Below are 57,671 nucleotides of genomic sequence, written 5' to 3'. Positions count from 1 at the left end.
CAGGCCCTGCAGCAAGCACAGGGGCGCATCACCATGGTGGATCTCTATGCGGACTGGTGCGTGGCCTGTAAAGAGTTTGAGAAATACACCTTTAGCGACAGCGCGGTTCGTGACAGTCTGAACAATGTGCAGTTGTTGCAGGCTAACGTCACGGCGAACACAACCACCGATAATGCGCTGTTGCAGCACCTGAACGTGCTAGGGTTACCCACGATTCTGTTCTTTGATGCGCAAGGAAAAGAGATTCCGGGATCGCGTATCACTGGCTTCCTGAAGGCAGATGATTTTCGTGCGCATTTGCAGAAATTGCGTGAGTAAACAAAACTGGAACCAGGACCCAGTCTGTTGATCAAAACAGGCCTGAATACCAGAGGAAAACGATTTGCAACGTGAACAGATACTCGACCATGCATTAAACGTACTTGAGCAAAATGGTCTGGCGGCCACGTCATCGCTGAAAATCCTGGCCGATGATATGCAGCTCAGCCTGACGCAGCTTGAGCAATTCTGGCCCGATCGTGACGCGCTGCTCTACGATGCATTGCAGTTTCACGCCCAGCAGATTGCACAGTGGCGTCATGACATTTTGCAGAATGACGCCCTGCGCCCGGACCAGAAGCTGATGGCTCGCTATGAAGGATTAAACGAGCAGGTCAGCAAGGGCCGCTTTCCAGGCTGCCTGTTTATCGCCGCCTGCAGTTTTTATCCTCAGCCCGACCAGCCCATCCATCAACTGGCAGAAAAGCAGAAGCGCGCCTCATGGCAATTTACGCATAGCATCTTGACCTCGCTTGGCCTGGATAACCCCAGTATGGTTGCCGATCAGATGGAGCTGATCCTCGAAGGCTGCCTGAGCAAACTGCTGGTTAAACGTAACGTGCAGGACGTTGACGTGGCTAAACGCCTGGCGGAAGACGTATTGAGCATCGCTCTCTGCCGTAAAAACGGCGCGCTGGCCTGAGTTTTTGCCTCTTTGACTGAAATTCAGGCAATCAGTCACGTTTTACGTGGTTTTTTTATCAAAGCCGTTGACGGCCTGCGGCCTTTACGGTTTAATGCGCCCCGTTGCCCGAATAGCTCAGTCGGTAGAGCAGGGGATTGAAAATCCCCGTGTCCCTGGTTCGATTCCGGGTTCGGGCACCACAAATTTGAAACCCTCGCTTCGGCGGGGGTTTTTGCGTTTTGGGGCTTTTAAAGCTGCGCCTCAGTGGGTGAGTAAACTCGATTTAGGTGATGGTAAGGTTTTTGATTTCCAGGTTTGGGGTGATTGTCGAGATTTCTACGAAAGGATGCACGGAGCAGATGGGCGGTGATAGCACTGATGAGCAATGCCCCGATCGCCAGGAGCAACAAGCAGGTTCGGGGTAGGTAAACTCGTACTAAATTCCAGAAATGCATTAATGGGGATCGCTGTAAGAGAGAACGACATAATGAGACATGCATTGTTAGGCATCGTAATGAAAGGAGGCCAACGGCACATGTACGGCTCTCACAGGTAACAGATCAGGGTGAGAATGACGCAACCGCGCACGCCTGGCAGCAGTAAAATCTTGATGAATTTCTGAAAATAAAAGCAGATTTTTTCTGGCGAAAAGCGCGTCGGCTGGGCGATGATTAACTACACAATGCACTTACAGGTGGAGCTGATGTCGCATGGACACGACCGAACAGCTGGGCGGGAAGTATTACTTTGATGGTATGAGTGTGGATAAAGAAGAGTTGCTGATGTGGCTTATTCTTGACGAGTTCACTAAAACCTTCAGCAACATCACGGATCTTCTCGCCGTGGCCTCAATGCTTGCCAGCCTGCCATTTATTCCTGTCTCAGGAAAACTGGGTGCGAAGACGTCCACGACTGGCACCAGCCCTCTCTCAATATCAATGCGCAAACTAATCAGAAAACGATTTGCGAAAAAGCGCAGGACGCTGACTATCGGTAGCATGATACGGGGGAGATGGGCCTACACGACGAGCGTTGGCGCTTACGTTGGTCGCTGGGTACCCTGGGTAGGTGCCGTTATTACTGCCCGTGACATCTACATCATTACGAATAACGTCATACATCGCTACCGACTGATAACGGGTGAAAAGGATTAAGCTCATGGAAACTTCAGTTCAGGTCAGAAACCTGCTTAAAAAATACTTCTGGGAAATGGCAGATGATGTCTCACTGAGTACAGGGAATCAGATGGTGCTGCCTGAAGAGGCCGCTGATTTTATTGAAGAGTACGCAGAGAAGTTTGGCGTCGACATGACCCATTTTGAGTTCAGGAAATACTTTCCTAACGAGGGCATACGCTTCCTGCCTAATGCCATACTGCCTAAATTCATGCGTACCGACCATCATGAACCTGCCGCTCTTACCGTCAGAATGCTGATTGAGTCGGCTGAAGCCGGACGCTGGCTTTTCCCCTAAACGATACGATGACCTATAAAGTTAAGTCTGGGATAAATGAATGACATTAATTCTGCGCGAAGCAAGACATTCTGATGCTTCGATCCTGAACGAGCTGGGTGTCAGAACATACACCCAACATTTTGAGCAGTACTGGACCCACAGAGATGAACTGGATGAATTCCTTAAGCAGGAATATTCGTTACAGGTGATCGAAAGCAGCCTTAACGATCCTTCTGCTGGCTGGTATGTAGTCGAGACTTCGGCTCCGATTGGATTTGTTAAAGTTATATGGCGATGCAATATTCCGGACACACCTATACACGGTACTCTTCTGAAAAAACTCTATCTTTTAGAAGGCACGACCGGGAAAAACTACGGCCAACTTATATTGAATAACGTTGCTGAGATGGCAAAAGAAAGAGGGAGTAATTTTCTGTGGCTCGAAGTACTTAAAGAAAACACCAGAGCGCGTGGTTTTTATGAAAAACAGGGGATGACCTTTATCAGAAATAATTTCTATAACACTGCTACGCAACATGTCACTGTGCATGTTCTCGGCAAAAACCTTTAAATCCCCCTGAACGCCTAAAAAAGGCCTGCAGCAGCGCAGACTCTCCGGGCACATTTCCGTAAGTACACATCTACGTTTAGAGGGACTTCTTAAAGGGCGCCGTCACTACAGCCAGCACGCCACCAACAAGCAGTGACCTGCTCCCCGTAGATTAACACACCGTGATGTTAGTAATGTCTTCATAAGCCACATGAGGACATCCCCATGAAGAAGCGTTTTTCCGACGAACAGATCATCAGTATTCTCCGTGAGGCCGAAGCAGGAGTTTCTGCCTGTGAGCTCTGCCGTAAACACGCCATTTCAGATGCCACGTTTTACACATGGCGTAAGAAGTATGGAGGTGCCTGAGGTTAAGCGCTTTAAGTCACCTGAGGAAGAGAATGCCAGACTCAGGAAGCTGCTTGCCGAAGCCATGCTGGATAATGAGGTACTTCAGGTGGCTCTGGGGCGAAAGTACTGACGACAGACCAGAAGTGAGAAGCCGTGGAAGTCATGTGAGAGGCAACAGGTCAGTCGCAACGTAGATGTACTTGCCAGCGGCCGCCGGATTAAGTGCCTGACCTGCGTGGATGATTTCACGAAGGAGTGTCTGACGATCACCAACGCTTTCGGTATTTCAGGCGTTCAGGTCACGCGTATTCTGGAAAGTATCGCGTTCTTTCGTGGCTATCCGGCAACGATAAGAACCGATCAGGGTCCGGAATTTATATGCCGCGCGCTTGATCAATGGGCTTTTGAGCATGGCTTGCCCGACTTATCCAGCCGGGCAAGCCAACACATAACGGATTTATTGAGAGTTTTAACAGACGCTATCGCGATAAGTGTCTGAATAAAAACTGGTTCAGCGACATTTATCATACCCGGAAAACAATTAATGACTGGCGGCAGGATTATAACGAGTGCCGTCCTCATTCATCGCTGGATTACCAGACTCCAGCTGAATTTGCAGCGGACTGGCGAAACGGGAAATATAAAGTAAAACCAACCGAAATTACTAACTAAAGGTTTTATCTAATCTCGGGGGCAGGTCATCATATAGCGTCATCACACTTCCTCATTTTCAGAACTTTTAGACCTGCCATTCTTACCAGGCTCTTTGAGACCTTATTTTTTCACCTTTCAGGATAATGCGACATCAAAGGTCCGTTTAATACCAGCTTCACATAAGTAAAACGCTTCTGGCAAAAGCAGTCTAATTTTTTATCTAAATGCTTAGCTGAGTATAAAATAAATTTATTATATATATCAATGTAATAAGATAACCCCTTTTTGCCTTCCATACTTCTCCTCCTATTAAAATTAAAACTTTAGCAAAGGATGTTTAGTCATGCATCACTAAACGCGCACGGTTTTACGTCATTAATTTATAAGCGTTTAATACCCTATGTCAGACGACGCTTACGTTATGACAATACTTAATTTTGCAGACTAATTTCCTGCATATTAATTAAGCATTACTGAATTAACTTAACATATGAGGTCAACAAATATGTCTGGATTTAACTATGGTGGTCAAGGGGATGGTACTGGATGGAGTTCAGAAAGCGGCAGCGGCCCTGCACCCGGAGGTGGTAGCAATGGCAACGCTGGAGATCACGACAGCAGCAGTAGCGGCGGCGGCAATTCTTCTGGAGGAGGTATAGTTGCATCAGTTGAAACCTCAAGAGGTGATTCTTTAGCCCGCCAGGCAGGTCTCGACCCCGCTCAATTTGTTATGTATGTGCAAAATGTTGATGGCAATGTTATTGGTTTGACAGCACAACCTGCAGATAACACTCAGGGCGTAAACCTGGGCCCATTACCTGGCAGTACTGGAAGTGGCGGTGGAGATGGTGGCACAAGTGGCAATACTTCTGTGGGAGGTGCTTACCTGGGAGACACGTCGGACTCGCGCATTTCAGAATTGAAAAAAATCATTGCGGATAACGCGGTGTATGCAAACAGTACTCAATACGGCACAAGGATTTATCAGGCACGGCAAAAAACCCGTGAAGCGCAAAAGGAACTAGGAATTATCAACTATACGCGTGAAGACATAGCTAACGCTGTTAAATTCACAACTGACTTTTACCAAGAGTTAACGCAAAAGTTTAGTCAAAATGCCTCTCAACTTGCGCAGGATTTTGCGGAACAGGCTAAGGGAAAAACGTTACGAAATGTGGATGAAGCTTTGGCTGCTTATGAGAGATATAAAGGTTCTCTCGGGGGGCGATACAGTGCCCAAGACAGAGCAGCAATTGCTAATGCCCTTAAGTCGACCCAGTATTCTGCAATGGCGGAGCAGCTTGCTAAATACTCTAAAGGTCTCGGATACTATGGGAAATTTGCAGATTCCTATGACCTTTTACAGGAAGTGATTAAGGCTTTCGAAACTGACCAGTGGCGCCCAGTTTTTGTCAAAATTGAGGCTCTGACAGCGGGCAAAGTCGCTACTGGCCTTGTCGCATTCAGTTTTACATTGATAACTGGAGTGCCGTTGGGCATCGTAAGCTTCGCTTTGCTAATGGCCTTAACCGGCGCAATGGTTAATGATGACCTTATGAACAGTATCAATGCGAAGCTGGGACTCTAGTTAAAAAGTGAAACAGCCTGAGCCAGGTCAGGCTGTTTTTCGTATTATGAAAGGCGACATGAGACTGAGAGGTATTGCAAAGAAGAAACAAAATACCCAATAAATAGCGTAAAGTCCGTTTTTACCTATATCGTCTTTCAACAAACCCTTATGCCAGAAGCTCCTGTTAGTGAATTTCAATGCGATGCACTCCATCGTTTTTTTCGCCACGGGGTAAAGAATGCAACTGATTAGAGCCAGAGCAAACAGAATTTGTAACTTTTCACTTTCTGGGTGTAAAAACCAGTTGCTGCCCACAATAAAAAGACAAAATATTCCAAAAATCATATTTTTACAATAATAAGCAGCCGTCATATACTTCCCCTATGCGTTAGTGCTATTTTTTTATCATAAATTTGAAAAAAGGTTAAATAAGATTAATGTTAAATCTTCGAGGTTGGTAACTATACTGAAGACATGAAAATTACAATTACGGCACCAAATCAGCTTAAGAATCTTCGCTCTGCTTCGTTTTTATCGAACAACTCACAAAAAAGTGCCAGCTAAAGCTTGCACCTGAGTTCATTTAGTTTCAATCAACGTAAATGGGAGCATGTTTAACATCTCTACGACCCGACAGTAAACCATCCACCAAAATGTCTTCATCGAGTGCATCCCAGTGAATACCACGCTTACTCAGCTCGAAGTCGTTTCTCTCGTGTTCTGATGCGTTGAGAAATTTTGGAAAGCAAACCAGTGGCACACCCATATGTCTTCCATCGCTCAGCTCAACCCACATGGTGCTGTCGTCGAACTTTACCGTTTTAACTGAAATAGTCATTCCAGGTTTTCACAAAAAGCGTCTGGGTATCTTTCACCAGCGTTGTTATTTCTCTGAGCGTTCGTAATTTCAGCCATTTAAAGAAAAGAGTCTAATATGTATTTGAACGTGGTCCGGACGCATTACTAAAGATGGACGGGAGAGCATTGTATTTTATTCCCTGCCAGATACATTTAATGCGGCCAGATAGAAACCGATAACTCTTGGATATAAAAGATAAACTGGGGATCAGGATCAGACATTAAAGATATATTGAGAAGATTAAATCTGACAGAAGTGGCGCAGTGCCATAGTGCTAACGATTTAATCCATTCTGACTCAATCACTCACAGAAAAAGAAAGCTATTAACAACGCATCGGCAATAAAAACTTAAAAAAGAGGGGGAGATTAAATCCCCCCACTCCTTAACTGCAAATTTTACAAATACCAATCCGTTACAACGTTGTTTTTATCAAACCATATCGATAAGTAATCACCATGCTGTTCTGTATTACCAGTCAGTTTGCCGGATGCTTTTGTCATTGACTCAGAGGCACCTTGCGCACTCGAAGCCATTCCAACGGCGCTTGAGAGGGCACTCACGCCCGGAATATATCCTAAGACGCTTGACGCAGTACTTAAGTTTCCACCTTTTCTATAACGCCAGCTGACCGAACCATCTGAGGATGAACTTTGATCGTCAGGTACGCCATAAAGCGCCTTGACTTCAGCCTGTGTAGTTTTTTTGGCTATGATATGGGATGAAACATAAGTGCGGCTAAATTTATCCTCTCCACCCGATGTGCTACATCCTGTCAATACGAACATTATTGTGAAAAGAACCATGATGCTTTTCATTTTTTTCTCCATGAGTTGTGAATGACTGACCGCTTTAATGAATCGATAAAAAGGTGAGTTAGCTTTTGTTAAGGTCAAATGTCTTGAGTTTGAATAAACATCCGCTTGCACCGTTTAAAGGCTTCGCGTCTATAGGTATAGAAGTGAGAAAATCACCGGCAGTGCTTACAGAACACCCCTCTGTATTCATTGGAGAATCATCAAAACCCCATTTTAATCCACCTGACCACATACAGACGTCCTGTTTACCATTACTCCAGGCAGTACAGGGAACACCTTTGTATTGCTTTTCTCCCGCTATTTTCCAGCCGACAGACTGGGCATTCTGATGATTTTGAATACGACTGTCGCTGTCGATAGCCTGATACATTCCTTCATCTGCAGCGTCTTTAACTTCGTTTTGGTCTGTGTGTTCTGCGAGTGTAATCATACAGGCATGTTGAGCATCCTCACCTTCAGCGCTCATCGTCCAGTTTACTTCCTTAGCAACCTGACGATGTCCATCAATGAATATCTCTACCTCTCCCTTACCCAGTCGGGCCTCATCTTGTGACGAGAGCGCTTTGAAAGGCATGCCGGAACCCTTGCAGGCATCGAGTTTCACTTGATAATTCTTACGTGCAAGATTTTCACCATTTGGCAACCACTCCCATTCAAGTACCACATGCATTGTAGGGAGCGCCAGGGCACTACTATCTGAATTAGAAGCTTTGTCACTGTTTTCTTCATAATCTTCTTGATTATCTGTGGCAGAAGATATTGCAGCAGACTGGGCATAAGCACTACCGCCAGAAAAAAAACAAAAATTAAAAGCGATTAGCGCTGAAAGGAAGACCGTTATGCTTTTGTTGGAAACAGTTTTCGGTGACTTTTTTATAAAGCATAATTGAATGTTTTTTATGTTTTTTTTCATTTTAACCTTCAAGTATTTTTACCATAAAACTTCAATGAAAGTTAATATCAACTAAATCTGGCATGACAAATTTATTTGATATCAATTTTATTATCAGGTAGCTTTAAAGCGTTGATCTTGTCACCGATGTGTTTGGAATCAACTCCGCACCTTCAGGTTTTTTCGGACAATAGCCAGAAGAACACCATCTGGTTATTAGGCCATTTTCAAAAAGAAAACGCTGAACGCAGGTTGCATATTCAGGAATATAATTCCATGTGGTTGAGTCGCTGCCATTTAATAGCCACCTGTACAGGTAAGCCAGTATGCTGCTACCGTTACTCAGGGTTCCGCTGTTTTGTGGTGGCCCCCATGACATAACAAGGTCATCTGCCGATGCCCCTACCCATGATGCAGCGATATCCGAACTTATCTGGTATCGTTGATTCATAATTAAATTACCAAGGGGTGATCCTGCACATCCACTTAGAGATTTTATGGTTAACAACACAGAAAGTCTTTTCATTTCCCTCTCCAGACAGAAGTGAAAGCGATCACGTGTGTAAATTTAAAACCTTATCGAATGTTGCTAAATTGTAACCTTTTTATGCTTTTTTTAGGGTTAATGCAAGCGGAAAACTTACAAAAAATTACATAGCCTGCTATTAATTTTCATCTGAATGATTGCCAGTGCAGGCACTTCTTTGTTTTTTTTGATATTTTTTCATTGAATAATAATTAAAGGGATTGTTTTATACTTCCGAAATTCATTCCAACCTGTCAAACACTCTCTTCATGCATTAAATTTAGAATTATTAATTTAAATTCTGACTGCTCATTATTAGCGGAAGAATCCTGACCTTACCTCTTTATCCAGGCGTAAAGACTGTGGGTCATGATATCGAGACGTGATGCCACACGGAAACAGAATGGCCGCGATCAACAGCCTGTTTCACGGCTTCAATTTTAAACGCTTCTGGATAACAATTACCGCTCATGGGCACCTCTCTTTAAGTCATTTAAAATGATCCAGAGGTGTCTGTTAAAACCGTAGCGATTCATTTCAACCGGACGTTACGAACTGCAAGACAGTTTTTTATATCGGTCAAGAACACTGTCTGGCCCCGTGAAAATCACAGAGCGCTGGCTGACAGCATTCAACAGCTAGCGGTCTTATGCATGTCCTGACAAAACTGACGCCGGAAAACAGCGCCCGATGTCTGGAGAGCCGGAGAGCTCAAAAGTGACGAAAAAATTAAAGGACAATGTGCTCCGTCCTCCACCAGGAGGCCGGACATGTAATAATAAAAAGGCTACAGTCTAAATCTTAAAAAAAACGCAATCTGAAAAGCATATACAGCACCAGATAGGCCGCTCTGGCATTCACGTTCATCACATGATATTTCACTTTCTCGCTCCTGTTTAACAGCCCCAGGACATTCTCAGGATAACGCTTCTCTTTGATACGCTTGATGCTATTACGAACCTCATTAATATTCAGCGTGGTGTAGTACATTGCGGTTACGATTTGCATATCCAGCGTCAGCTTGCGTTTGGTTACTCCTGTAGAAAAACGGGTCATATCGCCGTTTTTATACTTCACCAGCAGCCTTTCATAGAGGTCGGTAAGGTAGCGTTTACGATCCAGCAGCTCCTCATAAAGTACGCGTTTCTTTGAAAGCGAGTTCTCTACATCATCATAGTGATAGGAGGCACTGTCAAAAACAAACAGGTTATCGATATAGTAGAAATAGTTAAGATTAAACAGGAGATCTTCACTCATCGAAATGCCTTTCGTGAAGCGAATACCACAATCATCGATAATTTTTCTTCTGTAACACTTGTTATGAAGATAACCAATATTATCACTCAACTCGATTTCACCCAGAACGTCGGGAATACCCTGCTGATCAAAATAGCCGTAGGTCGACAGATCGCCCACGCGATCGCACTTGAGGTTCCCTACCATCAAATCAAGAGGTTGTGGAATGCCGGAGGAAAGATGCTGATGAAATATGGCAAGAAAATCATCGTCAACCCAGTCATCGGCATCAATAAAAATGACATAGTCGCCCGATGCCGCTTCCAGTCCGCTATTACGCGCGACGCTGACGCCTGCATTATTCTGCGTGATTACTTTAAAATTATTGTACTGTTTGAACTCATCAAGGATCGCAGCGCAGTTATCTTTACTGCCATCATTAACTGCAATAATTTCATAATTTTTAAATGTCTGAAGGAAAAGGCTCTGCAGGGTACGCATAATCGTCTTCTCGGCATTATAAACCGGTATTATTATACTGAATAAATATTTATCATTCATTTCAAAACCTCGTAACCAGCATACATCATCGCATTATCAGGCAGAGGAAAATCGGCGTTATAAAGTCGCCTTCATTCCTTTTCACCCCGGAGAAAATGAGCTTTTTAATTATTTATAAATCCACGATCACAGTATAAAAGCGCTAAATTAAACTGACTGTAAACAGGTATAATTCCGGCAACGAAGATCAGTCATTATCCTTAATTAAATACTGTAGATAAAATAATGAATGAAATAATAAAGGCATGCGTCCGCCTCCCGCAGGTTTGCAGGATTATAAAAAATAATATTTATCTGAAGCCTACAGATAATCGACGGGGAAAGTAAATCTCAATGAATATATTTCAATATGATGAAAGGTATTATTTCTCAAAAATAATAATACCTTTCATAAAAACTTAACTTACCGGCCAGAAAACAGGGTGCGGTTAATCAGAAACCATAATTTCCCCGGCTGGATGAAGATTTTATGAATCTTCATCATTGGCTGACCGCGGAAAAAGTAATTAAGGACGGTAAAAGCCATAAACTCCGTGACCACCACGCTTATTGCCCCGCCAGTGATGCCGAACATGGGCACCAACGTCACCGTCGTCACCAGGCAAACCGCCAATACGCAGAACGTTTTTTTGATCAGATAACGGTAGCCGTTGTATTTGATGATAAAGCGATCCATCACGCTGCTTAACACACCAAACATGGCACCGATACTCAACAACACCATCGGGGCTATCGCTTCGGTGTAAGCGGCACCGTAGAAATGCTCAATAAACCAGGGCCCCACCAGTGCGATGCCAAGGATAACTCCTACGGATACGGCAATGACCAGTAACTGCAGTTTCTGGGCGCGTATCACAGCCACCTCAGGATCGCGCTCGGCAAACAGGGCCGGATAGAAAGACGCCAACAGCGCATTGGGTAAAAATACCCAGGCAACCGACAGCGTCATCGCCACCGAAAAAATGCCCGCCTCTTTGAGGCCTAAAAACCATGACACGCTGAGCTGGTTGAGTCGGGTATAGATGGTAATCGCAATCACCGACAGCACCAGTGACCGTCCGGCCTGAAGAATATAGCGGCTGTAACGCCGGATATGGCTCAGCTTAGGAAGCGGCGGCCGCACCTGAGATCGTCGGTGATACCAGCCAAACACGCAGATCTTAATCAGGAAAGGAATAAAGGTGGCCAGCACAATGGGAATCGCCAGCAACTCTGGGGCTAGCTGGTAATAAGAAATCCCATAGCGAATGCCTAAACTGATGAGCAGCCCGGTCAGGTTAGCGATCACGTTCAGCTTCGCATTTAAAACCGCCTCGTTATAGATGTTAATCAGGTCGATAGCTGAAAACAGGCAGGCTAAGGCAGCAGCACAGATAAAGATAAAGGCCTGCGCATTCATCTCCTCGCGCATCACGATGATGCCTATCGCCGACAGCACACAGTAAATGGCAAAGACTAATATGACTGCAGGCACCATAAGCCGGATGCCCGAGCGGTGATTCTGGGCGATACGCTTCAGCAGAATCACATCGCAGCCCATCATGGCAACCGACTGGATAAACTGAAAGATCAGCATTGAAATCGCGATGACGCCAAAGGTGACAGGCCCCACGTATTTCGCCACGAAGGACGTGACGAACATCAGCCCAAAGACGGCAACCAGTTTCTCAATGATCATCCACAACGAGTTTTGCAGCTTCTGTTTCACGACCGGCCCCTCAACACATTCTGTGCGACGTGGCGCAACCCGGATACCAGCCGCGGCGACAGAAAGAAGAAGGTGAAATACAGGCTCCATGCATTTGGAATGATGCCGGCAGCGCAATAAGCACGATAGTTCTGACGATAGAGATCGATGTACTGCTTGACAAACGCAGCGCTGAACTCCTCACTGTGCAACGCCTTGTAGATATGCGAAGCGGTCACTTTGAGGAATAAAAAGTAGTAAAGGCGTTCCTGTGGGGGCAGCAGCAACATTTTTATCCCGGCAAAAGCACGTACATAGGTAAAGTGTTTTTCTTTAAGCTCGGAACGTGTGGCGGAATTTCTGGACTCGACATAGTGGTAAACCACACGGCGACTAAACACCACCTGCCCGGGGTTCGCGGCGGACAGATAGCCGATCACAAACAGCAGGTCTTCAAAGTTAAAGATATCTTCACGAAAGTGCAATTGCTGCTGTTGCACGATTTCCCGGCGGAAAAATTTGTCACAGATGCCGTGCTTCGGCGTGTGATACAACAGTTCACTTATCGCCTTATCGGCAGACATACTGCGCTGAGAATCGGCTTCTGTTACCTCAGAAAGCGGCTTTCCGTCATGAGAAAAGGTACGTGATTCGCCTACGGCCAGAACCACATCATCCTTCATAAGCGTAAGCCAGGTATCAAGAACCGCAGGAGGCAGGAAGTCGTCAGCGTCAACAAAAGAAATGAATGTACCGCGTGCGGCGTCCAGTCCGCAGTTACGCGCCGAAGAAACACCGCCATTGGGCTTATTGATAATCAAAACCCCAGGATAATTCTGGTATTTATTCATCAGCTCAAGTGAATTATCGCTGGACCCATCATTCACCAGAATCACCTGGCAGCGCTCAGCCTGAGGCTGCTTAAGAATACTCTCAACACAACGTTCAATAAATGCCGCACCGTTATAAACAGGCACAATAAATGACACTAAAGGGACTTGTTTATCGTTATTCATATAACCTCTGGTGTGACATATTTATTAAAGTGAAATACAAAAGAGAGTGCCAGTTAGTCCCAAAAATTTTTATTTGTACAAATTTTTCGCTACTCTAAATCAGTCGTATGTATGCACATCGTCAATTTTTGTATCAAAATGTTTACCCTGTTTTATCGCGAGTAAAAATTAAATAAAAACAATGAATTAATCGATAAACTAAGAGTATTCTGTAATTTGCATTGCCGCTAAAATGGCCTTTAAAAATAAACAGAAAACAGGGGGAATACTCTACTCAGATGCGGATCGCTTTAGCAATAAGCAGGCTCTGCAAACAGCGTGGAAACGCGAACGCCAGGCAGTATTTATCATCATCACAAGGCGGGAATGCCGCAGTGCAGGCCCATTAATAAGAATATCCTTATAATAAGGATTTCATGGCTGCAAAATACCTTTACCTAAAAACACGCAAAGTCTACTAAAAAGAAATATATAAACCAGAAGAAGCCATTGTGTTTAATTTACGTTTAAGTTTATTGCGTCGAAGTTTATGGATATCTTTCCGTGTTAACGATTCCTGATATTGATATAAGGAATACGCTTTCCTGCATAAGCCGCGCAATGATGAAAGCATTTTTCTTGCCACGCGCATCTGGCTCAGTGCCCTGTGTGCCCAAAACCACGCCAGGGAACAATGCGGATTTTACCTCTATGGTGAATACGGGCAGATTGCCGACCCAACCTGGCTTTGCTGGCCGGTAAGCGCGCTCGGCGTGTTTTTAGTTCACAGCGATATTCACCCGGCGTTTGCCCGCGCGCATCGCCTCGCGTCATCCTGTCACAGCGATGCGGGTTCAGGGCATCCGGCGGTATCAAATATAAAGAATCTAGCGGCGATGCCGTTGCCCGGTGCATGTGTGGCAGCCGCCACATCCCCGCGCCGTTGTCGTGCCAGTAAAAGGCACCGTCTTTACGCGCCCACTAAACCGTCGCAGCAGAACAAACACCACGCTGTTCACCATCACCACGCTGATAAGACAGAGCGAACTCAACCCCGGATGATGGTGGAAACTGACGCTCTGATAAAACAACGTGGCAACGGAATACGCCACGTTTAAGCCCCAGAAAAACGAAAAGAGCATCCAGTTTCTTCCTGCCTCGCGAGCAATCGCACCCATAACCGACACGCAAGGGACATAGAGCAGCACAAAGATGAGGTAGCTGTAAGCGGCAAAGCCATTGCCAAACTTCGCACTCATCACGCCCATCTGGCTGGCGCTGATCTCGCTGTCTCCTTTGCTGGCTTCAATGGGGTTTGCCAGCGCGGTGAGGCTAAATGCCGCTTTCAGGCTGTCGCCGGTTGCGGTCAGCGCATCACCCAGTTCGCCCAGCAGATCAAAGTGCTGCGGGTCGAAGTCACCGCTTTGCACATCTTCACCGACATAGAGACTGTTCAGGGTTCCGACCACCACTTCCTTTGCCATAATGCCGGTGACCAGCCCCACGGTAGCCTGCCAGTTGTCTGGGGTGACACCGATTGGCCGCAGCGCAGGCGTCACGATCTTGCTGGCAGAAGCCAACGCAGACGCGTTGATATTGTCCACCGTCGAGCCGTTAAACGAAAAGCTGCTCAGCAGTCCGATAACCATGCTGACCAGAATAATGACCCGCCCGGCCCGTATGATAAACATTTTCAGCCGCTGCCAGGTCTGGATCAGCAGGCTTTTCAGATGGGGCCGGTGGTAGACGGGCAGCTCCATAATAAACGGAGAAGCCTCGCCGCGTAGCAGCGTGTTTTTCAGGATGAGCCCGGTGACAATGGCGACAACAATGCCCAGTACATACAGGGAAAAGACCAGGCTGGCGCTGTAAGCCCCAAAGAACGTCGCCGCGAACACGGCGAAAATCGCCAGGCGAGCGCCGCAGGACATAAAGGGCGCAATCAGCACGGTGAGTAAGCGCTCACGGGGTGTATCCAGGGTACGGGCGCCCATCACAGAGGGGACATTGCAGCCAAAGCCGACGATTAAGGGAACAAAGGATTTACCGGGTAAGCCCAGCGACTGCATCAGGCGATCGATAACAAACGCCGCACGCGCCATATAACCGGAGTCCTCCAGAAAAGACAGGAACAGATACATCAGCCCTATCTGAGGCAGAATCGGCAGCACCGTATTGATGCCAGCACCGATTCCCTGCGCCAGAAACACGGTCAGCCAGTCGGGAAAATGAAAGGTATAGCCGAGCCATTGCGTTCCATGGATAAACAGCGCCACCGAGCCGCCGTCAAATATCGGTTGTAGTGCGGCACCGATATTAATCGACAGTACGAACATCAGGTACATCACGCCCAGGAAAACCGGCACACCTGACCATCGGTTGAGCACGATGTTGTCCAGCCTTTCGGTCAGCGCGCCTGGCATTGACTGCTGAATATTACTGACGGTGGCACAGAGGGCGCTGATAGCCTGATAACGGCAGTCGGCGATGACCATTGCCGGATCACCACCGGCTTCCTGGGCAATCTCGGCCAAATGTGGCACGACTGCGGGACAAACCTGGCGGCTGTTGATATCACCTTCCAGCAGCTGTAACGCCAGCCAGCGCTGTTTTTGCACATGGATATCATCAGGCATCATGGCGCGCAGGCGTAAAATCGCTGCCTCAATAGCGGGCGGATAAACCACCGGCAGTGGCGCTATCGCTTTGTGCCAGTCATCAATGGCGGCCTTGAGATGAGCGAGTCCTTCGGCACGCGTGGACGTCAGCGTAACGACCGGGCAGCCCAGCCGGGCTGAGAGCGCGGCGACATCGATGTGGATGTGCCGGCTGGCCGCAATATCCTGCATATTCAGCGCCACAATGCAGGGAACACCCAGCTCCAGCAGTTGAAACGTCAGGAAAAGATGGCTCTCCAGGTTCGAGCTGTCGACCACATTCACAATCAGGTCGGCACGATCGTCGAACAGGTAGCGACAGGCAATGCTCTCATCAATAGAGCCATCCGCCGACAGCGTGGTGAGCGAACGGGTGCCGGGCAGATCAACCAGCCGCACATCCGCCGTTGCCGTAAAAAACTGCCCTTCTTTACGTTCGACAGTGACGCCAGCCCAGTTCCCTACTCGCTGACGCGCGCCGGTAAGCTGGTTAAACAAGGTGGTTTTGCCCGTATTGGGATTACCAATCAGGCCAAGGGTCAAGGTTTTCATCAGTCTATTTCTTCAAGCATCACGGCAGCCAGATCCCGCTGCCTTACCGCAAGGTTGACGCGGCGCGTACGGATTTGCACCGGATCGCCCAACGGCGCTACGCGAACCACCTCAATCAACGTGCCGGGCAGCATTCCCATGGTTAGCAGCTTTTGCCGCCAGGCGGGATGAATGGAATGTTGGTATCCCCCAATACGATAGGTCGTGCGTGGTTTTATTTGCATAGCCTTATTCGATCCAGTAACAACAGAACGCAAATTATACAAATGATAACTATTCTTGTTTCTTGATCTGGATGGGGAGAAACGCAAGGAAACGGAGAAAGGGTTGTGACGACTTACCGCAAGGCAAAAACCCCTGACCGGCCGCCGCCGGGATAAACAGCTGTCCGGGGTTTCGAACCGGCTGTCTGGCCTTTATGACTTAAATAAAATTAAACCTTGCTTAATAAGTTCAACCTCTATAGTGTAGCGACATCGGTTTGGAACACAGACCTTATGAAAGCAGTTTTAGTAAAGCAGTCCTCAGTTCAAGCGTCATTCCCAGATGCCCTTCTTCATGAGCCTCCTCCTAAGTGCCCAATAAGTAAAATCTGCAAAACAGGCCATCTTCGTCACCTTGTGTGGCTCAAAAATGAAAAGGACACCTCTTATGTCGACTAAAATGACTGGTTTAGTAAAATGGTTTAACGCTGATAAAGGCTTCGGCTTTATTTCTCCTCAGGACGGAAGCAAAGATGTATTCGTACATTTCTCTGCTATCCAGAGCAGCGATTTTAAAACTTTAGATGAAGGCCAGAAAGTGGAGTTCTCAATCGAGAACGGCCCTAAAGGTCCTTCAGCTGGCAATGTTGTTGCACTGTAACAACTGACGCCCTCACGACTGCTTACGATAGCGATGATGGCAACAGCCTGAGCAGTTAAGTCGTTGTGAAAAAAACCCGCCTTGTGCGGGTTTTTTAATGCCTGTCATAAACTGCATTCGCCCGCGCGGCAGCCTTGCAGAATATTTTTCGCCCTCCACTGCGCCATAAAGTCTGACATCCGCTAACCTCTGCATCGCTTGCACGGATAACGCCAGTGAGAGAAAAGCGCTGGCCATCACGTTTTCATTCTTATTATTTCAAAGCGTTATTATATTCGCATTAAAATAAATGCCTCTGTTGTGCGAAATAACGACGCATGGGCACAATCTGCAGACCTTTTTATTATTTTCAGATCACAATAATGTATCTGATGGTACATTTTAGCCGCGCTGCCTTTTATCATTGAGGCGATGTCCCCCAGGGGCTCGCGAACAGCTTCTCTCTTCAGAAAAGCCGCTTTTATTTCTTAGTTACTGTCATAGATCACATTATTTACCGCGTCACTATTAAGCTAATCATTTTAATACCGATATACCTGTATCACCTTTTACCGGGATTACTGCAATGCTTAAAAACCTTAAAATCACGACGGGTATTGTTGCCGTGTTATTTCTTTTTAGTGCGCTATTGACCATTACGGGCTTTCTTTTCTATTCCTCTGTCAGCCAGGCCGGTCGCAATTTTTCGCACACGGAACAACTTACGCTGCAACAACAACAACTCAGCGACAGCGTTCAGACGCTGATCAAGACGCGCGTGACGATCAGTCGCGTGGCGATCCGCTTTCTTAAAAACCAGAAAGATCCCGCATCACTGGCGTCTATTGCCAAGTTGCTGGAGGTGGCGAAGCAGTCCGCCGATAAAGCTGATGAGTATTTCCAGGCTTATAAGACCGCACCCGCATTACCGGGTCAGCATGCTGAGGTGACAAAAAATGTCGAGGCGGCTTACAACAAGATGCACGAGACAATGCTCGCCTCAGTAGACTTTCTGAAAAATAATAATTATCAGGGTTACGGGAATCTTGATGCGCAGGAAGCTCAGGATAATCTGGATAAGGCTTATCAGACATGGCGCAGTGCCAACTACCAGTTAATGAAGCAGATCGCCGCTGAAAACGATAGCAACTACAGCAATATGCTGTGGACGTTGCTGATTATCGCGATCATTGCCCTTGTCACCGTTGCCACTGTTTGGGGCGGTCTGAGAACCCTGCTGCTGAAACCGCTGAGCATGGCCACTGATTACATGCGTGCTATCTCTGCCGGTGATCTGACCCAGGAGATCGCCAGTGAGAGTCAAAACGAAACCGGCAGACTGCTTCGCCAGCTCGAAGAGATGCGCAGTGCGCTGGTTGTCACCATCCGCTCTGTGGATGATGCCACGCAGTCCATTTTTACCGGCGCGGCAGAAGTTTCTGCCGGCAGTACCGATCTCTCCTCGCGCACCGAACAACAGGCGGCAGCCCTTGAGGAAACCGCAGCCAGCATGGAGCAGCTCACCTCAACGGTAAAACTGAACGCGGAAAATGCTCAGCAGGCAACCACCATGGCGAAAGATGCCTCCGTAATGGCCTCGCAGGGTGGGCAAATCGTCGCGAAGGTGATTGCCAACATTGAACAGATAAGTGAAAGCTCAAAACAGATCGCCAGCATTATTGGCATTATTGACAGCATCGCCTTCCAGACCAATATCCTGGCGCTTAACGCCGCAGTGGAAGCCGCGCGAGCCGGCGAACAGGGACGTGGTTTTGCTGTGGTGGCCGGTGAAGTGCGGTCCCTGGCCGGGCGCAGCGCCAGTGCGGCCCAGGAAATACGCACGCTGATTGACCAGTCCACGCAGCGCGTAAACAGTGGTTCGACGCACGCCTCAGAAGCAGGCGATGTGATGGGCAGTATTGTGAATTCCGTTAACAGCGTTACGCAGCTCATGGCAGAGATTGCCTCCGCCTCGGCCGAGCAAACGCGCGGCATTGAGCAGGTGAGTAAAGCGGTGTCTGAAATGGATGGCGTCACGCAGCAAAACGCCGCGCTGGTTGAAGAGTCGGCCAGTGCCGCTGCCTCGCTAGAGGATCAGGCAACGCAGTTACGCCAGTCGGTAGCGGTGTTTAACACAGGCAGAACCCCGGCCGCAGGTCAGAATGTGCTGCGTAAGCCATCGCTGAAGAAGCCTTTAGCGGAGAGCACTAGCGCTGGCCTGTCAGCAGAAAACTGGCAGTCCTTCTGATTGCTTAACCGCAGAGCAAGGTTCCGCTCTGCGGTTAAGCCTCTCATAAGATGATGGAGATGACGCCGCTGCGTTATCGCCAGTGGATAGCCGCACGCGCGTCACCCGTGTTGAAGTGATTCGCGCAGTACATGAAGCGCCGCCCAACTGGCCTCTTTAATGCTGCCGTCTTTACCAAACAGCAGTGGCCCGGTCGCCAGCGCGTCCCCCGCCTTCGGTGTCGCAGCCGTGCGGTGCGGCGTGTCCCAAACGCCCCACGTTAAAATAGCGGCAACGCCCGCCTCCAGAACCAGCGAAAGATAGCGTTTATACAGACCGGCAACCGCCATCGGTCTGCGCTCCATCGGCACGCTGCTGTCATCCACGTCCAGTTCGGTGATGTAGACCTTCAGGCCAAGCGATTTCACGTCGCGAATAAATGCCGCCAGCCCCGGCCCAAAAGCGGGATGGGGACCGGCTTTGAGATGAGACTGGATGCCGAGCGCGCCAATCGGAATATGTCTGGACTGTAAGTCGCGCAGCATCGCCAGTACCGCCGCCCGTTTTCGCTGCCCATTGGCATCGTCGCTTTCAAGCCCGTAATCGTTGTAGCAGATTACCGCATGGGGATCGGCCTGATGCAGCGCCTCGCAGGCAATATCCATATAACGCGTACCAAGCCGCTGATACCAGAAACTGTTGCGCCATCCGCCGGGTTGTCCGTCGGCGGGATTGATGATTTCGTTAGCCACGTCCCAACTTTGTATCTGCCCACGATAGCGGCCCGCAACGGTGAAAATATGCTGCCTCAGCACCTTTTCCAGTTCGGTCGGATCGGCAATATCCTGAACCCAGCCAGGAAGGGCGCGATGCCAGCAGAACGTGTGCCCACGAAGCAATATCCCCTGCTCGCGGGCAAAGGCGGCGATAGCATCAGGGCCGGTGAAATCGTAGCGATCGCGCGCGGGATGGACGGCAATCCATTTTAGTGCGTTTTCCGGGACGATAATGCTCGCCTGACTCGCGACAAACTGCCGATATCGCGCATCGGATTGCAGACTGTCGGGCCTGACGGCAAAGCCAAACAGCAGATGACGGCCGGCGGCAACGGTTTTTAAGGCGGGAAAGGGCGCAGAAGACGCCAAAGCAGGTAGCGGCAGTGCGGCACCCAGCATGAGCGCGGCGCTGTTTTTTAGAAACCCACGTCGGTTTGACGACATGAAAGCAGTTTTACGCAGCACGACGACGCCTCCAGATGCCCAATGCATCACATTAAGGGCACGGTTGTCCTGCCCTCACTTTTTATAGCCTTAACCCACCTCGCCGTCTGCCGGGATTGTTTGCATTGAGGTTAAGATGCGTTTCAGACTGTAAAAAAACCATGAGCCTGAGATCCCGTCTGATAACAATGCAGCCCACCCAACCGGCCGCTATCGCGTTACCTGTCTTCAGTCCCATCAAGAAAAAAGTGACAGGAATACACGTCATCATCTCTGCCTGAAACAGGCAAAAAAGGCGGTGTCATCAACCGCCTCACGCGCGCATTGCATTAGCCTGCCGCACAGGTTGATAACCAGAATTAAATAACGGGGATTTTCCTTTGCTAAGCTGAAAGGCATACCTGATTCGTTTAACCAAGGAGAATGCTATGACGCAGCTTAAAACCCGCCAGCTCGGCAACAGTGGTATTAACGTGCCGCTTCTGACTTTTGGCGGCAACGTCTTTGGCTGGACGGTTGACGAGAAAACCTCGTTTTCCCTGCTCGACGCGCTGGTAGAAAAAGGTCTGTTCTTTATCGATACCGCAGACGTGTATTCGCGCTGGGCGCCCGGCAACCAAGGCGGTGAGTCAGAAACCATTATCGGCAAGTGGCTGAAAAAAAGCGGTAAGCGCGACAAGATCGTCCTGGCAACCAAAGTCGGTATCGAAATGTCACCGGAGAAAAAGGGGCTGAAACCTGACTATATCCACCAGGCTGTGGAGGATTCACTGCGCCGCCTGCAAACGGATGTGATCGATCTGTACCAGGCACACCGTGACGACGAATCCACCCCACTGGCCGATACGCTTAATGCCTTCGATGCGCTGATTAAAGCCGGCAAAGTGCGGGCCATCGGTGCCTCCAATTACAGCGCAACGCGGTTACAGGAGGCGCTGGACATCAGCAAGCAGCAGGGGCTGGCGCGCTATGAAACCCTGCAACCGGAATACAATCTTTATGACCGTGAAGGCTATGAAAGTGAGCTGGAGCAGGTCGCCCGCGACAATCATCTTGGCGTCATCAACTACTACGCCCTCGCCAGCGGCTTTCTGAGCGGTAAATACAAGAAACCGCAGGATGCCGCCAAGAGTCAGCGCGGTCAGGGAATTGTGGATAAATACCTGAATGAACGCGGCCTGCGCATCGTTGAGGCGTTAGAAGATGTGGCCGCCTCACATGATGCTTCAGCCACGCAGGTCGCTCTGGCCTGGCTGATTGCGCGTCCAGGCATTACGGCACCGATTGTCAGCGCCACCTCACTGCAACAGCTCGATGAACTGGTCAAGGCCACGGAACTGATGTTAAGTAAGCAAGAAATCGAAGAGCTTTCCCGCGCCAGCAAGGCCTGAGTCAAAGGGGATGCTACGGCATCCCTTTTTTTTATGCTTCCTCGCATTAAATGCCTTTTCTGTTAAAAACATATTCGTTCAGAGAGACCTGTCACAATTGCGTTAATCGTTTATTGTTTTGAGGTTATATACGCACGGATTTGCAAAAACTGACATTTCACCAGCACTATCCTCTGCCCGGTCAATTACTGTCATTCACACAAGAATAACGATCATGAATACTCAAAAAGCAGTGCAGTTTATGCCTCGTCTGGCCGCGGGCAGCCTGATGTTTGCGATGCTGAGCGCCTCCGCGCTGGCCGCCGATGCCTTTAGCTATGATTCCCCCTATATGTTCGGTGACTGGAACGGTTCGCGGACACAACTGGAACAAGACGGCATCAAATTCGACGTTAACTACACCATGGAAAGCGCGGCGAATCTTGGCGGCGGAGCCGATACCAATACGTCGATGCGTTACAGCGATCAGTGGGCATTCGGTGCCAATTTCGATCTGCAAAAGCTCCTCGACTGGCAGGATACGCAGTTCCAGGTGACCATCACCGATCGTAATGGCCGTAACATCTCCGATCAGGTTGCCGATCGCCGCACCGGGATGCTCTCCTCCACGCAGGAAGTTTACGGCCGCGGTCAGACCTGGCGACTGACGCAGTTCTGGTTAAGCAAAGGCCTGTTCGATAACACAGTCAATGTTAAAGCCGGCCGGGTTACCGTCGGGGAAGACTTCGATAACTTTGACAGCAAGTTTCAGAACCTGGCATTCGGCAGCGGTCAGGCCGGTAACTGGCGCGGCGATCGCTGGTTTAACTGGCCGGTATCCCAGTGGGGCGGACGGGTAAAAGTTAACTTTACCCCTGAGGTATTTTTCCAGGTCGGTTTCTACAATCAGAACCGCGCTAACTACGATCGCGGCGACGGTTTCCGCCTTGATACCAACAACTCAGAAGGCAATCTGGTGCCGGTCGAACTGGGCTGGAAACCGACTTTCGGGCCAGAGAATCTGCCGGGTAATTATCGCATCGGCTACTACTATTCGTCCGCGAATGGCGACAACTACGGTAGCTGGCAAGATGGCGCTTACCAGCACAAAGATCATGCTTATGGCGGCTATGTGCTGTTACAGCAGCAGCTTACCGCACAGGGTGGCGATGCCAGCCGCGGCCTGGGCGTCAGCGTGCAGGCGGTCATGAACGATCACAAAACCGCTAAAACCGATAACTACCAGTCCATTAGCTTCACCTGGAAAGGGCCGTTTGATGCGCGTCCGCGGGATGAAATAGGTGTCGGTGCGGCGCGCATTCATGTTAACAGCGCCTATTCCCGTGCGCTGCGTCAACAGAATGACGCCAGCGGTCAGACCGACTTCAACAGTCCCACCTACCTGCCGGTTCAGGAGGGTGCGGAATACAACTATGAAATTTACTATAACGCCCAGTTGACCAAATGGTTGCAGCTGCGTCCTAACCTGCAATATGTGGTTGCGCCGGGCGCCGTCAGTGAGGTGAAAGATGCCTTTGTCGGCGGCATCAGCGCTAACGTGAACTTCTGATTTGCGCCTCATGCCTGTCGGCTCATTCACGTCAGCCGACAGGCATGTTTTACTGCATTCGGCGACAGGCGAGCCCTGCTATGAACCTCATGCATGCCGCGTTTGCTGAGATTCGCCCGTGCGGGCGTTTCGGCCTTCCCCACCACATTTGCCCGTAATATCCGCAATTTTTTGCAAGTCACGCCCTGGCTGATGCGCTATAACTCGCCTCACATGCGTTCAGACCAGCAGGGAACAGATGAAAACGTTTATCAGCAAAGCTTTCACCGCCGAAAAGGCCTGGGGTGCCGTCGACATTGCCAATTTTGAGGGCACCACCGTGCGGCTTCACTGGACGGATAAGCCCTATAAATGGCATATCAATGATGGTCAGGAAGTGTTTGCCGTCATGGATGGCTGCGTAGACATGCATTATCGGGAAGCGGGAGAAACAAAGAAAATCCGCTTAGAAACGGGCGATATTTTTTATGCCAGCACTGGAACCGAGCACGTCGCCCATCCGCAGGGTGAAGCAAGAGTGCTGGTGATTGAAAAAGAAGGGTCAGTATAATCTTCCTGAGTTTTGCCCCGCGCGCCTGGCGGTGTGCAATCCGCCACAGCCGCCCGCCGCAGGGCCAGCAGACAGAAGGGCACCGCCATGAGCGCATTAATAACGCTTGAGAATCTGGGGCCGCGCATCTGTATTATGGGGCCGTCTAACAGCGGGAAATCAACGCTTGCGAGCGCGCTCGCACGTAAAACCGCCCTGCCTGCCATTCATCTTGATCAACTTTATCACCTGCCCCATACCGACTGGCAGCCAAGAGATGAGGCTGAGTTTTTGCATTTACATCATCAGGCCATCCATCAGGATTGCTGGGTGATGGACGGCAACTACACCAACTGTCTTAACGCAAGGCTGGCGCGGGCAACCGGCTACATTCTTCTTGATGTATCCACGCTCGTCAGTTTGCTGCGTTATTTCAGACGTTGCTACGCCAGCTCCCCCCGCCAGGGCGGGCTTGAGGGCGGGGTGGATAGCGTGAAAGGGGCAATGATAAAGCACATCGCGTTGATTACCCCCGCAAACCGCAGGCGCTACCAGACACTGTACTCGGGCCTCGATCTGCCAAAATGCTTTTTGCAGGGCCAAAAGGCCATTGATGATGCCTACAGAGGCTGGAATTTGTCAGCCTGACCTGCGTATTCTTCTTGATATTCACTGCCGCACTGAACCATGGGTCCGGGGGAGGTGCGCAGCGTAACGCGCCCACCGCTTGCGTGCTGCAAGCCGGGGAGAGATTCGGTTAATGATCGCGGCGTGCGGCAATGCATATTCTGCTGCCGCTGCGCTTTTGCAACGCAACAGGCAGGGAAACAGGGAAATGAAAATCATCCTGGCAGAAGACAGCCATGTTCCGGCAATACACCAGATTTACGCCTACCACGTCTTACGGGGTACAGGCAGTTTTGAAATCGTTCCGCCCGACGAGGCAGAGATAGCCAGCCGACTGGAAAAACTTCGCGCCGCCGGGCTGCCCTGGTTCGTCGCGGTGAGTGAAGGACAGGTTTGTGGTTACTGCTATCTGGGCTTTTACCGGCCCCGTTATGCCTACCGGTTTACCCTTGAAGACTCTCTGTATATCGATCCGGCATTTCAGGGAAAAGGCATCGGTAAACGCCTGCTGGCCCATGCTATCGACTGGGCTGAAACGCGTGGTTTTCGCCAGATGGTGGGGAATGTGGGTGACAGCGCCAACGCAGCCTCCATTGCCCTGCACCGCGCCGCCGGTTTCAGCGTGATCGGTACGCTGACGTCAGTGGGATTCAAGCACGGCCGCTGGCTGGATACGGTGCTGATGCAGCGCGCGCTCGGTGCCGGGGACGGCTCGCTGCCCGAAAACGAAGCATAACGCCGTGGTGACAACCTGCGGCTGGCGGCAGCATGAAAAGGCCGTTCTCAGGCGGTGCAACCCAGCTCCTCTGAAATGGCCTGCGCCGTGGCAACCACCTTCGCCATCAGGTTTTTCGCACCAATCTGTTGCAGCTTCGCCGTCGGCAGCGAGACCGATACCGCATAAGGGACACGCTGCTGGATATCAAACACCGGCGCGGCAATACAGGTGACGCCCAGTTCATTTTCTTCACGATCCATCGCGGTGCGCTGCTGAAGAATATCGTTAAGTTCCCGCTGCATCTCAGGCAGCGTGGTAATGGTATTTTTCGTCAGTTGCTCAATGCTGTCCTGATGATTTTGCCAGTATTGCAGCAGGTACTCTTCGCTGCCCCAGGCCAGAAAGATTTTTCCCATGGCCGAACAGTAAAGCGGCATATGCTGACCGATATAGGCACGGGTACGCATCATGCCGGTCGTGGGTTCTAACTTGTTGATCAGGACTACGTGGTCATCTTCACGGCTGGAGAAGTTCACGGTTTCGCCCACGTCCAGATTCAGTTTTTCCAGATGTGGCCCGGCGACGTGAATAATATTGAGCGACGACAGCGCCTTCTGCCCGACCGAAATAAACTTGGTGGTTAAGCGATAGCTACCAGGCGAAGGTGCCTGTGTCACGTAACCACTGCTGTGCAATCCCTGCAGCAGGCGGTGTACGGTGCTTTTGTTCATTCCAGACAGTTCAGCAAGATGGGCCAGCGGACAACCGTTGGGATAATTACTCAATAATTCAATTAACTGCAGGCCACGAAACAGGCTCTGTGTCCCTAATGGCTTATCGCCCTTCGTTTCCTTTGCTTTATCCACTTTCACCGCCATCCACCGATCCTCTCCGTTTCTCACTTCCTGAACGCGCTAACGCATGATGTTAACTCATGGCATAGCGGCTGGGAATCTTTCGCTTTTTTAGTGTGGCCGGACAGGTCTGTTCCGTCCTGGCAGAAGTGCGTTGTTCATCACAAATTCAAAACAATATTTTAACTTACTGTTTCTTATGAATAAATATCCGCCCTGCTTCTTTGCTTTTCCACGGCGGCAGGAATACTATTTTTTGGAATAGTATTTCACATATTGAAATTAGCAACGAGCGGTCGCCGCTCTTGCTGCTGATACTCACCAGGCGTCACGGGAGGCAGGAATGCAACCTCATCCGGATAAACCGGTTCTTACACTCAGCCATATCACTAAACGCTTCGGCGGTAACGCTGCGGTTAACGATGTGAGCCTGGACGTTTTCCCCGGCGAAGTCGTGGCGCTATTGGGGGAAAACGGCGCAGGTAAATCCACGCTGATCAAAGTGCTGGCTGGCGTGTACACCAGTGATGAAGGGCAAATTACCTTTCAGGGCAACGTCACGGCATCCGCCGCCGCGTTAAAAACCGCCACCACCCAACCCATTGCGTTTATTCATCAGGATCTCGGACTGATTGAGTGGATGACCGTGGCCGAAAATATGGCGCTGGTCATGGGATTCAGCCGCCGGTTTGGCCTGGTTAACTGGCGGGCGGTGCGTGAACGAGCGCGTTTGGCCCTGGAAGAAGTGGGCATTCAGCTGGACCCCGATGCCCGCGTCTTTGAACTGTCGCGCACCGAGAAATCGCTGCTGGCCATCGCCCGTGCCGTGGCGGTCAACGCCGAAGTGCTGGTGCTGGATGAGCCGACCGCCTCGCTGCCCGCCAATGACGTGCGTCATCTGTTTAGCGTAATCGAGCGCCTGAAAAGCCGCAACGTAGGCATGATTTATGTGACACATCGCCTGGATGAGGTGATTGAGATTGCCGACCGTATTTGCGTGATGCGTGACGGTAAACGCGTGGCAGAGGGCGTAACGGCAGATTACCAGCTTCACGATCTGGTCGAAATGATTGTGGGCGAGGCGCTGGAAAGCAATCAGCGTCTTGCCCTGCCCGAAGCCCGCCCGCCTGTACTGTCGCTGGACAAGCTGTGCATCGATGAAGTCGGCCCGGTCTCTTTCAGCCTGCAACCCGGCGAGATGCTGGCGCTGGCAGGCCTGCGCGGTGCCGGTCAGGAAGAGATTGGTCGGATGCTGTTTGGTCTGAAGCAGTCCACCAGCGGGGAGGTTATCTTCCGCGACCAACCCTGCCACCCGCGCTCCCCGCGTGAGGCGATGGCCGCGGGCATCTCGTTTGTGGCGGGCGATCGCACCGGCGAAAGCCTGGTGATGTCGATGAGCGTGCGCGAGAACCTGTTTATTAATCCTTGCGCCAGCGGTCATCGGCTGATGTCCCATTACGGTCGCCGCGCTGAGGTCGGGGCCAGTTGGTGGAAAGTCCAGCTGTTCGATGTGCGTCCCAAAGACGTGAACCTGGATATCAGCGCCCTGTCCGGCGGCAACCAACAGAAAGTGGTGATGGCACGCTGGATGCACCTGAATGCGCCGCTGCTGATTCTTGAAGATCCCACTGCCGGTGTGGACGTCGGCGCACGTGAAGAGATTTATCACCTGCTCAATAAAGCCCTCGCTGAAGGCGTGGCGGTGCTGGTGATTTCCAATGACCTTGAAGAAATTGCTCATATCTGCAACCGCGCTCTGGTGTTTAACCGGGGCCAGGTGGTCGGTGAACTGAGAAATGAACAGGTTACCTTTGCAGGTTTACTGGAGCTGGCCTCAGCCAGTTCTGCTGCCCCATTAGCTACCGTCTGAACAGGCAGTCAGGAGAAACGATATGTCTAAAACCTCGGTGAAATCTACCGCACTCGAACAACGGGTCAGCCTTGCCCAGCATGGCTTTGCGCCGTGGTCGATGCAGATCCTCACCCGCTACGGGTTACTGCTGTTGTGCGTGCTGTTAGCGTTAATGTTTTCAGTCCTGTCCCCCACTTTTGCCTCGATGTTAACCGTGCAGGCGATTCTGTCCAGTAAGGCAAAAATTGCACTGCTGGCGCTGGCGGCCACGTTGCCGATGATCGTTGGCAAAATCGACCTGAACGTCGGCTTTGGCATCGTGCTGTGGCACATTCTGGCCATTACGCTGCAGGTGGAATACGGTTTTTCCTGGCAGATGGCGGTGCTGACGGTGCTGGTATTGTCAGCGCTGTATGGCCTGCTAAACGGTATTCTGGTGGCGCTGGCAGACATTGACAGCTTTGTCGCCACGCTCGGCTCCGGCACGGTGCTGTATGCCATTGCGCTGTGGCACTCCGGCGGACGACAGATTGTGGGCGACTTGCCGGACGCCTTCAGTGCCCTGCACAGCACGGAAATTGTTGGCATCCCGATTGGCGCATTTTATGTGCTGGGCCTGGCGCTGGTGTTATGGCTGGTCACCGAGCATACGCCGTTGGGCAGATGCATGTATGCCGTGGGCGGTAATCCCGTAGCGGCCCGACTCAACGGGATTGCCGTTAATAAATACGTAATTGGCTCCTTTATTGCCTCCAGCGTCATTACCGGCTTTAGCGGCGTGCTGATCGCCGCCGAACAGGGCGTCGGCCAGGCCAGCGTCGGCATGGATTACCTGCTGCCTGCCTTAGTGGGCGCCTTTCTGGGCAGCACCACCATTCGTCCGGGACGGGTTAACGTCTGGGGCACCGTGGTGGGGATTGCCATTCTGGCTATCGGTATCGCCGGTATCCAGCAATTTGGCGGGGCCTTCTGGGTTGAGCCTTTGTTTAACGGTGCCACGCTGCTGCTGTCGATTACGCTTGCCGGCTACGCCCAGCGTCGCCGTATGTTGAACCAAAAAGCCGTCGTGCGCAGTCAGGGCACGCCAGCGACCACACCTGACCCACAGCAAAAAACCATCACACCAGGGAACTCATTATGAAAAATCCGGTATTTGGTCTTTCTCTCGTTGCCATGTTGGTAGCCTCTCTGCCCGCACATGCAGACAGCTATCTGGAACAAGCCACCGCGGCCGTCGCCAAAGCCACGTCCAGCGCCACCACCTGGGACGGCCCCACCACAGGTCCTAAGCTCCAGGCGAATAAGAAACTGATTTTTATTGCCTCTGATATGAAAAACGGCGGCGTACAGGGCGTGCAACAGGGGCTGAGCGAGGCGGCGAAAGTCGCCGGATGGAAGCTGGATACGCTGGACGGCGCGGGATCGGTGAAAGATCAGCTCGCTGCCCTGAATCAGGCTATCGCCCAACGGCCTGACGGCATCATTATTGGCGGCTGGAACCCCAACGTCGCCAAAATGCCGCTTAAAAAAGCCGTGCAGCAAAAGATTGTGCTGATGGCGTGGCATGCGGAACCCGCCCCGGGGCCGATTAAGCAGTACGGCATTACGGATAACATTACCTCGGACTCAAACGAAGTGGCCCGCCTGGCGGCACAGTACGCCGTGGTGAAATCGGGCGGCAAAGCCCAGGTCATTATCTTTACCGACTCGCTTTATAAAATCGCGCTGGATAAGGCCAATGCGATGAAGCAGGAAATTGAAAAATGCAGCGAGTGTAAGGTCATCGACTTTATTGATACCCCACTGGCCGATACCTCTAACCGTATGCCGTCGCTGACCTTCAGCCTGTTACAGAAGTACGGCGACCGTTGGCAGTATTCGCTGGCGATCAACGATCTCTATTTCGACTTTATGGCACCGGCGCTGAAAACCGCAGGCAAAGGCGGTAAAAACGCGCCTTACAACATCTCCGCAGGTGATGGGTCCATCTCGGCCTTCCAGCGCATTCGCAATGGGGAAAGCCAGGTCGCCACCGTGGCTGAACCGTTAAAACTGCACGGCTGGCAGTTGCTGGATGAGTTTAACCGCGCCTTCGCCGGTCAACCGCCTTCGGGCTATGTGACGCCCGCGCATTTAATTACCCAGGAAAACATTAGCCGCGATGGCGGGCCGCAGAACAATTACGATCCCGAAAACGGTTATCAGGCGCATTACAAAACCATCTGGGGCGTGAAGTAACGGAGGCCAGCAGCATGCAGGTAGAAAAACTGTGTTCCCCTGCCATCTGGGCCGAAGGCCCGGTATGGCTGCCGCAGCTCGATGCGGTGGTGTTCAGCGATGTGAAAGGCAACCGCATGTACTGCTGGCAGCGCAACGGCGAGCTCAGCATCTGGCGTCATCATGCTAACTATGCCAACGGCAATGCCCGGGACAGTCAGGGACGCGTCGTCAGTTGCGAACATGGCCGCCGGGCTATCAGCCGGACCGAATCAGACGGCACGGTCAACGTGTTGATCGACAAAGTCGAGGGCAAACGCTTTAACTCGCCCAACGATCTGGCGATCCGTTCTGACGGCACCATCTGGTTTACCGATCCGCCTTACGGGATCGTTAACGATCACGAAGGCTATCTGGCCCCCAGCCAGGTCATCGGCTGCTATCTCTACTGTTTTGATCCCGTCAGCGGGCAGCTCAGTATTGCGGCCAGCGATCTGCAGCGCCCTAACGGGCTGGCATTCTCACCCGATGAGAGCCTGCTTTATGTGGCCGATATGTCGGTGGTGGACTTCCCGACGCTGGGACGCCATCAGCTCCGGGTTTACCAGGTTGAAGGACGGGAACTGTCGCCGGGGAAATTTTTTGCCGATGTCACGCCGGGCTTCCCGGACGGCTTTTGTGTCGATGCCAACGGGGACATTTACTGTAGCTGCGCGGACGGCGTGATTATTTTTGACGCTCAGGGGGCGCGTAAAGGCAAAATCCCGATCCCTGAGACGGTATCCAACTGCACGCTTGGTGGACCGGATAATCATGAACTCTATATCACAGCCAACACCTCGCTCTACCGGGTAACGTTGCGCTAAACCGGCTGCGCAGGCAGAACGGCAAGAAGGACCTGTCAGGTCAGCGCGTCTGTGGCTGACCGGCCCCTCTGTGGGCAAAATCTGGCAAATAAGCCTGAGATCACAAAAGCCAGCAATAAATATAACTACATGATTTTTAATGATTAATTTTTCAGTCATTTCTTTGACTGCCCTGTCTTTTCCCCATAGCATTTAGTTGAAATGACATTCCACATTATGAAATAAGCGGCAACGCTGGGAGTATCAGTCGTATGAGAATCAGCTATCAGCAGTTGTATGAGGAGTTTCTCCGCGTACTCACGAGTCGTAACGTGCCCCAGGATAAAGCCGAAGCCTGTGCGCATATGTTTACCGAAACCAGCCTCAACGGCGTGTATTCCCACGGCGTAAACCGCTTCCCACGTTTTATTCAGCAACTGGACGCGGGCCATATCGTTCCCGACGCCGAGCCGCAAAAAGTCCTGTCGCTGGGCGCGATCGAGCAATGGGATGCCCAGCGTGCCATCGGCAACATCACCGCGCACAGTATGATGGAACGCGCCATGGCCGTGGCATCCGACCACGGGATTGGGCTGGTGGCGCTGCGTAATGCCAATCACTGGATGCGCGGCGGCAGTTACGGCTGGCAGGCGGCGGAAAAGGGCTTTGTGGGCATTTGCTGGACGAATTCTATTGCCGTGATGCCGCCCTGGGGCGCGAAAAGTGGGGCGATCGGGACTAACCCGCTGATCATCGCCGTGCCGGGCGAGCCGATCACCATGGTGGATATGTCGATGTCGATGTTCTCCTACGGCATGCTGGAAGTGAACCGTCTGGCCGGTAAAAGCCTGCCGGTCGATGGCGGATTTGATGATGAAGGCAATTACACCCGCGATCCGGCCACCCTTGAGCAAAACCGCCGCATCTTACCTATGGGTTACTGGAAAGGCTCCGCGCTGTCGGTCGTGCTGGACATGCTGGCCACCCTGCTCTCCAACGGTGCCTCCGTCACCGAAGTGACACATGACAACGGCGATGAATTCGGCATCTCGCAGGTCTTTATCGCGATTGATGTCGACCGGCTCATTGATGGTGAAACCCGCCAGCACAAGCTCGACCGTATCCGGGCATCGATTATCAACGCTGAACGCGCCGACAGCGAGCAGGCCATTCGCCTGCCCGGCGATAAGTTTCCGCCGTTGCGGGCTGAAAACCAGCGTCTTGGTATTCCAGTGGACGATCGCATCTGGGCGCGTATTCAGGCGCTGTAAGGGGGAAACCATGATCACCGGACATATTGCGAACACCGACCCGCGTCACTATCCCCCGGCGATTGCCAAAGCGATCGCCTGTCTCGCCCGCCACGACCTGACCATTATGGCTGCGGGACGTTACCAGGACAGCGAAACGGGCTGGACCATGCAGGTACTGGATCTGCACACCGCCGCGCCTGAAGAGAACTACCCGGAAGCGCATCGCCAGCATATTGATGTGCAGTATCTGGTGGCAGGGGAAGAAGTCATCGGCGTCGCCACGCAGCCCGTGGATTTACCGGTGCATCAGCCTTACGACAGCGAGCGCGACATTATTTTTTACCAGCACGCGCCGGAAGAAACCCTGGTGCGCATGCTGCCAGGCACCTTCGCCGTGTTTTTCCCGCAGGATATTCACCGTCCAAATTGCGCGGTGGGCAAGCCCGGACCGATTCGCAAAGTGGTGGTCAAGATCCCCACCCGCGATCTGGTTTAGGCAAGGAGGAATGCCATGAGTCTGACATCGACCGCCGTTAATCGTGAGAAGATCCCCGCCCTGCGCTGGCTAAGGATCATTCCACCCATCCTGATCACCTGCATCATTTCTTATATGGATCGGGTCAATATTGCCTTTGCCATGCCGGGCGGCATGGACGCCGAACTGGGCATCAGCGCGTCGATGGCTGGACTGGCGGGCGGCATTTTCTTTATTGGTTATCTTTTTTTACAGGTGCCGGGCGGCAAGCTGGCCGTGTATGGCAATGGCAAACGCTTTATCGGCTGGTCACTGCTGGCCTGGGCGATCATCTCGATGCTGACCGGTATGGCAACCAGTCAGTATCAACTGCTGGCACTGCGCTTCGCGTTAGGGATCGCCGAAGGCGGCATGTTGCCGGTGGTGCTGACGATGATCGGCAACTGGTTCCCGGATGCCGAACGCGGTCGCGCCAATGCCATTGTGATCATGTTTGTGCCGATCGCCGGGATCATTACCGCCCCGCTCTCCGGCTGGATCATTACCGCCTGGGACTGGCGCATGCTGTTTTACGTGGAAGGCGCATTATCGCTGGTGGTCATGGCCCTGTGGCATTTCACCATCAGCAACCGGCCGCAGGAAGCGACGTGGATTTCTCCGGCTGAAAAGCAGTATCTGATCACCACCCTGCACAACGAGCAGCTGATGATCAAAGGGCAGAACGTGCGTAATGCCTCTCTGCTGCGGGTCATGCGCGAGCCCGTGATGTGGCGGCTGATTCTGGTCAATTTTTTCTATCAGACCGGTATTTACGGTTACACCCTGTGGTTGCCCACCATTCTGAAAGAGCTGACCCACGGCAACGTCGAACAGGTCGGTATGCTGGCCATATTGCCCTATGTCGGGGCGATCTTCGGCATGTTTCTGTTCTCTGTTCTGTCGGATGCAACCGGCCGGCGCAAGCTGTTTGTCGCGCTGCCACTGGCCGGCTTTGCGCTGTGCATGGCGCTGTCGGTATTGCTTAAAGCACACATCTGGTGGTCCTACGCGGCGCTGGTGGGCTGTGGCGTCTTTATTCAGTCTGCGGCGGGCGTGTTCTGGAGTATTCCGCCGCGTCTGTTCAATGCCGAGGTCGCGGGCGGAGCGCGCGGCCTGATCAACGCGCTGGGCAACCTTGGCGGCTTCTGCGGGCCTTATATGGTCGGCATGCTGATTGCGTTCTACAGCAAAGATGCCGGGGTTTACAGCCTTGCCATTTCGCTGGCGCTGGCGGCGCTGCTGGCCATGACGCTGCCTGCCCGCTGTGATTCTGCGAAACGGGAGGCGGTATGAAACGCTGGCTGGGACTGGACTGTGGCGGCACCTTTATTAAAGCCGGGCTGTACGATATGCAGGGCCGCGAGCTGGCCGTTGCACGGCAAAACCTGCCGATACTGGTGCCTGAGCCGGGTTATGCTGAACGCGATATGACGCTGCTCTGGCAGCAAGCGGCAGCGGTGATTCGCGAGGTCCTGACCAGTAGCGGTCAGGATGCCGCCGACGTCGCTGGATTAGGCATCTCTGCTCAGGGTAAAGGGCTGTTTCTGCTGGATAAAGATCGCAATCCACTGGGGAATGGCATCTTATCTTCGGATCGTCGCGCCCTGAGCCTGGTCCAACAGTGGCAGCAGGAAGGCCTGCCGCAGCAGCTCTACCCGCTCACCCGACAGACGCTGTGGACCGGCCATCCGGTTTCACTCCTGCGCTGGCTAAAGCAGCATCAGCCGCAGCGCTATGCCGCGATTGGTAGCGTGCTGATGGCCCACGACTATCTGCGTTTCTGTCTGACCGGTGAGCTGGCCTGTGAAGAAACCAATATCTCGGAATCCAATCTGTACGACATGCAGGCCGCCGACTGGTCGCCGGCGTTGGCTGAGATGCTGGATATCAGCGAAATCGTTCCCGCGCTGCCCCCGATTATTGGGTCGACGCAGATTGCCGGCTATGTCACCTCGCAGGCTGCCGCCGCATGCGGTTTGCTGCCCGGTACGCCCGTGGTCGGTGGTCTGTTTGACGTGATGTCCACTGCCCTGTGTGCGGGACTGAATGACGCAACGCGCCTGAACGCGGTGATGGGCACCTGGTCGGTAACCAGCGGCATTACCGACTGCATCCGCGATGAAACAGACTATCCCTACGTTTATGGCCGTTATGCCATCGAGGGCCAGTACCTGATCCATGAAGCCAGCCCGACCTCGGCGGCCAACCTGGAATGGTTCTGTGAGCAGTGGGGCATCAGCGACTACCAGCTGTTAAACCAGTGGGTCACGGATCTCGAACCCGCCAGCAACGCGCTGCTGTTTCTGCCTTTTTTGTACGGCACCAACGCCGGGGCCGATCTGCACGGCAGCTTCTTTGGCCTACAGGCGGGTCACACCCGCGCCCATCTGGTGCAGGCCATCTACGAAGGTGTGGTGTTTTCCCACCTGACGCATCTGAACCGCATTCTGCAACGCTTTCCTCAGGTCACCGCCCTGCGTCTGAGCGGCGGTCCCACGCGATCCGCCCCCTGGATGCAGATGTTTGCCGATGCCAGCGGCCTGACGGTAGAAGTGCCGCAGATCAGCGAAAGCGGCTGTCTGGGTGCGGCCCTGGTCGCGCTAACCGGGACGGGCGCTTACGCCTCGCTGCAACAGGCGCAGCAGGCCTTAGCGCCGGATATCGTGACCTGGCAGCCAGACAGCACAAGACATGCCCGTTATCAGCAGAAGTATCAGCGTTATCAGCATCTGATCCGCGTCCTGAGTGATGCACAAGGAGCCACCTTATGAGCCTGCCCTTACTCCAGCTGGCGCTGGATCATACCGAGCTGGAGGCGGCGCTGAGTACCGCACAACAGCTGCACCCACACGTGGATATCATTGAGGCCGGTACGCTGCTATGCCTGAGCTGTGGGGTGGAAGCCGTGCGCCGTCTGCGCCAGCAGCACCCGGAGAAAACCCTGGTGGCTGACTATAAAGTGGCGGATGCCGGCGGCGCCCTGGCAGACATGGCCTTTACGGCGGGCGCAAGCTGGATGACGGTCATCTGTGCCGCCCCGCTGGCGACCTTTGCCAGCGCGCTGGAGGTGGCACAGCAGCACCAGGGCGATATTCAGATTGAACTGTTTGGCAACTGGACGCTGGATGATGCGCGAAAATGGCGGCAACTGGGGCTAAAACAGGCCATTTATCACCGTGGCCGGGATGCGCAGGCCAGCGGTCAGCAGTGGAATCAGCACGACCTGGATACCATGAAAGCCTTATCCGATTTGGGTTTCGCCCTCTCCATCACCGGCGGGATTACGCCTCAGGATCTTTCACAATTTAAAGACGTTGACGTTAAGGCGTTTATCGCCGGACGCGCCCTCAGCGATCCCGCCAGCGGCATCCAGCGCGCCGCAGAATTCCATCAGGCCATTGCCAGCATTTGGGGAACCGTATGAAACACCAGCATCCGTTAGGTATTTACGAGAAAGCCCTGCCCGCGAACCTCACCTGGCCTGAACGCCTGGCGCTGGCAAAAGCCTGTGGTTTTGATTTTGTGGAAATGTCGGTGGACGAAACCGACGCGCGGCTGGCGCGCCTGAACTGGAGCAAAGAGCAGCGGCTGTCGCTGGTGAATGCCACGATTGAAACCGGCGTCACCATTCCTTCCATGTGCCTGTCGGGACACCGCCGCTTTCCCTTTGGCAGTCACGATCCGGCGATCCGCCAGCGCGCGGACGATCTGATCGATCGGGCTATCCAGCTGGCAAAGGACGTCGGTATCCGCACGATTCAGCTGGCGGGTTACGACGTGTATTACGAACCCCACGATGAAAGCACCGTGGCGCGCTTTGCCGAAGGGCTGTCACGCGCGGTGCAGCGCGCCGCCGCGGCCCAGGTGATGCTGGCGGTTGAGATCATGGACACCGAGTTTATGAACGCCATCAGCAAGTGGAAAGTCTGGGAGCAGCAGCAGGCTTCACCGTGGTTTTCCGTGTATCCGGATGTGGGCAATCTCAGCGCCTGGGGCAACGATGTGACCGCCGAGCTGACCCTGGGCATTGACCGCATCGCCGCCATTCATTTGAAAGATACTCAACCCGTGACCGCAAGCTCACCAGGACAGTTTCGTGACGTGCCCTTTGGTCAAGGCTGCGTCGACTTTGTCGGCGTGTTCCGCACGCTCAAAGCACTGAACTATCGCGGGTCGTTCCTGATTGAAATGTGGACAGAAAAAGCCGAAGAACCGGTTGCCGAAATCGTCCAGGCCCGGCGCTGGATTGAACAGAAAATGCAGGAAGGAGGTTTAGTATGAGCATAGCCGCAATGAAAGAGCAGGTGCTGGCCGCCAACCTGGCGCTGCCGCGCCATCAACTGGTGACCTTTACCTGGGGCAACGTTAGCGCTGTCGATCGCGCCCAGGGCCTGGTGGCGATCAAGCCGTCCGGCGTGGACTATGACGGTATGACAGTGGACGACATTGTCGTGGTGGAACTGGAGAGCGGACGGGTGGTGGACGGCAGCAAAAAGCCCTCATCAGATACCGCGACGCACCTGGCGCTCTACCGGGCCTTTGACGATATTGGTGGCATTGTGCACACCCATTCGCGCCACGCCACCATCTGGGCACAGGCCGGTCAGGATCTGCCCGCCTGGGGCACCACCCATGCTGACTATTTCTACGGCGCGATTCCCTGCACCCGACTGATGACGGAGGCCGAAATCGCCCACGATTACGAACACAATACCGGCGAAGTGATCATCGAAGCCTTCCGCACGCGTGGTATCAGTCCGGTCGCGATCCCCGCCGTGTTGGTTAACGCTCACGGGCCATTCGCCTGGGGGAAAGACGCCGACAACGCGGTGCACAACGCGGTGGTGCTGGAAGAGATCGCCTATATGGGCATTTTCTCCCGCCAGCTGACGCCCGGTATCACGCACATGCAGCAGCCCCTGCTGGACAAGCACTTTCTCCGAAAGCATGGGGCGAATGCCTATTACGGTCAGTAATTCACGTTTTTTTATCACACTCAGCAGGAGCGGTTGACTATGAACAGGTTGTTTCATCTGACATCCCCTGCCGACCGGCATTATGGTCTGGCGCTGTGGGCAGGATTTTGCGGCGGCAATGTCGCCAGTTTTGTAAAATGGGGAACCGAAAATCCCTTTCCACCCAGAACGCCTGACAGGGCGATTCCGCCTGCTGAGATGCTGCATGATATGGGGATCAACGTCAGCAGCCTGGTTTATCACTATTCCGATCACGTGGTGAACTGGGGCATTGCCGGTGTACATCACCTGTTCTCCATTTTCTTTGCTCTGCTCTACTGCGCACTCGCGGAGATCGTCCCGGCAGTCACCCTGGGCCAGGGTGTCGCTTTCGCCATCGTCATCACGCTGGCGTTTCACGGCGTAATACTGCCGATGAACGGCTGGGCACCGGCGTTATGGCACCTGCCGCTCGCGGAAATCGCGTCAGAAACCCTGGGGCATATTCTCTGGATGTGGACGATAGAGATATTCAGACGCGCCTTCTGTGAACAGGCCCGGCGACGCCAGCCTCTCTGAGCGCAAGACCGGGGCGCCAGACATAACCTTTAGTTAAGAACCCTCTGAAATCCCTGCGGCGCACATTTTATCCTGTGCGCCAAACTACTGCGATATCAGCCTCATCTTCCGCAAAATAACCGAAATCCGCGTTAATTATTTTACCCCACCTGTAAATGAGGGTTGATAATCATTAAGTCGTTTTTACAATACGGCCTACGCTTAACCCTAATCGGCTCGCTTAGGCGATCGCCGTTATTGAGTAAACCGACAGGCCTGTAACGCTCATGAAAATCGTCTCAATCCAGTATCTGCGCGGTCTCGCTGCGTTACTCGTGGTGCTGGCACACAACTCATCGCTGTTAGAAGGCCACTGGACCCGGCACATTCCCGGCGCGCTGGGCGTGGACGTGTTCTTTATTATCAGCGGCTTCATCATGACCTTTATTACCCACCAGTTTAACGAAGCCCCGACCTCGTTCATGGTGAAACGCTTTTTCCGCATCTGGCCGGTATTCTTCGTGGTCTGGCTGCTCTCGTTCGTGGTGGTTTACCACGATCGTTCACTTCAGGACATGTCCTGCGCGCTCTATTTCTGTCTGCAGGATTACAGCAGTCCCGGCCCGACCTTTGGGTTTAGCGCATTGGGTCCGCCCTGGACGCTGTCCTACGAAATCCTGTTTTACGCCGTGTTCACCGTCGCGATGTGCATCAACTACCGCTATCGTAGCTATTTGTGTGCGCTGATTTTTCTCGCCTCCAGCGTGGGTTTTCAGCTCTATTACAACGGCAGTTTTGATTTTTCATCCCAGGTATCGCCCCATATGGCGGTGACGCACTGGTGGCAGGCGTGGATCAAACTCATCAGCAATACCATTTGCATGGAGTTTATCTTAGGCATGATGCTGGCGGAGTTAATCGTGAAGCAGAAGCTGCCTGAGCTGACGCCTCAGGGGCGCAGAATACTGCAGGTCGGGCTGGTGCTGGCATTCGCGACGGCGCTGATGATTGGGCCGCAGCCGTTTGGCCTGCACGGGGGTTTCTGGCTGGCCGCGGCCATTATGAGCATCACGGTGATGCTCGGTTACCGTAGCGAAAGGGGTCATAACCGTGCGCTGATTTTCTTTGGTGATATCTCTTATTCGCTCTATCTCATCCATTACCCGCTCATGATATTGCTGATGAACAGCCTGGCCGATAAAGCCTGGACGGATAATTTTATGATCTTTGTGTTGTCCATCAGCATCAGCGTGGCGCTGGCGTCAGTGATGTTTTTCTGGATAGAAAAGCCCGCCATTAAGGCAGGTAAGCGCGTCGCCCGCTGGTTATCGACGCCGCTGACGCTGCACAAAAGTTCATAGCCTGCGGCAAACAGTGGCCTTTTAACGGGCCACTGTTTTTTTCGCTATCAGAAGCTCTGCCAGTTGTCTTCCTGCGCACCGGCACCGGCTGCCGCAAGCTGTGGGCGCTTAAGCACGGGCGCAGCCGTCACGGTGAAAGGTGGACGCTTATCCATGACAACCTGGGCAGGATGGATAGTAAAGGCAGCCACCAGCTGTTGCAGCGAAGTGGATTGTTCGGTTAACGAACGCGCGGCGGCAGAAGCCTGTTCCACCAGTGCGGCGTTTTGCTGGGTCACGCTGTCCATCTGGTTGACGGCTTCATGCACCTGACCAATGCCCTGCGACTGCTCCTGGGCCGCTACCGCAATTTCATCCACCAGATCGTTGACCTGGCGCACGGCATCGTTCATCCGGTTCATATTCTGTCCGACTTCTTCAGCCTGCGCGGCACCGGTTGCTACGTAGCGCATCGATGACTCGATTAACGCTTTGATCTCACGGGCAGAAGAAGATGAACGCTGTGCCAGATTACGCACCTCACCGGCTACTACGGCAAAACCGCGTCCCTGCTCACCCGCCCGGGCCGCTTCAACTGCCGCATTCAGCGCCAGAATATTCGTCTGGAAGGCCACACCTTCAATCAATGCAATGATGTCGTTGATTTTCGCCGAGCTGCTTCTGATATCGGTCATGGTGCCCAGCATCGTTTTGACTTTGCCTGAGCTGTCCTCCGAGATTTCACGCGCGTTTTTGGATAGCTGGCTGGCGAGTCGGGTGTTTTCGGCGGTCTGGCGTACGGTTTCACTCAGTTCAGACATGCTGGCCGCCGTTTCCTCCAGCGACGCCGCCTGCTGTTCCGTGCGGGAAGAGAGATCGTCGTTACCGGCTGAAATCTGGGACGAGGCAGAACTGACCGAGTGGGACGCCTGCTCAACCGATGACAGCGACTGCGCTACGTTGTTCACCAGGAGGTTGTAAGCCCTGGCGGTTAAGCCAATCTCGTCACGACGTGAATCGTCTGCGCGCAGCGTCAGATCAAGCCGCTCACTGGCGTGTTCCATGGTGGCGCGAATGGCGTTAAGCTGACGACGGATGCTGAAAATCGTCTTAACCGAAAACGCGCCGAGCAGCAGGATAATCGCTATCGATCCCCCTGACATGCCCCACAGGGTTTTCTGATACGCCTTGCCGTTTTCCTTACTGTACGCCTCACCGATAGCCACATTCAGCGCCAGTTGCTTCTGATATCCCTTCATCAGATCGCGTACCGCCTGTCCAACTCCGCTGTCGCTCTGAATAGCGCCGAGGGAAACGGCATCGTTTTGTGCACGGGAACCGGCTAAAAATTCCGGCAGTCTGGTTTCGATGTTTTTAATCGTGCCAAAGGCCTGTTCAGTTAACGACTTATCTTCAGCATTAGAGATATCGTGTTCCAGGTAATACTGGTTAAGTTTCTTTAAGTCGTTTATCGCCGAACCAATATCTTTTTCGAACTGTGCCTGCTTACGGGGATCGGTGGCACTCTGGTGTCGGTACAGTAGCAGCGTTAGTGCATGACTGCTGTCCACCAGCTTGTTCAGGTCGATAATCGACGGAATGGTATTTTGCTGAACATAGTCAAAGCGTGACTGAAAGCCGGTCACGACCAGGATAGCGACCACGGCTAAGGCAGCCAGTGAGGCGGCTAGCAACGAGAAGGTCAGAAACAGTCTCTGGGTAATGGTCATAGCTTTATTCACCTGATGTAGAGGAAACATTGTGTAGAGGATGTTTCTACTATCGGCATCTGACGATGAAATATTACACAATTCATTAGGTAGCTAACTTTATTGTGTCGCAACCTGTTGTGATAAAGGGGAAAGAATGTAAAAAACAGGCCCGGACGGTGCCGGGCACAGAAGCAGGAATCAGAACAGCACGGAGTAGTTCAGACCAAAGGTGCGACCGCGGCCTTTGTACTGGTACTGAGACGGTGAACCATAGGTAGGGCTGTAGAACAGTGGTGCGCGCTGTCCCCACACCGTGGTGTAGTCGCGGTCCAGCAGGTTCTCAACGCTAAAGCTCAGCTTGCCGACGGGCAACTCATAGCTGCCAATCAAATCAACGGTGGTGTAGCCGTTAATGTTATAGCCCGCATCATCGCTCAGATTAAACGAGGTGGTGCTCTGGACTTTCAGGCTCCAGGGATCGGGCGACCAGCCAACATAGGCGGTTGCTTTCGACGGACTGGCGACTTTCACGTCATATTTTCGCCAGCTGCCATCCACTTTCGACTCGGTCTTCAGCACATTGAAGTTCGCGCCGGTGCTCCAGTTGGTATCCGGGATAAAGTAATCCACGGCACCTTCAACACCATAAATCCGACGCTTATCGTCAACGACGCTGATGGTCAGATCCTGATTCTGCTGAACACTCTTGTCTGAGAGCGAATAATAGGCGCTGAGCTGCGTGCGCAGATTGTCACCGGTATAGCGCCAGCCCAGCTCCCATGAATCGACTTTGATGCCCTGCAATTTGCTGGCATCCACGTTGACGCTGTTGATCAGCGGAAGATTGCCGTTAACCGCCCGACCATAGGTGCCGCGTCCGTAATATTTACCCGGGTCCGGCAGTTCAACGCCTTGCGAGAAGTTAAACCAGGCCTGCTGCCGCTCCGTGATATGCATCAGGATACCGGCGTTATACAGGAAATTATCGTAATCGGTTGAGCCACCCGGAATCGCATCGGCTGAACGGGCGGTGCCGTTGGCAATCGCCTGCTGCTGCGCATAACCAACAAAGTCATCCACCTTGTTTTCGGTGTACTGATAGCGCACGCCGCCACTCAGCGTGAAGGTATCATTAATGTCGTAGCTGGACTGCAGGAAGGTCGCCAGGTTGGTAATGTCATAACCCGGATAGCGACCGGTCGTGTAGATGCTCTGATTGTTCAGCCCGCCCGAGGCTGCCGACTGGCCCAAATCAAAGAACATCTGGTTAGCGTTGAAACGCTCGTGATCGGCGTCCACACCGTAGGTTAACGCCAGCCCATCGACGGGCTTACTGGTTATCGCCAGCTTGCCACCATATTGATCGGTGTTCTGCTCTGAGGAGGAGAAACTGGTCACGCGTCCGCCAGAAACGGTTGGGAACGGATAAAACGTCAGTGACTCGTCCCGGTAATAAACCTGCCCCACCAGCTCCTGACCGAGGAAATCGGTATTGGAGTACTGCAGGCTGACAAGGTGGCGCTCGGTGCCGGGAATACGGTCCGAGTCCAGCCCTTTACTGGTGTAGGCGTTGCCGTTACCGGTTACTGCCGAAAAGTTTCTGCCCAGATTCAGACCATAATCATCGTCACCCTGGCTCTTATAGTATTGCGTTACCAGTTGCAGTTGCTGGTGGTCATCAATTTCCAGCGTCCCGGTGCCCATCACATCCAGACGGTCGGAATATTGCAGCCCCGTCTGGGTATTATCCAGCAGAACCGAATCGCCGTTGCCGTCATACCAGCCACCAAACTTCTGATAAGCGACAGACAGCCGTCCCGAGGCGCGGTCATTACCGCCAGAGATAGCGCCCGCCACGCGTTCGTCGTGATCTTTACTGCTGTTAAAGCCGGTTTTGGTGCCGGTTTCAAACTCAAACTGCGTGCCCGGCTGGCCTTTCTTGGTCACGATGTTGATCAGACCACCGGTACTGCCACCGCCGTACAGGGAAGTCGACCCCGAGATCACCTCAATGTGATCGATGTTGAAGGGATCGATCGAATCCAGCTGGCGACTGTCTGTGCGTGAAGAGTTGAGGCGAACGCCGTCCACCAGCACCACAATCGCGCGGCCACGCATGTTCATGCCGTAGTTGGTTCGGCCCTGGCTACTGACGTCCAGACCCGGCACCAGCTGCGCCAGCGCATCTTTAAACTCTTTGCCGCCCTGGACTTGCTGCTCCAGTTCGGCCCCCTCAATTACCCAGGTGGTTTGGGCCATGTCAGCCACCGTACGGTGCGTACGACTGGCCGAAACGACCATTTCATTTTCGCTGGTTTGCTGTGCAACCGCCGGTGCCATCATGGCTAACAGCAGCGGATTGAGCAGCCAGATATTCTTGTTTTTAGCTTTCATCATCGTTCCTGCGTGCGAGGTTAAGACTTACCCCAAGGACTCGGTATAGTTTTTGGTAGAAGCAGCGCCATGCTGCGGTTTTTCCCGGCTGACGCTGCGCCACTGGATCAGAGCGGGCGGCGTGCTGAGATCGAACAAATCACGCCCCAGTGCGCGATTCAGAATACGGGCGGAGCGCCAGGCCATCAGGCTGAGCTGTGGTTCAGCAATACCGTGAGTCTGCATACTGGCGTTCACCGCAAAGATGTTATTGTCTTTTGGCCCGTTCCACTCAAGCGTGAAGTCCTCACGCACGCTGAACGTGCACTCGTCTTTCATGGTCAGGCGACTCATCAGCGGAGAGAGCAGTTCCGGCAGCGCCGGGCGATAGCCGGTGGCAAAAATCACTACATCACAGTCGATCAGGTCGTAACCCTGATCGAGCTGATGCTGTAACTGGAGCTGCCAGCCCTGATGATGGCTGTTGAGTTCAATCACCGAACGGCTCGGCAGCAAATGGGCATTGCGCGGCAGTCGCTGCACTTCAAAGCGGTGATACAGCTCGCGATAAATCGTCAGCAGGGACTCAGCCGTAATGCCATCCGAAGTCATCTTTTGTTCAGCCAGCATTTTCTGTCGGGCAGGCTCGTTCAGGCCGACAAAGCTGGAAACGTACTCTGGGGTGAAGTATTCGTTGGCGAAAGCGGCTTCATCCAGGGCATTGAAATTGTTGCGGCGTGATACCCAGCTGACCTCAGCCGGTTCGCCCCACTCGCCCCGGAAGGCGTTGAGGAACAGATCGGCACCGCTCTGACCGCCGCCGATCACCGCCACACGCTTGCCGCGCAGGTCGGGCTTGCGCAGGCTCATTTCGCTGGCATGGAAGCAGGTGGCGCTGATGCGGTTCACGCAGGGCGGCAGGTAGGGCTGCTTGCCAATGCCCAGGCAGATGTTGCGGGCATAGCTTTCGCCGCCGTTGCTGTGAATCACAAAACGTTTATTCGCGTCGTCAAAATCGATGCGTTCTACCGTCTGATTAAAGCGCAGGTTATTCATGCCTTCGGCGGCCCAGCGCAGATAGTCGGAAAACTCATCCCTTGAAACGGTGCGCAATTCGGTGGTCATAAAGCGGTAAAACTTTTTACGCTTGACCAGGTAGTTCACAAAGCTGAACGGGCTGGTGGGCGCGACCGCCGACACCAGATCTTTTAAGAACGAGGTCTGCATATGGCAGTCCGGGACCAGCATGCCGGGATGCCAGGCAAAATCGGGGCGACTGTCTAAAAACTGGCTGGTGAACCCTTGTGCCTCGTGAGCCAGCGCCGCGATACTCAGGTTGAACGGGCCAATGCCAACGCCAATAAAATCAACAGTGTTTGTCATGATTCAGTCCTTGGTGACCAGCCACAGCGGGTTTTGCAAATTTTCCAGGTAATTGGGCAACATACGGCTTCCGCCGTCCTGATCGGGCCAGGTGAGTTTTACCGGATTCAGCACTACACGAATGATTTGTGGCTTGAAGAGTGAGAAAAGCGCAAAACGCGCCGACAGTTGCGGATGGTCCTGCATATAGTCGCTCAACACTGCGGCAAGCAGTTGGTAAAAGCGTCGTTCTGGTACGCCAAGGCGCGCCATTAACGGCGAAATAAACCGCAGGACCGTGACAAAATGGCCGGTCTGCAAGTCATGAATCAAATAGTCAGCGCTCAGGCGTGCCGTCACATCGCGGACGTCCTGAGGCAGAGAATCCATCTCTGGAAAATCGTCCTTCACCAGCCGCATATCGCCCTGAAAATCTTTCAGCAACACGCGCTGAGGCACACCGTCCTTCATCGCCAGCGTAATATTTTGCCCGTGTGCGATCAGCGCTACGCCATAACGGCACAACAGGTGATAAAGCGGCACCACAGAGACGCGAAACATCTGACGTAACCAGGCTTCTGCGCTCAGGCCAGAGCGGGCAATGTAAGCCCCGATGAGCGGCTGATGGTTCTCATCGCACTCCATCAGCGTTGCCATCAGGATTGGCGTTTCGTCCGGGTGCAGCCAGCGTGAGGGGTTTTCGCGCCAGATCACGCCCAGCATTTCCTGGTAGCGATACGGGGCTTCGGCCAACGCGCCGTAAGCCTGATGGGAAACATAACCGGCGGCAGGTTCACCCAGGATCACCGCCCCGCTTTGCTGCAGCGTCGTGTCCGTGGCAAAGACGTTTTGTAGCCAGCGGGATGCCAGCGGGCCTGCGGCGATGTATTTGCCCGGAATACCGCGATAGCAGGAGGTGTTGTAAATGGTGAGCGGCAGTTTAATATCCAGCCCGCCCTGACGACTGGCGTTGGTCAGCGTGCGCAGTGACTGCTGCGCCAGCCAGCGATCGCCAAATTCTCCCAGCGAGACCATCTTGCCTGTCGCCAGATCCGCCACAAAATCGAGGGCAATTTTTTGCTGCCACTGCCAGGGATGAACCGGTAACGGCAGCCAGCTGTCGTCCAGCCCCTGGTCCTGCCAGGCCTGAGTGAAACGCGCATATTCACCGCTGTCCATCGCGGCATGTAGCAACTGCTGGAGATCCAGCGCGCTGTCGCAGCGCCAGACCATATGGTCACGCTTCACTGCCAGCCAGTGCAGGCGGAAGGTATTCAGGTATTCGGGTGCATAGCGCTCCAGCGCCTCTTGTCCCCATCCCCGACGGCCTTTATTGAAGGCAAACTTAGGATGACCGCTTAGCAGGCACTGCAGGCGGTCGGCATCCATATCAATGAGCGCGTTCGCATCCAGGCCCTGACGTGCCTGCATAAGCTGAAGATCGCCGCGCAACGTGGCATAGAGATCCTGCATATGTTCCGCCACCGTTGCATCGCTCATCGACAGCACCGGCTTCAGCTGATACAGCAGCGTCTGAGCCAGTATCGGCTCCTCCGCACAGCGCAGGCTCTGCGCATCGATCCATAACCAGCCCCAAATGCCCCGTTCGGCGGTGAAGTGCCACTCGGCTCCCGGCAGGCTGATGCAGTAACGGTTCTCGCCCTGAGGCTGCGCCTGAAAGACCTGCTCGTACTCCAGCTCAGCCAGCATTTTCGCGACCAGCTGACGGTTAACGGCGTCCCATGCGTGCTGATTCATCACAGGCCCACCTCGCCGAAGAAACGCGCGCGCTGGGTCATGACCAGCCGGGAGCGCTTGTGCGGAAAATCAAACTCTTTCACGGTGCTGTAGCCCGCCGGTGCCAGATGGCGGAACAGGCGCTGATTATCGGCCCGGGGTTCCAGCACCAGGCGCTGGGTTTGTGGGTTGTCCAGCAGCAGATAGTGACTGATGCCGCGCAGCCAACTCTGCACAAAGTGCGGCCCGCGCCACTGCGGCTCACCCACCAGCAGATGCAAACCGCGATCGTATGGCTGCCAGCTGTAGTGCCGTCCGATGCGGTCTTCTGCCGCCCAGTAGATTTCAAAGTAGCTAAAAGGCTCATCATCAAAGCAGCCAATCAGCGGAAAGGCATAACTGCTGGTCAGCTGGCGTTCAAGGTAGGCGGTCTGCACCGCCAGCGATCCGCTCAGCTCCCAGAAATAATCTACGCGCGGATCGTTCATCCAGCGGGTGAACGCCTCTGCGTCCCGGGCAGGATCGGCTACGCGAAAACTCAGCGTACGGCGCACGCGCGGATCGTAACGGCGATAAACTTCGCCGTTGGGGCGCGGCGGGCGCTGGGGAAAACAGATCTCACGCTCGGCATCAAACGTCATCTCGCCGGAGGCCTGCTGACGCGGGGCAGACAGCCACAGCGGCAGTTGCCAGAACATATCGCGATGCACGATATCGCTCTTTAGTGCGTCAAACAGCGCCAGCGCCTGTGGTTCTTCGCGCCATTCTGCGAAGGGCAGCACCACGGCGGAAAGCTGCGGGGCCGCGATAAACATCTGGTCCAGCGCCTCACGCAGCCAGCCTTCGGCAAGCGGACCGGAAAAATGCAGCACCGCACTGTTGTCCTGTCCCCAGCCGAGATTCAACGTGTTGCCTGACTTTTCGCAGCGCAGGCCGTGGCCACTATGAACAATCTTTGCCTGAGACATTTAGCGCTCCTGAGACAGCAGTGGGTTGATGAAGTCAAAGTAGATCACCGAGGGATCGACGATGGTGTTTTCATTGTGATCGTGCAGGTAGCAGAAGAAATTGCCTTTGACGTTCCAGTGCGGGCTTGTCAGCACGTAGTCAAGGCAGTCCGTGTGCGTCACCTCGTTTCGTAGCGCGCTTAACGCGTCACGTACCCGTGCCATCAGATGGGCTTCGCTGTCCATGCCTGCCGCACCCAGTGCGGCCGTCACGGCAAAGGTGGAGTTCACTAACAGGTAGTAGGGGAAATAGCGCAGCAGCTGTTCGCGGCTAAAGACGTTTTCCGCCTGCGCTTCGCCAATCACGTCCAGCCAGCCTGCGGCATGTGGCATAAAGGCGCTGCCCTGGCAGTCGCGATAGATCAGGCCAACCGGCAGATCCTGCGCCATCTCCACCAGGATATTTTGCTGATGGGCTAACAGCACCAGACCGTAATCAGCTTCCGCAGTGAACAGCGGTTTCAGCACCTGCTGGCAGTAGGCGTCGACCCAGGCATGGGCGGCCTGTTTTTCGCTGATGTTCAGACGCTGGCTCAGACGTTTCACCGCCGCAGACAGCAGTGAGTCGCCGCCGTCCGGCGCGGACTGCGTCAGGGAAACCAGCACGTTGGTCTGGCTCTGCGGCCTGTCGACAATCAGGTTTTCACGCAGCGCGAACAGGCTCTCTTCCATGATCCTGCCCTGCGCATCGCGCAGTCCGGCCCAGCCATCTTCCTGCATGACACGAAACGTCGGGAAACGCGCCTGCATGTCCTGCCAGCGTTCGGTCTGCGCCAGGCGCGCCAGCCGCATGCCGCGTTTGACCTCTTTCACCGACAGGGTGCGGACGGAGTTAGTCAGCCGCACGCTCAGGGAAAACTTGATCATGTCCCGGCTGGTCGCACAGTACAGCGAACGCGATGACGTGGTGGGCAGCCAGGGCGCACCGGCCTCCCCCAGGTCAGTCACCAGGCCTTTCTCCACCAGTTGCTGACACCAGGTCTGCTGGAGCAGATAGTCCGCCTGCCAGGGATGGAGCGGGAACAGCCACTGCCGATCGGTCAGCGCATGCAGTAACTGCGGCGCGTTTTCGGCCGCAAAGCGCATCAGGCGCTGCTGTAAAGTCAGTTGCAGACTGTCGCCCGCCAGGTGGTCTTTATCCACCGCGAACCAGCGTAACGGGAAATGTGGCGCAAAATCAGGCAGGTAGCGTTCGGCCTGCGGTTGCGTAAAGGGTTCGTGTGACTTGGGTGCCGGATGGAAGGCGTGCCCGACCAGCAGTGCCTGCTCGGCCTCGGCAAAGTTCAGGGCTTGCTCACGCAGGCCGTTCCAGTCATGACGGGCAGCGATTGCCTCACCGGTATGGGCGTGACTTTCCATAACACGCTGGTAAAACGCCTCACAGCCAGCGGCGGGCAGCTGCTGCTGGTTTTGCAGCTTATCGACAATCAGTCTGGCAACGGTCGCGAACGCCACTGGCTGGCTGTCGCGATGCGTGACCAGTCGGGCCGGGAAAGCAAAACGGTGGTGCTGGGTGGGAGAAAAGTAAGCCACCTTAAAGTGTAGGGCCTTCTCATCGTCCAACGGAATCACTAATTCTACGGGTTCACCCTGGCTGAGTTGCCAGTCCTTGGTTTCACGGATCAGGGAATTCAGGAAGCACTGTGCTGCCACATCCCAGGCTCCCTCGTGTGTTGATTGAATCATTATCAAACAATTTCCAGGCGTTATGATAATGCGAATTCTGCCGATAACAGTTCTCATTATCAACGACAATTGTTAGAATTGGCGGAATAAATTTTACAAATACATACAACAAAGATACGGGTTAGCAACATCGTGACATCTCTTGAACTGACCGCGACGCCGCAAAAAGCCTTATCTAACTGGCCCTTAGCGATAAGCGCCGGATTGCTGGGCATCGGCCAGAATGGTTTGCTGGTGGCTATCCCGATGCTGGTTGCGCAGACCAGTCTGAGCCTGTCGGTGTGGGCAGGACTGTTAACGCTTGGCTCAATGCTGTTTTTGCCCTCTTCGCCATGGTGGGGAAAACAGATCGCACGCGTGGGAAGTAAACCGGTCGTGCTGTGGTCACTGGCCGGTTATGGCGCCAGTTTTTTGCTGCTGGGCATCGGCTGTACGCTTCTTTCCACGCAGTCCATTAGCCCCTCGATTGGATTAGGCATACTAATTATTGCCCGGGTTATTTATGGCCTGATGGTGTCGGCAATGGTGCCGGCGTGCCAGGTATGGGCGCTACACCGGGCCGGTGAAGGTAAGCGCATGACGGCACTCGCCACCATCAGTTCCGGCCTGAGCTGTGGCAGGCTGTTTGGCCCGCTGTGTGCCGCCGGAATGTTAGTGATTCATCCACTTGCCCCCTTGGTACTGTTAGTGGTTGCGCCGTTGCTGGCGCTGATGATGTTACTGCCTTTGCGCGGTAACGCGCCGCAACCGGCCGTGGCGCGTAACAATGCCCGGCTACGCATCGACTGTCTGCCCTATCTGCTGTGCGCTCTGCTGCTGGCGGCAACGGTGAGCCTGATGCAGTTGGGCCTGTCCCCGGCGCTGGCAAGACAGTTTGTTGGTGATACCGCCGCGATTAGCCATCAGGTAGCCTGGCTTCTGAGCGTGGCGGCGATCGCCTCACTCGGCGCGCAGTTCACGGTGTTGCGCCCTCAGTTACTGACGCCGCTTGCGCTGTTGCTGAGCGCAGGGCTGTTGATGTCTCTGGGGCTGGGAATGATGCTGAGCACGCCGCTCTGGCTGTTTTATACCGGCTGCGCCTTGCTTTCGTTTGGTGCTGCACTGGGCACGCCAGCCTATCAGCTGCTGTTAAATGACAAGCTGGCAGACGGCGCGGGGGCAGGCTGGATAGCCACCAGCCATACCTTAGGCTACGGATTATGCGCGCTGCTGGTGCCACTGGTGTCGCAGTCGCATGGCGAGACAGCGCTGATCGGTGCCGCCTTCGCTGCTGCCCTGCTGTTTATGGCGATGTCAGCGTTGATCTGGCGCGCACGCCGCCGCTCCACCTTATCGGCTTATTAACTAAAAGGAACGACGATGGCTGAAGTCCATAGCTACCGCCTGTTTGACGTAAAACTGGCACGCAAGCGTCATCTTTCTCCCTCTATGCTGAGCCTGGTGTTTAATGGCCCCGACATCGCACAGATGAAATCTGATGCGCCTGACCAGCGAATTAAAATTTTGCTGCCTGCCGAAGATGGCAGCATGCCCACGCTCCCTGACAACGGTGAGTGGTATCAGACCATTCTGTCGCTGCCAAAAGAGCAGCGTCCCCTGTTGCGCACCTATACGCTGCGCCATCTCGATCCTGACCAGCAGGAACTCACCATCGAGTTTGTCAGCCACGGAACCGAAGGCCCGGCATCAGCCTGGGCGATCAACGCCCAGCCGGGTGACAGCCTGGTGATCGTTGCGCCTAATGCGGCCTATGCATCTGACAGCGGCGGATATGAATGGACGCCGCCGGACGCGCTGCGCAACGCGTTACTGATTGCCGATGAAACCGCGTTACCCGCGGCGAAAGGCATCCTGGAAAAACTGTCCCGGCAGCAAAATCCGCCGCAAGTGCAGGCGTTTTTTGAAGTCCCGGATGCGGAGGATTGCGTCGGTTTACAGGCTTATGCATTTGCCGACATCACCTGGCTGCCGCGCAAACCCGCTTTTGCCTCACACGGCGAATGCCTGGTCGAGGCGATAAAATCCCGGGTTAAGGTGCCTGATGGCGGTCATCAGCAGGACGTACAGGAAGAGGCAGAAGGCGAATTACTGTGGGATCGCGCTCAGGCCCGCAACAGCGAGTTTTACGGCTGGGTCGCCGCCGAGTCGACCGTAGTGAAGTTATTACGTCGTCACCTGATTGGTGAACGCGGCGTCGATCGTGAAGCGATCAACTTTATGGCTTACTGGGCCAAAAAACGGGCCCACTAAACGCCCTGTCGAGAGTGGCGCGTTGGGGGATTTCTGGACGCTGTTTATGCGCAGCGGTGGTGTTCAGGCTGGCCCACAAACCCAGCCATTTCGACCGCTGTCACGGTTTGCTGTGTCGCCGCCAGACCGGCACGGGCCATAATCTGGCCACGCTCGTTAACGCAGACCCGTTTAGCTGGCCGGTCAGGTCAGGGTAGCCTTTTTCAGCAGATCGAGCAGAGTGACGATTTGCGGGTCCAGCCTCAGGATGTCTTTCTTAATCAGTAAATGCAGCGTGGTGGCGCGGCGGACGCCATGCTGTAAGGGCAATATTTTTAGTGTTCCCTGCGCCAGTTCCTGCTCGATGCGCTCATGCGGAATCCAGCCATAGCCCACCTGATGCATCACCGCCTCTACCGCCGCCTCGATGGTCGAAAACGACCAGTAGTCGCCATTACTGCTCTCATCCTGCACCGTGAAATGTTCCCGGTCGGCGATACGAATCAACGGATACAGCGCCAGCTGTTCTTCGTCGAGCGTCACCCCGCGATGGTGCAACGGATGGTCACGGTGAGCCACGGCAACGAAATCCACGTTCATTAACCACTCACCCCGCCCGGCCATATCCTGGCGCTGAGTCACCACCATCACGTCGGCCTCGGCGTAGTCGGTGTCAGTTTCCAGCACTTCGGTAAGGTTGATCTGAGTGTGAGGATGACATTGCTGAAACGCCTTGAGGACGGAAAACAGGCGACGACGCGGAAAGATACTGTCGACCACCAGTTCCAGCTTTGTCCTGACGCCGCTGCGTATTGAGCCTGCAAACGCCTCCAGCGAATGGAAGGCTTTAAGTAACGGCCGCACCTGCGCCAGTAGCAATTCCCCTGCGGGCGTCAGCACGGCCTTGCGTCCTTCGGTATGCAACAACGTAATGCCAATGCGCTGCTGCAACATGGCAAGGTTATAGCTCACGGAGGACTGGCTGCGATTGGTAAGCATCGCGGCCCTGGCAAAGCTGCCCTCGCGCACCACCTTGTCCAGCAAACTCCACTGCTCCAGCGTCGTCTTGTGCATAACCCATCCAATTTTTGAATCAATTTCATCGTAAATTAGCGTTTTTAATTCATAAAGTGAATGGTTAAGCTGGGTTCAACCAAAGAGGAGAACAAATTATGAGCAGCTTTGACAAACATAATCTTGACGGCTTTATCGGTAAACATCTGGTTTATACCTATGACAACGGCTGGAACTACGAGCTGTATATTAAAAATGAAGACACCATCGATTACCGCATTCACAGCGGCATGGTGGGCAACCGCTGGGTCAAAAACCAGCATGTTTACGTTGTCAGAGTCGGTGAAGATATCTATAAAGTCTCCTGGACTGAGCCGACCGGCACCAGCGTCAGCCTGATTGCTAACCTGGGCGATAAACTGTTCCACGGTACCATCTTCTTCCCGCGCTGGGTCATCAACAATCCTGAGCGTACCGTGTGTTTCCAGAACGACCATCTGGAAGAAATGGCGAAGTACCGCGATGCCGGCCCAACCTATCCAATAGAAGTGATTGATGAGTTTGCCACCATCACCTTTGTGCGTGATGCGGGAAAAAATAACGAAGACGTGATTGCCTGTGCCGCAAGTGAATTACCCGCAAATTTTCCTGAAAATCTGAAAAATTAATCTGAACAAAGGGGCAATGCCCCTTTTCCTGTTGGAAAGACGCATACAGCAATCCCCCGGTTATTACCGCGATAATACAACAAGCGTTTCTGTTTTTATTTAACGGGAATCGCCGACGACATATTTGCTTTCAATCGTCAAATTCATCTGTCCCTGTTGATGTTTTATCCTGTGCCATCGACGTCTTTTTCCGTTGCGGTAAATACCGCCGAGGCACAGAATGAAGATAATTTTGCACGTCCCCGATAAAAACCGTATTGACAATGCTTTTGCTAATGCAGGCAACCTGCTTAAAGAAGCGGGTTTTAACGGCGACATTGCCATTGTCTTTAATGGCGACGCGGTTAGCGATGTTATTGGCAGGATTATTTCTGACGCCCTTAAGCAGGCACCGACCGTCACATTATTACTCTGTCAGAATAGCCTTAATGCGCAACATATTGACGTCAGCATGCTGCCAGTAACCTTTCACGTGGTTCCGGCAGCGATTACCTATATTATCGACCAGCAGTCGCAGGGCGCATTATACATTCGCCCTTGATCGGCTTGCTCTACAGCGGCTTACTTTTAGCAAACCACTCAATTCCGCGCAGCATCCCAGCCCAATAGAAACGCGGCAAAAACCAGGCTTTTAACCACCATGCGGCGCGACTGGGTCGGGCTGAATGGAGCGGAAAAGTGGGAAGCAGACGGTTGCCATAGCCAAACTCCGCCAGCACGACTTTCCCTTTCTCCACGGTGAGCGGGCAGGAGCCGTAGCCATCGTAACGCGTTTCAGGCACACCTCCGTCAATGACCTGTCTCAGGTTTTCCGCCACCACCACGATCTGTTTACGGGCGGCGGCGGCCGTCTTGGCATTCGGTGTTGAACAGCAATCGCCCAAAGCAAAAATATCTGGCCAGCGGCTGTGCTGCAGCGTCTCTTTATCGACATCACACCAGCCAGCAGCATCCGCCAGACCGCTTTCGGCGATAAACTCAGGCGCGGCCTGAGGCGGGACAACATGGAGCATATCGAACGGCAGCGTGATGTCACGCGTGCTGCCGTCAGCATCGGTGACGGTAAATATCGCCTGCTTATTCATACCATCGACGCCGGTAAGGACATGGCCGAAATTCACCTGCGCCCGGTATTTCTCCAGGTAAGCCGTTAACGGTGGGACAAATTCGGGCACGCCGAAGACCACCTGACCCGCCAGACAAAATTGAATATCAATCTGCGCCAGACAACCCTGACGCTGCCAGCGATCGGCAGAGAGATAGAGCGCTTTCTGCGGCGCACCCGCGCATTTTATCGGCATCCCCGGCTGGGTAAAAATAGCCTTCCCCTGCTTCAGATTTTGCACCAGTTCCCAGGTGTAGCTCGCCAGATCGTATCGATAGTTTGACGTTACGCCATTGCGGCCCAGGGTTTCATTCAGACCACTGATTTTGTCCCAGCGCAGGACCAGACCGCTGGCGATAATCAGGTAGTCATAATCTATTTTTTGGGCAGAGGTAGTTTCAATATATTTCTGTCCAGGTGATATATGGGTTACCGCATCCTTAATCCAGTTGACGCCTGCCGGAATAACCGCATCCATCTGTCTGCGGGTTTTTTCAGCGGAAAATAATCCTGCGCCGACCAGCGTCCAGGCGGGTTGATAATAGTGCTCTTTTTTAGGCTCAATGAGGGTTATTTTGATGTTCTTAATGCGTTTCTTAATACTTGCGATGACGCCAATTCCAGCTGATCCACCACCAATAACAACAAGATGAGGTTGATGGGGATTATTTTTATCGTTCATGCAGGCCTCCCTTTCGTTTAACCGTAGTGGATTGCGGCACAGAGATAAAGCGAATCAATAGACTTTAAAGTTATAAAAAAAATCACTTATAATATTTAGCTATATGATATAGCGAAAAGAAATAATAGATTGACAGTTATTTGTCGCCCCTCTTTAATACCTTAAAAATAGCGTCAGGAATGAAAATGGTCATTCAGGAATTTACCCATCTTTCTGCCCTCACGATGTGCCTGCTAATCGCAACAGGTATCGCCGTGGGCTTTTTTCTGGCGCTGACCGGCGGGGGCGGATCGGTCGTGTGCGTGCCGTTGCTGCTGTACCTGGTGAAAGTCCCCGACACACATCGGGTCATCGGCACCAGCGCTATCGCCGTGGCAATAAGTGCCCTGATCAATCTTTTTGCCCACGGACGAAAGGGAAATGTCAGATGGGCGACGGGCGCGACGATATCGCTCGTGGCGGTGTGCGGCGCGCTGATCGGCGCCGAACTGGGGAAAATCGTCAGTGGGCAATACCTGTTACTGCCGTTTTCGCTTTTGATGTTTACCGTGGCGCTGATGATGCTGAGGAAACACCGTCATTCGCCCGACGCGCCTGCACATGAGAAACACGTTTCCCCCATCCTCGTCTGGGGAAGCGTGCTGCTGCTGGGCAGTTTGGCCGGATTTATGGGCATCGGTGGCGGGTTTTTAGTGGTGCCGGTGCTTGTCTGGTTGTTTCGTTTTCCCGTGGTGGAGGCGATAGCGACGTCGCTGATGGTGGTATTCGCCATGGGGATCTCAACCAGCGCAAGCTATGCCCTGGCCGGAAAAGTGTCGCTGGTCATGACCGCTTATCTGATTGCGGGCGGCCTGCTGGGCGGTTTACTGGGTGTGGCGGTGGCCAACCGTCTGAAGAAGAATGAGCGCGCGATTAACGCGGTCTTTTCGACCATGCTCATGGTGATGGCCAGTTACATGTTGCTTAAAAATCTCTGAAAAAACGGGAAAACCTGATGAATATTCGCCATTTTAATGCGCAAATCGCCTTTGCCGATGCCCCGCTTGCAGAGGATTTCCGGCAGTTGCATCAGTTGGGCTATCAGATCGTGGTGAATAATCGTCCTGATGAGGAAGACGGCCCCTTTCTTCACCATCAACAGGAGAAAGCGCTGGCTGAGCAACTGGGCATGGACTATGTCTATATGCCGTTCACGTTTGACACGCTGAGCTGGGAATATGTGGATGCTTTTCATCGCCGGGTGGAACGCGGTGGGAAAATCCTTGCCCACTGTCGAAGCGGCGCGCGCTCCGTAAGCCTGTTTTTGCTGCACGATTTACGCGAAGGGCTGATTGACGAGGCCGAATTCCGCGCTCAATGCCAGCAGTTCGGTGCCGACGCCGACAAAGCCCTGACCTGGTATGCCAACAGAGTACGCAAACCGCCGCAGGCAGAAGTCCATCATTTTTATGAACCCGAGAGCGGAAGCCTGCAATATGTCATCGCTGACGGGCAGGCCAAACGCTGTGCCATTATCGATCCGGTGCTGGACTTTGATCGCCGCTCAGGCGCGGTATCCACCCAGCAGGCTCAACGCCTACTCGATTTCATTCAGCAAAAAAACTGGCAGGTTGCGTGGATTCTGGATACCCATCCTCATGCCGATCACTTCTCTGCCGCAGCCTGGCTGGCTGAGCAAACCGCTGCGCCCACGGGCATTGGCGAAAAGGTCGCCGAGGTACAACGGCTGTGGCAAAAACTCTATCACCTGCCCGACCTTAATCCAGCGGATAAAATCTGGGACACCTTGTTCAAGGACGGCGATGTGTTTTATGTGGGTAACCTGCGTGGCGAGGTCATCTTATCTCCCGGTCATACGCTGGCGTCGGTAACCTACCACATCGCTGACTGTGCCTTTATCCATGACACGTTCTTTATGCCCGACAGCGGCACGGCACGGGCTGATTTCCCCGGCGGCAGCGCTGCCGTATTATGGGACAGCCTGCAGCGCATCCTGCAGTTACCTGACGACACCCGTTTATTTACCGGGCATGATTATCGTCCTGACGGGCGCGACGTGCAGTTTGAAAGCACGGTACGCCAGCAGCGGGAAAACAATCCCTGGGTCGTTAATCAGCATCAACACACGTTTATTGCCCGGCGACAGCAGCGTGATGCCACGCTCCCGCTTCCTGAACTGATGCTGATGGCGCTGCAGGTCAATATCAACGGCGGACGGTTACCTGAACCGGAGAGCGACGGCGAGCGCTATCTGAAAATCCCGTTAAACCGCTTTTCACTTAAGACGTAAGCAGGGCAT

General features: G+C 53.2%; 52 protein-coding genes, 1 tRNA gene and 2 pseudogenes (1 of these 55 running past the window's edge). 34 read left to right on the top strand and 21 right to left on the bottom strand.

The window, feature by feature from the left end; translation table 11 throughout:
* The 8 genes and pseudogenes from A6A26_RS07205 to A6A26_RS07170 form a co-directional block, all read left to right on the top strand.
* Positions 1-318 carry the final stretch of a protein-disulfide reductase DsbD gene (locus A6A26_RS07205; RefSeq protein ID WP_063878112.1) on the top strand. It extends 1,380 nt beyond the left edge of the window, so the window shows 318 of its 1,698 coding nt (coding positions 1,381-1,698); the start codon falls outside the window, past its left edge; its stop codon occupies positions 316-318.
* Between the two features lie 64 nt (positions 319-382).
* Complete coding sequence (locus A6A26_RS07200; RefSeq protein ID WP_063878111.1) at positions 383-961, top strand: division control transcriptional repressor DicD; 579 nt, start codon at positions 383-385, stop codon at positions 959-961.
* Positions 962-1,067: 106 nt separating this feature from the next.
* A tRNA-Phe gene (locus A6A26_RS07195) sits at positions 1,068-1,143 on the top strand.
* 510 nt (positions 1,144-1,653) lie between these two features.
* Positions 1,654-2,097, top strand: a complete 444-nt coding sequence (locus A6A26_RS07190) for an STM2901 family protein (RefSeq protein ID WP_063878110.1) — start codon at positions 1,654-1,656, stop codon at positions 2,095-2,097.
* A gap of 4 nt (positions 2,098-2,101) precedes the next feature.
* Positions 2,102-2,416 carry a DUF1493 family protein gene (locus A6A26_RS07185; RefSeq protein WP_063878109.1) on the top strand — a complete coding sequence of 105 codons (315 nt, stop codon included), beginning with the start codon at positions 2,102-2,104 and terminating at the stop codon, positions 2,414-2,416.
* Positions 2,417-2,456: 40 nt separating this feature from the next.
* Positions 2,457-2,969: a GNAT family N-acetyltransferase gene (locus tag A6A26_RS07180; protein ID WP_063878108.1), complete on the top strand. Its 513-nt coding sequence runs from the start codon at positions 2,457-2,459 to the stop codon at positions 2,967-2,969.
* A gap of 204 nt (positions 2,970-3,173) precedes the next feature.
* Positions 3,174-3,971 (top strand): annotated as a pseudogene (locus A6A26_RS25395) (integrase core domain-containing protein).
* A gap of 487 nt (positions 3,972-4,458) precedes the next feature.
* On the top strand, positions 4,459-5,541 hold the full coding sequence (locus A6A26_RS07170; RefSeq protein WP_302051354.1) for a colicin-like pore-forming protein: 1,083 nt from the start codon (positions 4,459-4,461) through the stop codon (positions 5,539-5,541).
* 27 nt (positions 5,542-5,568) lie between these two features.
* Here A6A26_RS07170 and A6A26_RS26155 read toward each other — a convergent pair whose 3' ends face one another.
* The 11 genes and pseudogenes from A6A26_RS26155 to feoA all read right to left on the bottom strand — a co-directional run bounded on the left by A6A26_RS26155 (position 5,569) and on the right by feoA (position 16,529).
* The gene (locus tag A6A26_RS26155) at positions 5,569-5,868 is read right to left on the bottom strand and encodes a colicin E1 immunity protein (protein ID WP_256393041.1); all 300 of its coding nucleotides are present in this window, start codon (positions 5,866-5,868) and stop codon (positions 5,569-5,571) included.
* A gap of 244 nt (positions 5,869-6,112) precedes the next feature.
* Entirely contained in the window at positions 6,113-6,361 is a 249-nt protein-coding gene (locus A6A26_RS07160) for a DUF2442 domain-containing protein (protein ID WP_063878104.1), read from the bottom strand.
* Positions 6,362-6,779: 418 nt separating this feature from the next.
* Positions 6,780-7,199: a hypothetical protein gene (locus tag A6A26_RS07155; RefSeq protein ID WP_063878103.1), complete on the bottom strand. Its 420-nt coding sequence runs from the start codon at positions 7,197-7,199 to the stop codon at positions 6,780-6,782.
* A 58-nt stretch (positions 7,200-7,257) separates the two neighbouring features.
* Positions 7,258-8,112, bottom strand: a complete 855-nt coding sequence (locus tag A6A26_RS07150; protein ID WP_063878102.1) for a hypothetical protein — start codon at positions 8,110-8,112, stop codon at positions 7,258-7,260.
* Between the two features lie 103 nt (positions 8,113-8,215).
* On the bottom strand, positions 8,216-8,617 hold the full coding sequence (locus tag A6A26_RS24675; RefSeq protein WP_074180989.1) for a hypothetical protein: 402 nt from the start codon (positions 8,615-8,617) through the stop codon (positions 8,216-8,218).
* Positions 8,618-8,955: 338 nt separating this feature from the next.
* A pseudogene (locus tag A6A26_RS25390) lies at positions 8,956-9,089 on the bottom strand (transposase); the annotation flags it as partial.
* Positions 9,090-9,418: 329 nt separating this feature from the next.
* Entirely contained in the window at positions 9,419-10,414 is a 996-nt protein-coding gene (locus A6A26_RS07145; protein WP_063878101.1) for a glycosyltransferase, read from the bottom strand.
* A 403-nt stretch (positions 10,415-10,817) separates the two neighbouring features.
* Positions 10,818-12,122 carry an oligosaccharide flippase family protein gene (locus A6A26_RS07140; RefSeq protein ID WP_063878100.1) on the bottom strand — a complete coding sequence of 435 codons (1,305 nt, stop codon included), beginning with the start codon at positions 12,120-12,122 and terminating at the stop codon, positions 10,818-10,820.
* Positions 12,119-13,117: a glycosyltransferase family 2 protein gene (locus A6A26_RS07135; RefSeq protein WP_063878099.1), complete on the bottom strand. Its 999-nt coding sequence runs from the start codon at positions 13,115-13,117 to the stop codon at positions 12,119-12,121. Before A6A26_RS07135 ends, A6A26_RS07140 begins: the two co-directional genes overlap by 4 nt.
* An 866-nt stretch (positions 13,118-13,983) precedes the next feature.
* Positions 13,984-16,305: a Fe(2+) transporter permease subunit FeoB gene (feoB, locus tag A6A26_RS07130; protein WP_063878098.1), complete on the bottom strand. Its 2,322-nt coding sequence runs from the start codon at positions 16,303-16,305 to the stop codon at positions 13,984-13,986.
* Positions 16,305-16,529, bottom strand: a complete 225-nt coding sequence (gene feoA / locus A6A26_RS07125; RefSeq protein ID WP_063878097.1) for a ferrous iron transporter A — start codon at positions 16,527-16,529, stop codon at positions 16,305-16,307. The genes feoB and feoA overlap by 1 nt, the downstream gene beginning before the upstream one ends.
* Before the next feature lie 427 nt (positions 16,530-16,956).
* On the opposite strand from feoA, the gene cspA reads away from it, so the two are divergent.
* Together cspA and A6A26_RS07110 are read left to right on the top strand one after the other, a co-directional pair.
* Positions 16,957-17,169 carry a transcription antiterminator/RNA stability regulator CspE gene (gene cspA / locus A6A26_RS07120; protein ID WP_014606872.1) on the top strand — a complete coding sequence of 71 codons (213 nt, stop codon included), beginning with the start codon at positions 16,957-16,959 and terminating at the stop codon, positions 17,167-17,169.
* A gap of 565 nt (positions 17,170-17,734) precedes the next feature.
* A complete protein-coding gene (locus tag A6A26_RS07110) occupies positions 17,735-19,396 on the top strand; it encodes a methyl-accepting chemotaxis protein (RefSeq protein WP_063878095.1) in 1,662 nt (553 codons plus the stop codon).
* A gap of 101 nt (positions 19,397-19,497) precedes the next feature.
* On the opposite strand, the gene A6A26_RS07105 is transcribed toward A6A26_RS07110, so the two are convergent.
* Positions 19,498-20,616, bottom strand: coding sequence for an endo-1,4-beta-xylanase (locus A6A26_RS07105; protein ID WP_253851873.1), 1,119 nt, complete (start codon positions 20,614-20,616; stop codon positions 19,498-19,500).
* A 407-nt stretch (positions 20,617-21,023) separates the two neighbouring features.
* Between A6A26_RS07105 and A6A26_RS07095 the strand changes: the two genes are divergently transcribed.
* The 5 genes from A6A26_RS07095 (at position 21,024) to A6A26_RS07075 (ending at position 25,427) form a co-directional block, all read left to right on the top strand.
* On the top strand, positions 21,024-21,986 hold the full coding sequence (locus A6A26_RS07095) for an aldo/keto reductase (protein ID WP_063878093.1): 963 nt from the start codon (positions 21,024-21,026) through the stop codon (positions 21,984-21,986).
* 214 nt (positions 21,987-22,200) lie between these two features.
* Entirely contained in the window at positions 22,201-23,535 is a 1,335-nt protein-coding gene (locus A6A26_RS07090; RefSeq protein WP_063878092.1) for a carbohydrate porin, read from the top strand.
* 238 nt (positions 23,536-23,773) lie between these two features.
* Entirely contained in the window at positions 23,774-24,085 is a 312-nt protein-coding gene (locus A6A26_RS07085) for a cupin domain-containing protein (RefSeq protein WP_063878091.1), read from the top strand.
* Positions 24,086-24,172: 87 nt separating this feature from the next.
* The gene (locus A6A26_RS07080) at positions 24,173-24,712 is read left to right on the top strand and encodes a P-loop NTPase family protein (protein WP_063878090.1); all 540 of its coding nucleotides are present in this window, start codon (positions 24,173-24,175) and stop codon (positions 24,710-24,712) included.
* A gap of 187 nt (positions 24,713-24,899) precedes the next feature.
* The gene (locus tag A6A26_RS07075) at positions 24,900-25,427 is read left to right on the top strand and encodes a GNAT family N-acetyltransferase (protein ID WP_063878089.1); all 528 of its coding nucleotides are present in this window, start codon (positions 24,900-24,902) and stop codon (positions 25,425-25,427) included.
* 47 nt (positions 25,428-25,474) lie between these two features.
* Here A6A26_RS07075 and A6A26_RS07070 read toward each other — a convergent pair whose 3' ends face one another.
* The gene (locus A6A26_RS07070) at positions 25,475-26,287 is read right to left on the bottom strand and encodes an IclR family transcriptional regulator (RefSeq protein ID WP_063878088.1); all 813 of its coding nucleotides are present in this window, start codon (positions 26,285-26,287) and stop codon (positions 25,475-25,477) included.
* 319 nt (positions 26,288-26,606) lie between these two features.
* Between A6A26_RS07070 and A6A26_RS07065 the strand changes: the two genes are divergently transcribed.
* The 13 genes from A6A26_RS07065 (at position 26,607) to A6A26_RS07005 (ending at position 39,818) form a co-directional block, all read left to right on the top strand.
* The gene (locus A6A26_RS07065; RefSeq protein WP_063878087.1) at positions 26,607-28,133 is read left to right on the top strand and encodes a sugar ABC transporter ATP-binding protein; all 1,527 of its coding nucleotides are present in this window, start codon (positions 26,607-26,609) and stop codon (positions 28,131-28,133) included.
* A 22-nt stretch (positions 28,134-28,155) separates the two neighbouring features.
* Positions 28,156-29,256, top strand: coding sequence for an ABC transporter permease (locus tag A6A26_RS07060; RefSeq protein ID WP_063878086.1), 1,101 nt, complete (start codon positions 28,156-28,158; stop codon positions 29,254-29,256).
* Positions 29,253-30,353 carry an ABC transporter substrate-binding protein gene (locus A6A26_RS07055; RefSeq protein ID WP_063878085.1) on the top strand — a complete coding sequence of 367 codons (1,101 nt, stop codon included), beginning with the start codon at positions 29,253-29,255 and terminating at the stop codon, positions 30,351-30,353. The genes A6A26_RS07060 and A6A26_RS07055 overlap by 4 nt, the downstream gene beginning before the upstream one ends.
* A 14-nt stretch (positions 30,354-30,367) precedes the next feature.
* Positions 30,368-31,198, top strand: a complete 831-nt coding sequence (locus A6A26_RS07050) for an SMP-30/gluconolactonase/LRE family protein (protein ID WP_063878084.1) — start codon at positions 30,368-30,370, stop codon at positions 31,196-31,198.
* 251 nt (positions 31,199-31,449) lie between these two features.
* Positions 31,450-32,448 (top strand): 3-dehydro-L-gulonate 2-dehydrogenase, encoded by a 999-nt coding sequence (gene yiaK / locus A6A26_RS07045; protein WP_063878083.1) that lies wholly within the window; start codon positions 31,450-31,452, stop codon positions 32,446-32,448.
* 10 nt (positions 32,449-32,458) lie between these two features.
* Entirely contained in the window at positions 32,459-32,926 is a 468-nt protein-coding gene (locus A6A26_RS07040; protein ID WP_063878082.1) for a NanQ anomerase/TabA/YiaL family protein, read from the top strand.
* Positions 32,927-32,941: 15 nt separating this feature from the next.
* A complete protein-coding gene (locus A6A26_RS07035) occupies positions 32,942-34,237 on the top strand; it encodes an MFS transporter (protein ID WP_063878081.1) in 1,296 nt (431 codons plus the stop codon).
* On the top strand, positions 34,234-35,715 hold the full coding sequence (locus A6A26_RS07030; RefSeq protein ID WP_063878080.1) for an FGGY-family carbohydrate kinase: 1,482 nt from the start codon (positions 34,234-34,236) through the stop codon (positions 35,713-35,715). The genes A6A26_RS07035 and A6A26_RS07030 overlap by 4 nt, the downstream gene beginning before the upstream one ends.
* A complete protein-coding gene (gene ulaD, locus A6A26_RS07025) occupies positions 35,712-36,368 on the top strand; it encodes a 3-keto-L-gulonate-6-phosphate decarboxylase UlaD (RefSeq protein WP_063878079.1) in 657 nt (218 codons plus the stop codon). Before A6A26_RS07030 ends, ulaD begins: the two co-directional genes overlap by 4 nt.
* The gene (locus A6A26_RS07020) at positions 36,365-37,225 is read left to right on the top strand and encodes an L-ribulose-5-phosphate 3-epimerase (RefSeq protein ID WP_063878078.1); all 861 of its coding nucleotides are present in this window, start codon (positions 36,365-36,367) and stop codon (positions 37,223-37,225) included. Before ulaD ends, A6A26_RS07020 begins: the two co-directional genes overlap by 4 nt.
* Entirely contained in the window at positions 37,222-37,920 is a 699-nt protein-coding gene (araD, locus tag A6A26_RS07015; protein WP_063878077.1) for an L-ribulose-5-phosphate 4-epimerase, read from the top strand. The genes A6A26_RS07020 and araD overlap by 4 nt, the downstream gene beginning before the upstream one ends.
* A 39-nt stretch (positions 37,921-37,959) precedes the next feature.
* Positions 37,960-38,478, top strand: a complete 519-nt coding sequence (locus A6A26_RS07010; RefSeq protein ID WP_063878076.1) for a YagU family protein — start codon at positions 37,960-37,962, stop codon at positions 38,476-38,478.
* Between the two features lie 266 nt (positions 38,479-38,744).
* The gene (locus A6A26_RS07005) at positions 38,745-39,818 is read left to right on the top strand and encodes an acyltransferase family protein (RefSeq protein WP_063878075.1); all 1,074 of its coding nucleotides are present in this window, start codon (positions 38,745-38,747) and stop codon (positions 39,816-39,818) included.
* Between the two features lie 47 nt (positions 39,819-39,865).
* On the opposite strand, the gene A6A26_RS07000 is transcribed toward A6A26_RS07005, so the two are convergent.
* From A6A26_RS07000 to iucA, 6 genes are all read right to left on the bottom strand, one after another.
* Positions 39,866-41,527 carry a methyl-accepting chemotaxis protein gene (locus tag A6A26_RS07000; RefSeq protein WP_063878074.1) on the bottom strand — a complete coding sequence of 554 codons (1,662 nt, stop codon included), beginning with the start codon at positions 41,525-41,527 and terminating at the stop codon, positions 39,866-39,868.
* Between the two features lie 180 nt (positions 41,528-41,707).
* Positions 41,708-43,903, bottom strand: coding sequence for a ferric aerobactin receptor IutA (gene iutA, locus A6A26_RS06995; RefSeq protein WP_082875157.1), 2,196 nt, complete (start codon positions 43,901-43,903; stop codon positions 41,708-41,710).
* Positions 43,904-43,930: 27 nt separating this feature from the next.
* On the bottom strand, positions 43,931-45,265 hold the full coding sequence (gene iucD, locus A6A26_RS06990) for an NADPH-dependent L-lysine N(6)-monooxygenase (RefSeq protein ID WP_063878072.1): 1,335 nt from the start codon (positions 45,263-45,265) through the stop codon (positions 43,931-43,933).
* A 3-nt stretch (positions 45,266-45,268) separates the two neighbouring features.
* Positions 45,269-47,002 (bottom strand): aerobactin synthase IucC, encoded by a 1,734-nt coding sequence (gene iucC / locus A6A26_RS06985; protein ID WP_063878071.1) that lies wholly within the window; start codon positions 47,000-47,002, stop codon positions 45,269-45,271.
* Positions 47,002-47,949, bottom strand: a complete 948-nt coding sequence (iucB, locus tag A6A26_RS06980) for a GNAT family N-acetyltransferase (RefSeq protein WP_063878070.1) — start codon at positions 47,947-47,949, stop codon at positions 47,002-47,004. The genes iucC and iucB overlap by 1 nt, the downstream gene beginning before the upstream one ends.
* Positions 47,950-49,674: an aerobactin synthase IucA gene (gene iucA, locus A6A26_RS06975; protein ID WP_063878069.1), complete on the bottom strand. Its 1,725-nt coding sequence runs from the start codon at positions 49,672-49,674 to the stop codon at positions 47,950-47,952.
* Positions 49,675-49,806: 132 nt separating this feature from the next.
* On the opposite strand from iucA, the gene A6A26_RS06970 reads away from it, so the two are divergent.
* Both A6A26_RS06970 and A6A26_RS06965 read left to right on the top strand, forming a co-directional pair.
* The gene (locus A6A26_RS06970) at positions 49,807-51,018 is read left to right on the top strand and encodes an MFS transporter (RefSeq protein ID WP_063878068.1); all 1,212 of its coding nucleotides are present in this window, start codon (positions 49,807-49,809) and stop codon (positions 51,016-51,018) included.
* Between the two features lie 15 nt (positions 51,019-51,033).
* A complete protein-coding gene (locus tag A6A26_RS06965) occupies positions 51,034-51,924 on the top strand; it encodes a siderophore-interacting protein (RefSeq protein ID WP_063878067.1) in 891 nt (296 codons plus the stop codon).
* A 183-nt stretch (positions 51,925-52,107) separates the two neighbouring features.
* Here the strand turns inward: A6A26_RS06965 and A6A26_RS06960 are convergent, their stop codons facing one another.
* Positions 52,108-52,977 carry a LysR family transcriptional regulator gene (locus tag A6A26_RS06960; protein ID WP_063878066.1) on the bottom strand — a complete coding sequence of 290 codons (870 nt, stop codon included), beginning with the start codon at positions 52,975-52,977 and terminating at the stop codon, positions 52,108-52,110.
* A 98-nt stretch (positions 52,978-53,075) separates the two neighbouring features.
* Between A6A26_RS06960 and A6A26_RS06955 the strand changes: the two genes are divergently transcribed.
* A complete protein-coding gene (locus tag A6A26_RS06955; protein ID WP_063878065.1) occupies positions 53,076-53,585 on the top strand; it encodes a phenolic acid decarboxylase in 510 nt (169 codons plus the stop codon).
* 220 nt (positions 53,586-53,805) lie between these two features.
* Complete coding sequence (locus A6A26_RS06950; protein WP_063878064.1) at positions 53,806-54,126, top strand: DsrE family protein; 321 nt, start codon at positions 53,806-53,808, stop codon at positions 54,124-54,126.
* Between the two features lie 10 nt (positions 54,127-54,136).
* On the opposite strand, the gene A6A26_RS06945 is transcribed toward A6A26_RS06950, so the two are convergent.
* A complete protein-coding gene (locus A6A26_RS06945; protein WP_063878063.1) occupies positions 54,137-55,372 on the bottom strand; it encodes an NAD(P)/FAD-dependent oxidoreductase in 1,236 nt (411 codons plus the stop codon).
* A 185-nt stretch (positions 55,373-55,557) separates the two neighbouring features.
* On the opposite strand from A6A26_RS06945, the gene A6A26_RS06940 reads away from it, so the two are divergent.
* Positions 55,558-56,349, top strand: coding sequence for a sulfite exporter TauE/SafE family protein (locus tag A6A26_RS06940; RefSeq protein ID WP_063878062.1), 792 nt, complete (start codon positions 55,558-55,560; stop codon positions 56,347-56,349).
* A 17-nt stretch (positions 56,350-56,366) separates the two neighbouring features.
* Positions 56,367-57,662, top strand: coding sequence for a bifunctional sulfur transferase/dioxygenase Blh (blh, locus tag A6A26_RS06935; protein WP_063878061.1), 1,296 nt, complete (start codon positions 56,367-56,369; stop codon positions 57,660-57,662).
* The last annotated feature ends 9 nt before the right edge of the window (positions 57,663-57,671 follow it).

It is taken from the genome of Pantoea sp. OXWO6B1 (assembly GCF_001641135.1).
GTDB lineage: Bacteria > Pseudomonadota > Gammaproteobacteria > Enterobacterales > Enterobacteriaceae > Pantoea > Pantoea allii.
This window is presented reverse-complemented; position numbering and strand designations above follow the sequence as displayed.

Bases quoted from the DNA above. Each gene is read 5' to 3' on its own strand.
- A6A26_RS07190 (WP_063878110.1), top strand. From the start codon at position 1,654: ATGGACACGACCGAACAGCTGGGCGGGAAGTATTACTTTGATGGTATG.
- A6A26_RS07185 (WP_063878109.1), top strand. From the start codon at position 2,102: ATGGAAACTTCAGTTCAGGTCAGAAACCTGCTTAAAAAATACTTCTGG.
- A6A26_RS07180 (WP_063878108.1), top strand. From the start codon at position 2,457: ATGACATTAATTCTGCGCGAAGCAAGACATTCTGATGCTTCGATCCTG.
- A6A26_RS07170 (WP_302051354.1), top strand. From the start codon at position 4,459: ATGTCTGGATTTAACTATGGTGGTCAAGGGGATGGTACTGGATGGAGT.
- A6A26_RS26155 (WP_256393041.1), bottom strand. From the start codon at position 5,868: ATGATTTTTGGAATATTTTGTCTTTTTATTGTGGGCAGCAACTGGTTT.
- A6A26_RS07160 (WP_063878104.1), bottom strand. From the start codon at position 6,361: ATGACTATTTCAGTTAAAACGGTAAAGTTCGACGACAGCACCATGTGG.
- A6A26_RS07155 (WP_063878103.1), bottom strand. From the start codon at position 7,199: ATGAAAAGCATCATGGTTCTTTTCACAATAATGTTCGTATTGACAGGA.
- A6A26_RS07150 (WP_063878102.1), bottom strand. From the start codon at position 8,112: ATGAAAAAAAACATAAAAAACATTCAATTATGCTTTATAAAAAAGTCA.
- A6A26_RS24675 (WP_074180989.1), bottom strand. From the start codon at position 8,617: ATGAAAAGACTTTCTGTGTTGTTAACCATAAAATCTCTAAGTGGATGT.
- A6A26_RS07145 (WP_063878101.1), bottom strand. From the start codon at position 10,414: ATGAATGATAAATATTTATTCAGTATAATAATACCGGTTTATAATGCC.
- A6A26_RS07135 (WP_063878099.1), bottom strand. From the start codon at position 13,117: ATGAATAACGATAAACAAGTCCCTTTAGTGTCATTTATTGTGCCTGTT.
- feoB (WP_063878098.1), bottom strand. From the start codon at position 16,305: ATGAAAACCTTGACCCTTGGCCTGATTGGTAATCCCAATACGGGCAAA.
- feoA (WP_063878097.1), bottom strand. From the start codon at position 16,529: ATGCAAATAAAACCACGCACGACCTATCGTATTGGGGGATACCAACAT.
- cspA (WP_014606872.1), top strand. From the start codon at position 16,957: ATGTCGACTAAAATGACTGGTTTAGTAAAATGGTTTAACGCTGATAAA.
- A6A26_RS07110 (WP_063878095.1), top strand. From the start codon at position 17,735: ATGCTTAAAAACCTTAAAATCACGACGGGTATTGTTGCCGTGTTATTT.
- A6A26_RS07095 (WP_063878093.1), top strand. From the start codon at position 21,024: ATGACGCAGCTTAAAACCCGCCAGCTCGGCAACAGTGGTATTAACGTG.
- A6A26_RS07090 (WP_063878092.1), top strand. From the start codon at position 22,201: ATGAATACTCAAAAAGCAGTGCAGTTTATGCCTCGTCTGGCCGCGGGC.
- A6A26_RS07085 (WP_063878091.1), top strand. From the start codon at position 23,774: ATGAAAACGTTTATCAGCAAAGCTTTCACCGCCGAAAAGGCCTGGGGT.
- A6A26_RS07080 (WP_063878090.1), top strand. From the start codon at position 24,173: ATGAGCGCATTAATAACGCTTGAGAATCTGGGGCCGCGCATCTGTATT.
- A6A26_RS07075 (WP_063878089.1), top strand. From the start codon at position 24,900: ATGAAAATCATCCTGGCAGAAGACAGCCATGTTCCGGCAATACACCAG.
- A6A26_RS07070 (WP_063878088.1), bottom strand. From the start codon at position 26,287: ATGGCGGTGAAAGTGGATAAAGCAAAGGAAACGAAGGGCGATAAGCCA.
- A6A26_RS07065 (WP_063878087.1), top strand. From the start codon at position 26,607: ATGCAACCTCATCCGGATAAACCGGTTCTTACACTCAGCCATATCACT.
- A6A26_RS07060 (WP_063878086.1), top strand. From the start codon at position 28,156: ATGTCTAAAACCTCGGTGAAATCTACCGCACTCGAACAACGGGTCAGC.
- A6A26_RS07055 (WP_063878085.1), top strand. From the start codon at position 29,253: ATGAAAAATCCGGTATTTGGTCTTTCTCTCGTTGCCATGTTGGTAGCC.
- A6A26_RS07050 (WP_063878084.1), top strand. From the start codon at position 30,368: ATGCAGGTAGAAAAACTGTGTTCCCCTGCCATCTGGGCCGAAGGCCCG.
- yiaK (WP_063878083.1), top strand. From the start codon at position 31,450: ATGAGAATCAGCTATCAGCAGTTGTATGAGGAGTTTCTCCGCGTACTC.
- A6A26_RS07040 (WP_063878082.1), top strand. From the start codon at position 32,459: ATGATCACCGGACATATTGCGAACACCGACCCGCGTCACTATCCCCCG.
- A6A26_RS07035 (WP_063878081.1), top strand. From the start codon at position 32,942: ATGAGTCTGACATCGACCGCCGTTAATCGTGAGAAGATCCCCGCCCTG.
- A6A26_RS07030 (WP_063878080.1), top strand. From the start codon at position 34,234: ATGAAACGCTGGCTGGGACTGGACTGTGGCGGCACCTTTATTAAAGCC.
- ulaD (WP_063878079.1), top strand. From the start codon at position 35,712: ATGAGCCTGCCCTTACTCCAGCTGGCGCTGGATCATACCGAGCTGGAG.
- A6A26_RS07020 (WP_063878078.1), top strand. From the start codon at position 36,365: ATGAAACACCAGCATCCGTTAGGTATTTACGAGAAAGCCCTGCCCGCG.
- araD (WP_063878077.1), top strand. From the start codon at position 37,222: ATGAGCATAGCCGCAATGAAAGAGCAGGTGCTGGCCGCCAACCTGGCG.
- A6A26_RS07010 (WP_063878076.1), top strand. From the start codon at position 37,960: ATGAACAGGTTGTTTCATCTGACATCCCCTGCCGACCGGCATTATGGT.
- A6A26_RS07005 (WP_063878075.1), top strand. From the start codon at position 38,745: ATGAAAATCGTCTCAATCCAGTATCTGCGCGGTCTCGCTGCGTTACTC.
- A6A26_RS07000 (WP_063878074.1), bottom strand. From the start codon at position 41,527: ATGACCATTACCCAGAGACTGTTTCTGACCTTCTCGTTGCTAGCCGCC.
- iutA (WP_082875157.1), bottom strand. From the start codon at position 43,903: ATGAAAGCTAAAAACAAGAATATCTGGCTGCTCAATCCGCTGCTGTTA.
- iucD (WP_063878072.1), bottom strand. From the start codon at position 45,265: ATGACAAACACTGTTGATTTTATTGGCGTTGGCATTGGCCCGTTCAAC.
- iucC (WP_063878071.1), bottom strand. From the start codon at position 47,002: ATGAATCAGCACGCATGGGACGCCGTTAACCGTCAGCTGGTCGCGAAA.
- iucB (WP_063878070.1), bottom strand. From the start codon at position 47,949: ATGTCTCAGGCAAAGATTGTTCATAGTGGCCACGGCCTGCGCTGCGAA.
- iucA (WP_063878069.1), bottom strand. From the start codon at position 49,674: ATGATTCAATCAACACACGAGGGAGCCTGGGATGTGGCAGCACAGTGC.
- A6A26_RS06965 (WP_063878067.1), top strand. From the start codon at position 51,034: ATGGCTGAAGTCCATAGCTACCGCCTGTTTGACGTAAAACTGGCACGC.
- A6A26_RS06960 (WP_063878066.1), bottom strand. From the start codon at position 52,977: ATGCACAAGACGACGCTGGAGCAGTGGAGTTTGCTGGACAAGGTGGTG.
- A6A26_RS06955 (WP_063878065.1), top strand. From the start codon at position 53,076: ATGAGCAGCTTTGACAAACATAATCTTGACGGCTTTATCGGTAAACAT.
- A6A26_RS06950 (WP_063878064.1), top strand. From the start codon at position 53,806: ATGAAGATAATTTTGCACGTCCCCGATAAAAACCGTATTGACAATGCT.
- A6A26_RS06945 (WP_063878063.1), bottom strand. From the start codon at position 55,372: ATGAACGATAAAAATAATCCCCATCAACCTCATCTTGTTGTTATTGGT.
- A6A26_RS06940 (WP_063878062.1), top strand. From the start codon at position 55,558: ATGGTCATTCAGGAATTTACCCATCTTTCTGCCCTCACGATGTGCCTG.
- blh (WP_063878061.1), top strand. From the start codon at position 56,367: ATGAATATTCGCCATTTTAATGCGCAAATCGCCTTTGCCGATGCCCCG.